The organism is Salipaludibacillus sp. HK11 (assembly GCF_047795645.1).
Taxonomy (GTDB): Bacteria; Bacillota; Bacilli; order Bacillales; family Salisediminibacteriaceae; genus Salipaludibacillus.
The window spans coordinates 2,249,189-2,306,859 of record NZ_CP181045.1 but is presented as its reverse complement, the minus strand read 5'-3'; the positions used below and the strand labels follow the sequence as shown (position 1 = coordinate 2,306,859).

Below are 57,671 nucleotides of genomic sequence, written 5' to 3'. Positions count from 1 at the left end.
TATAAGATAAACTAAGGCTTTCGCCATGAAGGACTTTGCGACAAGCCAAGTTTTTCTAATGAAAAAAATGGAGTGTGACATGCATGCGTTTAAGGAATAAACCTTGGGCTATGGAGCTCATTGAAAGTCATCCGGAAATATTTGAGAGATTCCCTTCGGATTGGCAAGGAAGATGGCAGGAAAAGTTTGATAATAAGAATCCGCTTTATGTGGAAGTAGGAACAGGAAAAGGGCAGTTTGTGACACGAATGGCAGAAGCTCATTCTGAAGTGAATTTTATTGGAATAGAAAAATATGAAAGTGTTCTTGTGACAGGTGTTCAACGTTCCGTTGACTGTCGACAAACGAATCTTCGCTTTTTACAAGAAGATGTAATGAATATTACTGATTTTTTTCAAAAAGATGAAGTGGATCGAATTTACATAAATTTCACCGATCCTTGGCCGAAAAATAAACATGCTAAACGACGACTAACTCATGAGTTTTTTCTAGAAAAGTACGAGAGTATTCTGAAAAAATCTGGTGAAATTCATTTTAAAACAGATAATCAAGCTTTGTTTGAATATTCGATTGAAAGCTTGACTCAATACGGTTTTCGATTAAAAAATGTAAGTTTAGATCTCCACAATAGTGCCATGACGGGTAACATTATGACGGAGTATGAGCAGAAATTTGCTAATAAAGGGATGAGAATCTATCGATTAGAAGCTTATTTGCGATCATAACTTGAAATGAGGGGATCTTTGATGGGAATGGAACAATGGCAACTAGCGGAAGATGTAACACTCACTTGGTTAAATGGCGGAGTGACTCATATGGATGGAGGAGCTATGTTTGGTGTAGTCCCAAAACCCCTTTGGTCAAAGAAGTATCCTTCCAATGATCAAAATCAAATCGAGCTAAGAACAGATCCAATTCTTATTCAAGTCGAAGGACGCAATATATTAGTTGATGGAGGAATTGGTAACGGGAAATTTTCCGATAAAGCGAAAAGAAATTTCGGGATAACGGAAGAATCAAAGGTTGATCAAAGTTTAGATCAGCTAGGTTTGTCTCGAGAAGATATTGATACGATCCTGATGACTCATCTGCACTTTGATCACGCAAGCGGGTTAACGATGTGGGAAGAGGATGATCTTAGACCTACCTTTCCAAATGCGATAATATGGGTCCAGGAAATCGAATGGAATGATATTCGCAAACCAAATATCCGTTCAAAGAATACGTATTTTAAAGATAATTGGCAAGCGATTAAAGATCAGGTTAGGACTTTCAATAACGAGGTTGAAGTAGTACGAGGGTTAAAGTTAATCCATACAGGTGGTCACAGTGCAGGCCATTGTATTCTTCATCTTCAAAGAGGAGGTCAGGAAGTGTGGCATATGGCCGACATCATGCCAACCCACGCTCATCAAAATGTTTTATGGGTTCTTGCCTATGATGACTATCCGATGGATTCTATTGCTAAAAAACAAGAATTCATAATACCTGCTATGACAAAAGAAGTCTGGTTTTCGTTTTATCATGATTATAATTATCGAATGATTAAGTGGGATGCTTCAGGAAATGAAGTTCTTGATTATGTTGAGCGGGACTCGTCAAATGAATATTGACAGGACATTTGTTGATAATAGCTGTTCGACGGATTTAGGTCCGGTGAATAGTTATTTTTAAAATAAATAATAAAAAACTTACGGAAAAATCCGTAAGTTAAAGTTAATACTTATAAGAATGTTTAATTTCGCTAAAGGATTAAAGTAGGCTTTCGCCATGAAGGACTTGGCGACAAGCCAAGTTTTTTTAATGATCTTGTTTATTTAAAGCTAGGACTGTTCCTGTGGACGAATCGACAAAAAATTCGTACGCTTCTATTTTTCCTGATTCGTCGGAACAGGTAATTCCACCGCGATATACTTGGTATAAAAGTTGGTCTTGTTCAAAGTCTTCCGTGACCATATGGACCCAAGATCCTTCAATTGTGCCAAGATGGGTAGTTTTACGCTTTACTAATTTCAAAGCCTTTTCAGGTGCTAATTTACCATCGGTCTTATCCAATTGGTTTTTTGCTAGAATAGTGACTGCTACCCCAGCTCCCATGCCTACTGCGAACCTTTTCCAACCCATATCATACGCCTTCTTTCTCGTTAAAATTAATTCGTAGAAATGTTTCCACACTCAGTATATCGAAACAAAACAGAAAAGCCAATATTGAAAGGCATTTTAAACAAAGATAAAATAATTTGATTTATAAAATTGTTTCGGTTTGCGAAAAAAAGTGGATTCCACTTAAACAATTCGTTAAAATAGGAATTAAGCTAAAGAAAAGTGTAAGGGAATATAATAGTTTAAATTAAGATTTACATACTATTTTTAATGAAGGAAGGGAGACCGAATATGAAACAAGAGACGTACGATATGTTTGAGACGTTAACACAATTACCTGGAGCTCCTGGGTTTGAACATGAAGTGAGATCCTATGTGAAAAGGGAATTGGAAAAATACAGTGAAGAAGTGATTCAAGATCGTTTAGGTGGTGTTTTTGGCATAAAACGAGGCGACTCACAGGGGCCTAAAGTGATGGTTGCTGGACACATGGATGAAGTTGGATTTATGGTCACTTCCATAGATGAAAAAGGTTTGATTCGTTTTCAGACTTTGGGTGGATGGTGGAGTCAAGTGTTGTTGGCGCAGCGTCTAAAGATCATGACCGATCGTGGTCCGGTGACAGGTGTCATAGGATCTATTCCACCACATTTATTGGATGAGGCGAAACGAAGCAAGCCGATGGAAATAAAAAATATGTATATTGATATAGGTGCAGATGATCGTGAAGATGCTATAAAAATTGGTATTAAACCAGGCCAGCAAATTGTTCCAATTTGCCCAATGGAGAAATTAGCAAATCAGAAAAAGATCCTTTCAAAAGCTTGGGATAATCGCTATGGTGTTGGATTATCGATTGAGTTATTAAAAGAGTTACATGGAGAAAAAACGCCAAACATTTTATATTCAGGTGCAACAGTTCAGGAAGAGGTAGGACTTAGAGGTGCTCAGGCTGCGGCCAATATGATTCAACCAGATATATTTTATGCGCTTGATGCGAGTCCTGCCAACGATGCTTCTGGAGAGAAAGATGCGTTCGGTCATCTTGGAAAAGGGGCGTTGTTAAGAATCTTTGATCGTACGATGATTACTCATCGAGGAATGCGTGAGTTTATTCTCGATACAGCTGAGACAAATAATATTCCATATCAATTTTTTGTTTCACAAGGAGGAACAGACGCGGGGAGAGTCCATATATCTAATAGTGGTGTTCCGTCAGCAGTTATCGGTATTTGTTCTAGGTATATTCATACAGCTGCATCAATGATTCACGTCGATGATTATGCGGCAGCAAAAGAATTAATAACAACTCTCGTTCGTCACACCGACAAGACGACGTTAAAAACGATACGGGATAATGTTTAATTATAAAAAGAAGCCTCGTTATCGTGAACTGTAACCCGAATAATGGACACTAAAAAAAAGTGCCTCATTATTCGGGTGTTTATGTTTTTATAAGATAAACCCGTTTATAATAAAATAAATCATTAGAACGGAGAATTGTCATGAGTAAAAACATTTATTCAGAGTTTCAAATGAAAGAACTAGAGAAGAATCCGAATGTTGTACGTGCGTCGGACCGCTCGATCTCTTACCAACCATATTTTAAAGTAAAGGCTGTTCAAGAATATAAAACAGGAAAAGGACCGTCTCAGATCTTTCTAGAGCATGGATTTAACCTTGAGGTTATAGGTAAAGACCAACCAAAGCGTTGTTTAAGGCGTTGGCGCGATACGTTTGAGCAGTTTGGTGAAGTTGGATTCGAATCGGAGCGAAGAGGAAAAGGAAGTGCGGGACGCCCCTCATCCAAAACGTTATCTGCCGAAGAAAAACTTAAAAAAGCAGAAACAAGAATCAAGTATTTAGAAGCTGAGAATGACTTCTTAAAAAAGCTAGAAGAACGAGAGAGGCAGGCGTTGAAAAAGAAATATTAACCCCTTCAGAGAAATTTGAACTTATTGAAAAAATCATCAGAAAGCACCAATTGAAGGGAGAAGTAACCCAGTTGTGTCAGATAGCTGAAGTAAGTAGAAGTGGTTATTACGCCTGGTTAAGCGCAGAGGGCGTCCGTCAAGTCCGAGAAGCAAGGGATACACAAGAAGTTAAACTTATTAAAAATATTTTCTTCGTAAAGAATCAAAAAGTAGGGGCACTTCAAATCAAAATGATATTAGAGAATGATCACAGTGTCGTGATGAATCATAAAAAAATCAGACGCTTAATGAAAAAATTCAGCCTAGAAACGAAAATTAGGCGGGCGAAGCCTTATAGAAAAATGCTTAAGGCGACACAAGAACACCGTACATGTCCGAACTTACTTCAACGTCAGTTTGATCAAAAAGAATTTGGTAAAGTGTTATTAACTGACATTACTTATCTTTACTATAGTTCAGGTCAAAAAGCCTATTTATCCTGTGTGAAAGATGGAGCTACAAAAGAGATTTTAGCTTATAAATTGTCAAGGTCATTAGAAATGGATATTGTTTATCAAACATTAGACAACCTCAAGGAAGGGATGGGTATCTTTCACCCTGAGGCTATCCTTCACTCTGATCAAGGGGTTCACTATACTCATCCAGAGTTCCAGGACAAGGTGAAAAAATTAGGGGTACGTCAATCTATGTCAAGAAAGGGAAATTGTTGGGATAACGCACCAATGGAATCATTCTTTGGACATTTCAAAGATATGGTCGACCACAAAGCGTGCGAGAACTTTATACAATTAAGACAAGAAGTAGATGACTACATGGAAGAATATAATGGTCATCGTTACCAGTGGGGATTAAAGAAAATGACCCCGGCTCAATACCAAAGTCATTTACTAGCTGCATAGGTCCCTTTTATAAACTGTCCATTTTATAGGTTACAGTTCATCGATAGAGGCTTCTTTTTATAATACTGCTATTCTAAAGCAAACGAATTCGCGCTGGACCACTTCTTACCCACCACTTAACATTGCCTATTAAATTTGAATGGAGTGAAGTTATATGAAAAAGTTGTATATTGCTTCGAAGAATCCGACTAAAATTAAATCTGTAGAGTTAGTATTTGGTAATACATATGATGTGATTGGATATCTTGCTCCTTCTGGTGTTTCTGATCAGCCGATGTCAGATCTGGAAACAAAACAAGGTGCAATTAATCGTGCAAAGTATCTAGTGAAAGAGACATCTGCTGACGTTACGATTGGCCTTGAAGGTGGGGTAATGACACTCGATGACCAGTTGTTTTTATGTAATTGGGGGGCACTTGCAACGAAACAAGGTCATTTGCTAATGGCTTCAGGAGCTCGAATCCCTCTTCCAAACTCTGTGAGGGAAATGATAAATGAGGGCAAGGAATTAGGGGATGTTATGGATTTGTGGACAGAAAAGAATAATGTTCGAAGTAAAGAAGGAGCAATTGGCATTTTTACAGCCGGTCAGGTGGATCGAACGACAATGTTTAGTCAAATAAACATCTTGTTACTAGGTCAATTCAATCGTGTAGAGTGACCAGAATCGGAGAGGTGCGACGCTTGAGAGGAAAAAACGTGTTGAGTGTCCAGAATCGAAGAGATGCTGGACACTGGAGAAGAGAAAAGGTGTAGAGTGACCAGAATCAATCACTCATATGGGACACTAAAAAAGAGCAATCCGTCAAAATAATTCTCATTAATTTTTTAGGCTGCCTTCATTTGCTTAGCTCTCAAATATATAAGAGAGAGATTGAATAGCTTGATCAACATTTTCTACTGTCACTTGTGCTTTTTCAGAAAGTTCTTTAAGCGGATGATGAAGCTCTTTCGAACGAATTAAAATGAGTGGTTTATTTAGTGCGATTGCTGAAGCAGCATCTGCTGCGCTATTCCACTGCTTATACTTCTCACCAAATAAGGCAATGACAACATCCGACTTTTCAAGTAAGATTCTCGTACGTAAGTTATTAAACTTAGAAGCGGCTTCATCTTTGTATATTGGTGTAGGCTGTTCTCCTAAGATTTCTTCGCCAATGTTGTCTGAACGATCATGATCCTCCATAGGTCCAACAAAATCAAGCGGTAAATCTTTGGATTTATTTTTTATTTCTTGTCGCCAATTATCATGAATTTGTCCTGCAAGATACACGGTTAATCGCATGAGTAATTCCCTCCTTATTTTATGATTCTATTTTAGCAGATTTATTCCTTAATAGCAGTTATCCCTTTGTCAATATGTTATTATTACCAATATAGTTTTAATAAAAATCCTATTCAGTCTAGCAGATGCGATGATGTAAATTAGCTAAGGAGAAGTAGATAATGAGAGATTTTTTTAGGCGTAAAGGAATTGAACCAACTGTTCAAAACTACTTAATCAATACATTGAGCTACATGGCTTTAGGTTTGTTTTCTTCCTTAATTATAGGACTTATTATGGAAACAATTGGGTCGCAACTTCAAGGGATAGGGGTTCCGGGAGCGGCAGTTTTAATCCAAATGGGTGAGATGGCTATGAGCCTTTCGGGGCCTGCGATTGGTGTTGCAGTCGCTTATGGACTTGGTGCGCCAAGGCTCGTTTTGTTCGCGGCTGTAATAAGCGGTGCGTCGGGTGGAGAATTGGCAGGACCAGTTGGTAGTTTTTTAGCAGCATTGATATCTACAGAGGTTGGTAAAATGGTGTCTAAAGAAACGAAGCTAGACATTATTGTCACACCTCTTGTAACGATTATTGCTGGTGTTGGTAGTGCGATGCTTATTGGTCCACCTATCGCTAGCGTAGTGACACAATTTGGCGTCTTCATTATGTGGGCGACAGAACAACAACCATTTCTGATGGGAATCCTAGTTGCTGTCTTTATGGGGTTAGCATTGACGGCACCTATTTCAAGTGCAGCTATAGCTTTTATGCTAGGCTTAGAAGGGCTTGCTGCCGGGGCTGCTACGGTAGGCTGTGCATCTCAAATGATTGGCTTTGGGATTAGTAGTTTTCGTGAAAATGGCTGGTCTGGTTTTGTTGCGTTAGGTATTGGCACATCGATGTTGCAAATAGCGAATGTCGTTAAAAATCCGTATATTTTGATTCCGCCAACAGTAACTGCTGCGATTCTTGGCCCGTTTTCGACGATGGTATTTTTTATGGAAAACAATGAAGCAGGAGCTGGAATGGGGACAAGTGGTTTCGTTGGTCAGATTATGACAATACGTACGATGGGCGCTGATTTTTCAGTGTTCATGAGTATTCTTCTGTTACATTTCTTGTTACCTGCTATCCTTAGTGTTATTCTTTCAGAATGGTTAAGAAAAAAAGATCTAATCAAATATGGAGATATGACAATTGATAAATCTTAGTATGAGAGGGTGGCACGAATGAATAATATAACATCACTTGAACAGTATAAGCAGGTCATTGAGGGAGAGGGAGCGGTACTTATGTTCAGTGCAGGTTGGTGTCCAGACTGTACTGTGATTGACCCGTTACTTCCAGCATTAGAAGAAACTCATAATGATTTAGACTTTTACAAAGTCAATCGTGATGATTTTATCGAGTTATGTCAGGAATTAAATATTTTTGGGATTCCGAGTTTTCTTGTTTTCAAAAAAGGAAAAGAAGTTCATCGTTTTGTGAGTAAAAACCGTAAAACAGTTGAAGAAATTGATGCATTTTTAACGGAAGCGAAACATAGGTAATTAATTTTTAGAGGACTCTCTTTGGAAGTCCTCTTTTTGGTGCTTGATTTTAGAGGCGATTTGCTTTAGGGATAATTTTATAAGCAAGGTAATTGGTGATTACTTGACATCATGTTAGAATTGCAATGAACTGGAGGGATAAATATGAAACCAATCCAACTGAAAAGAGAAATTGAAAGTCAACTGACGAACGAGAATTGGGTGACGTCCTTTGATAGAGAGCAGGGAACTCTGCGAATTATAGATAAGCGAGTGGATAAAGGAGTAACGATTGATTTAGCTAAATTAGGTCCGAAATTCGAAGCTGATAAAGGTGAGGCTTTGAAAGAAACAGTAGCTATGATTACTGAAGGTTTAAGGTTACTGACTTCTGAAGTTTCACTCATCGATAAGGAAAAGAGTATATTTCCTGTAATTCGAACAGCTTCTTTTGAAAGAGAAACGAACGATGGACGAAAATTACTTCATTCCGACCATACTGCAGAGACAAAAATATTTTATGCAGTTGATGAAGGGACGTCTTATTCTCTCATTGATGAAGGGATGCTTGAGAAGGCCGGAAAAAGTTTTAGAGAAATACAAGAAGCAAGTCAATTTAATTTGCGTTCATTAGATCATCCGATGAAAGAGGATAGAGTTGCTGGGAATACATTCTATTTTTTGAGTACGAATGATGGATATGATGCAAGTAGAATTCTTGATGATTCGTTTCTTAAAAAAATGGAAGAAAAAGCGTTAGGTCAATTAACTGTTGCTATTCCGCATCATGATGTGCTTATATTCGGTGATATACAAAATGAAACAGGGTACGATGTGTTAGCACAAATGGTATTCCAGTTTTTCTCACAAGGTCGAATCCCGCTAACTGCATTACCATTTATGTATGAAAACGGAGAATTAGAACCAGTCTTCATATTAGCGAAGAAAAAACCAAAAGAAGCAAAAAAAGATTAATCCGTAGTGAGGTAGGGTTGACGTTTATTACAAGCAACAATTTTAAAAAAGAATTACCATCTTGGTGATTCTTTTTTCTTTATAAACAGACAATGTTTTAGGGGGCGCAATGTGGACGAGAAGTATATTGACAAAACCTAGTTATTAAGATCAAAATAGATATAAGGAGAATTTAGACTACACATCTCTCCTTTTTTTTTATACAATGTTAATGGTATACATTTTTACGATTGTTTGCCCATTCAAAATTTCATAGGGATCCGCGAATGCTTTTCGGGTGATGAAGAGAAAAACGAAGGAATCACGTAGCTTTCAATGAAATACATCGATTTCGTTTGCTTCACGCTTCATATGCGAGGTCGAACTAAACCTGGGGAGGGATGTTCTTATGCAACAGGTATCTTTGGGAAATTTGGTTCAACACGTATCGCCGCAGTGGATTCACCTATTGAGAATTAACGAACAATCCCAGTATGTTGTGTTAAGGAATGGAATACAAAAAGTTAATCAAAATGATCTAACAGAGATAATGGAAGCCGTTATTCAAGAGCATGCTAAAGAAACCCTCTATCATTAAGTTGACGCAGGGAAGTCCAAGGAGATAAAGATATGAAGGAAATTAGCTTAAAGCTACAAGGGAAAATAAAACGACTAACGAATACAACTTTTAAATTTGATGAAAGAGTTGGGGATGGTTGGTTTTCGGCAGTTTATTTTCTGAAAACGAGAGAACTTGCAGAGAAATATAAACCAAATAATATTGTGACCATGCAATTTTTTCAGAAAAAACGAGCGGTGCTTTGTGGTACGGATGAAGTTATCGCTTTATTAGAAACGTTTGCAGCAAACCCAGGGGAGCTTGAAGTTCACTCTTTGGAAGATGGACATAAAATTGAACCTTTTGAAACGGTGATGACGATTAAGGGGCCTTATCAACATTTTGGTTATTTAGAAGGTGTTATTGACGGGATCTTTGCGAGAAGAACGTCGGTAGCTACGAATGTTTATGAAGTCGTAAAGGCAGCGAAGTCATCTGGAACAGAGAAACCAGTTATTTTCATGGGCGATAGAGATGATCACTTCATGATGCAATCTGGTGATGGTTATGCGGCGTATATTGGTGGTTCTAAAGCTCAGGCGACACATGCGATGAATGAATGGTGGGGGAAACGCGGGATGGGAACGATGCCTCACGCACTAATTCAATTATTTGAAGGTGATGTTGTTGAAGCGACAAGAGCTTATAAAGAGACTTATCCTAATGATGACTTACTATCTTTAGTAGATTATAATAACGATGTTATTACAGATTCATTGAAAGTAGCGCGAGAATTTGGGGAAGATTTAGTGGGAGTCCGTGTCGATACATCTAAGCATTTAATTGATAAATATTTCAATCGACATCCGGAAGTTCTTGGGACGTTTGACCCTCGCGGAGTCAATCCGAAACTTTTATTCGCTTTGAGAGAGGCGTTAGATCAGGAAGGTTTTCAACATGTAAAGATCGTCGCATCAGGTGGATTTGATGCGAAACGAATCCAACGTTATGAGCGAATTGGCGCTCCTGTTGACATGTATGGAGTCGGTGGTAGTTTGCTAAACATTCACATTGGCTTCACTGGCGACAATGTTATCTTAAATGGTAAGGAACAAGCCAAAACTGGGAGAAAGCTTCGAGAAAATCCTAGATTGGAAAAAATTGTTTTCGGATTTTAGAACATTAGACAAAAGCTGTTCAAATGTAAATGTTTGAACAGCTTTTGTCTGTAATAGGTGAAGCTTCACAGTAGCAATATTCGTTAAAGGAGTAGGTCGTAATGGAAAGAAGGAAAACAGAGTTTTTAGTCAATCTGGAGAAGGTAAAAAAGAATAAACAAAAAGTGATGTATGAAACATTCTCAGATTTATACGATTGGATGTTTACGTATGTTCAATCTGAAGCAAATCTTCGTGAGAAAGTTCGAGCGAAGCATTTATTTTGTCATAAATTAGGTTTGGATAATAAAAAGGAATTACCTCCTTCTTTGCAACTGCACTTTGAGCATTGGTTACTATTTGATTATGTTACAGTAGTTGGGTCACGCTTGTTTGATTTATTTGTCCGCGCTAAAAAAGATGAAATGTCAAAGCGTATGCTGGAATTATCGGGAATTCTAATGCTAATGCATTTAGAGCCATTCCGTATAAGAAAAGTTGAGGGTCAAGAAATTAGCTGCACTCCTTTATTCAAACCTGAAGGAAAAAGAATCGAAGCGAGACCGTTTTTATTTAAAACAGAATTTGAAGAAGGAAAGATTGTTTTTGCCAGAATCTCAACGATTGGTTTTGAGAAACGAATTATCGGACCATCAGCGCTAATTTTGCCCATGTATGAGGAGCAGATTATTGATAAATTAAACGGAATTTATAATCAAGGGCATCAAGAATTCAGGCGATATTTAAAAGAGTATGGGGTTGACATGCTTAAATATGGTAATATTTACGATGGAAGCTAACCTTATTATTAATAATATGTCGATGGTTCTTGCTTTTCTTTTTTGCTATAATAGGAAATGTTGTATCGTAACTATTTGAAAAGTTGAATTAATGCAATACAAGTGGTCATATGGCTACTTAGTTAGGACGGTGAAATAATTCTATTTCTTTATAACCATTAGAATACTTGTGTAGGATCAATTAACCGTCGCGAAAATCTAAATATTTCTTATACTATCTACGAATAAAACGATACCAACTGATAGTATAAATAAAAATCGACGCAAATATAAGTAAGTCTTAATTAGGAACGTGGAGGTTCAAACATGACACTATACCATTTCATTGGAATCAAAGGCTCTGGAATGAGTGCTTTAGCACAGATCTTAAATGACATGAAATATGACGTACAAGGTTCTGACGTGGATAAAGTATTCTTTACGCAAAAACCATTAGAAAAAATGGGCATTCCGATATTTTCATTTGAAAAAGAAAATATTCATCAAGGACAAACGTTGATTGCATCACCGGCATATAACGAAAAAAACAAAGAAATTCAAGCTGCTGAAGAATTGAAAATGACTGTACATTCTTATCCTCACTTTTTAGGTGAATTTATTCAAAACTTTACGAGCATTGCAGTGACAGGATCACATGGAAAAACTTCTACAACTGGTTTGCTTGCACATGTTATGGGGGAAGCTCGTCCAACATCTTATTTAATTGGTGATGGAACAGGTAAAGGGAGAGAAAACAGTGAGTATTTTGTTTTTGAAGCGTGTGAGTATCGACGACATTTCTTAAATTATCATCCCGATTATGCGATTATGACAAACATTGATTTTGATCATCCTGACTATTTCAAAGGGGTGAACGATGTTTTCGACGCTTTCCAAGAAATGGCTATGCAAGTTAAGAAAGCTATTATTGCTTGTGGTGACGATAATTACTTACAAGAACTGAAAGCACAAGTACCCGTGATATATTATGGGTTAAACGAAGAAAATGATTTCTATGCAAAAAATATTGAATCAAATGAATATGGGACGCACTTTGATGTCTATGTTCGTTCTTCTTTTCACGGTTCGTTTACAATTCCAGGTTACGGTTCACATCACGTATTAAATGCATTATCAGTCATTACTTTGTGTCATTATGAAAAAATTGAAATGGAAAAAGTTCAAGCTCAATTAAAATCTTTTCAAGGCGTTAAACGGAGATTCACTGAAAAAAAGAAAGGTACTCAAACGTTGATAGATGATTATGCTCACCACCCGACAGAAATTTCTGCAACGATTGAATCTGCTCGGAAAAAATATCATGATAAAGAAGTTATTGCGATATTTCAGCCACATACTTTTTCACGTACGGAAACATTCTTAGATGAGTTTGCATCAAGTCTTGCAGCAGCTGACTATGTCTATTTGTGTGATATATTTTCATCCGCTCGGGAAAGAAATGGTGAACTAACCATCGAAGACTTGCAAAATAAAATTCCAGGCGCAAAACTTATACAAGAAGAAGCGATGGAAGTCTTGAAAAGCCATGAAAATGGTGTGCTCATTTTCATGGGGGCTGGCGACGTTCAGAAGTTTCAAAATGCTTATGAACTGATGTTGTAAATAGTCTATGGAACACATTAAGTTTTTGACGCAGACGTTAAAATTTTCAACAACTAGCTGTTTTAATTTGAAAAAATGTACTTGAATTTGCTATTTAGAAGGTTTTACACAAGGCTATTAAAAAGCCAATTCCAAATAAAGGAATTGGCTTTCAATGCTTTACTTCAAGTTATCAGGGTTTAATCCTATTAAATCTTTACTAACGAATCGGCCGTCTTCACGAATTAATTTACCGTCGAAATAAATGTTTCCACCGCCGTATTCTCGTCGTTGGATCTGAACGAGATCCCAATGAATTGCGGAATCGTTTCCGTTGTATGCATTGTTATAAGCTTGACCTGGTGTGAAGTGGAAGCTTCCATCAATTTTTTCATCAAATAAAGTGTCTTGCATCGGATGAAGGATAAAAGGGTTCACACCGATGGCAAATTCACCAATATATCTAGCGCCTTCGTCTGTATTTAATATATGGTTAATTTTTTCTGTGTCGTTAGAAGAAGCTTCAATGATTTTCCCGTTTTTGAATGTGAATGTCACATTATCGAAAGTTGTGCCTTGGTATGGAGACGCAGTATTATATGTGATTGTACCGTTAACGGAATTTTTAACTGGTGCTGTGTATACTTCACCGTCAGGAATATTCAAACGACCTGCACATTTAATTGATGGAATGTCTTTGATAGAAAAGGTAATGTCCGTTCCTTTTCCGGTAATCCGTACTTCGTCGGTGCTGTTCATTATTTTCACAAGGGGCTCCATTGCTTGCTCCATTTTTGCATAGTCTAGATTGCATACATTAAAGTAGAACTCTTCAAATCCTTCTGTACTCATTTTTGCTAATTGTGCCATAGAGTGACTAGGGTATCGAAGAACGACCCATTTTGTATGAGGTACACGAATCTGTCTGTGTACTTGAGTGCCAACTGTCTGCTGATGTAGAGTCATTTTATCTGAAGGGACATCAGACAGTTCATTAATGTTATCGCCTGCTCTCAGCCCAATATAAGCATCCATCTGCTTCATTACGTTCGATTCAAAATCAGCTGTCAGTTCTTGTTGCTCTTTCGTAGCTTCTTTCAGTAAACTTCGGTTTATTTCATGCTCTTTTAGGGAAACAAAAGGAATAGCATCTGCTTTGTATGTTTCTTCAATCAAAGCTTTTACAAGTTCTTTTTGTACGCCAAAGTTTTCGATGAGAATTTTTTCGCCTTTATTTAGATCGACTGAATAATGAATTAAATTTTGTGCTAGTTTTTTTATGCGAGGATCTCTCATTTATCTTTCTCCTTTTAATAATAGGGTAACTTCTCTTATTTTACACACTTTTTAATAGATTGCCACATAATAATTGGAGGATAACTAAAATATCGTAGCAGGTATTTTGCAAAAGATGTAGAATCTTGTTATAAGTAGACTAAAAAGAAAAATTAGGAATAATCGGGAGGTATCAATCATGGAATGGTTAATGTACGTTAGTATTGCAATTATCGCAATTGCTGTTGCAGTTCTTGTTTTTTTCATTATTCAAACTTTACTGTCATTGAAAAAAACGATGGAAAATGTATCGAGTACAGTGGAAGATTTGCAAACCCAAGTAGATGGAATTACAAAGGAATCTACACAATTATTACATAAGACAAATCAATTAGCTGATGATCTTCAACATAAATCAAATTCATTAAACTCAGTATTTGATGCGGCAAAAGATTTAGGGGAATCATTTCAAAGTATGAATCGCTCAGTAAAAAAAGTTTCAAATGCTGTATCAAGTAAAGCAGATGAGCAATCAGAGCAAGTTGCTCAAGCTGTTAAATGGGGAAATGTTATACTGGAGTTTTGGACGAAGTATAAAGCTAAAAAATCTACAGAATCTAAAAACACAGAAGTATAATTCAGGAAAGAAATTTAAAAAGGAGGAATGAGCATGAGCGAGCAAAATATGAACCCAAAAGATTTCTTAATCGGGGGACTTATTGGAGGTGTCATAGGTGCTTCAGTAGCGTTTCTGCTAACACCCAAATCTGGTAGAGAAATCCGCCAAGATATTAATCAACAAGCAAAGGTAGCTAAAAATAAAACGTCTGATTGGACGAATCAAGCGGTTGAAAGAGGAAGTTATTTTGCAACTTCTGCAGCAAGAAGTGTTTCTGATCAATCTACGCAGCTAATTGATAAAATTAAAACCTTGTCTTTATCTTTAAAAAAAGATATGGATCAACTTACGGAATCTGCTGATTATTTGATGGACGACTTAGATGGAATTAGTGAAGATATTGCAGCTTCCGTTCGACAAGAAGTAGAGGACTTGCAACGTTCTGTAGAGCAGCTTGTCAAAGAAGTGGAAGAAAAAGAACGATTAAAAAATGAAAACCGAGGAACGGATTCTTAGGAGGAATAGATTTGAGTATCAAAAAGATTGAAAGCAAAGAAGATTGGAATAAACTAATTACTGAAGAAGAGACTTTTTTTATCATGAAAAATAGCGTTACTTGTCCAGTAAGTAGCGAAGCCTTTACTGAAATGGAAAGCTATGCAAAATCGGAGCCTCCTTTTCCAATATTTTATTTAAATGTACAAGACCTGAAAGAATTATCGAACCAAATTTCTGAAGAATGTAACATAAAGCATGAATCCCCACAGGTGTTACTTTTTCATAAAAATGATGTTGTTTGGAATGCTTCTCATTGGAAAGTAACTAAGAAAAATGCTGAAAAAGCTTCGAACGAAATAGCTTAAACAAAAGAATATTTTAACAAAAAAACCGCCTCTAGGTCCTAGAGGCGGTTTTAAAGGTTTTAAAATGAGTGAAGAGATACACTTTTGTTCTACAAGGAGCTCAAATAGCCCTAAGAGAGATCAAGACAGGTCTTGGTCACACCAGTCTATTTCGGATGACGAAAGAATTAAATTGTCCTGAGAGGAGGCTGAGTCACGTCAGTAGCTAAGTAAATTTGTTATTCTTTTAATCAACCCACTTTAATTCAAGGACATCACCATGGTGAATTTCTGCAGAAAATGACGTTTCTTCTTCATTTTGTAAAATGACGGGTCGTTTATGTTGATCATCTGGTCGTTGAATTGTAACTTTTGAAAATACGTCTTGGAATATAAAAGAGATGTTTTCTTTTTTATTAGCTTGAATGCGATCGCCGTTCTTTAAAAGTGAATGCAGTGAAATGAGTCTTTTATCTTGGCGGCATTCAAACATTTCTTTTTCTAAATGAACCGGATCGTCATTGAAAGAAACAACAATCTCCCGATGAGATACGTTATAGTATTTTTCTAGAGCTGATTTTAATGTTGGTTCTTCATGCTCTTCCTGATGAATAATTAACTTGTCCTCATTCTTTATAGGTGTAGAGAAGGTAGCTGGTTTGTCATTTAAGTAAATTGATGTTTTCTTCTGATAAAGAGAGATAGTCTTATCGTTCAAGATAACTTGAACAGGTTCAGATGTGCCTAGATATTTTTCGGTTAAGTCTAGTTTAAATAGCAACTCTTCAATGTTTCTCGGAGAGTAACATTCAACTAAATCGCGATCGGATAATGACGCGTCTAATGTCACATGTTTCCCATTAAGTAAAATCATCGGTCCAACCTCTATTTTTTCTCCGTTGTAAGATAAATTTATTACCGGTTGTTCGTCCAAAACATCTTTCATTTTTGCGATAGCATCTTGGCCATTTTTCCCTTTCGCTATTTCAATGATGTCACCGTGAATTAACGGGGAATCAAGTTCTATATCTTCACCATTCTTTTTTAAAGTAGGTGGGGTGCCATGTTCACCAGGAATAGAAACAACTCTTCCGTTCACTTTAAGCATCATTGCCATTCCAGGCTTGCCGTATAACTTCGATAGCTCTAGACCACTTGATAACAATCCGTCACCAACAGTAAGTTTTTTGATGTCGAAAAGACGAATAGTCTCATCGTTTACTTGAATACTAATATATTGAACGGGACTTTCTTTTGCTGCAATAGCTATTCCTATTGGAGTGACTAATTCAGGAGTCGCATCATACTCCTGTTCAAAGGTCAATCCTTTAATAGCGTCAATCCCTCTGATGGCAACTCTGTTTTTTGGCAGCTCTAATCTTTCTGCCACTTTTTCTGGAAGGTTCGGAGTCATGCTTCCTCCTCCAACGAGCATGACAGCCTTAGGGGGACGCCCGTTAAGTTTTAATATTTCAAGACTAATTTGATCAGATAAATGATTAATTGCTTCTTCGAGTGGTGCAACAACTTGGTTCTTCGCATAAGTAGTTTCCATACCGAGAATATCATTTATGATGACTTCATCTGATGAGTTAAGCTCTTTTTTAATTCTTTCCGCATCAGGAAAATCGAGTAAAAAGTGATCACTCAATGCCTCAGTAATTTCATCTCCTGCGTTAGGAACCATGCCATACGCAGTAACTGTACCTAAATCAGTAATAGCAATATCAGATGTCCCAGCACCAATATCAACGAGAGCGACATTCAATCTTCTCATCGACTGAGGAATCAAGACATTAATTGCTGCGATAGGTTCGAGTGTCAGGGCTTCTAATTCTAAACCAGAACGGTGTAAAGCTGAAATAAGCGATTCAACGACAACCTTAGGTAAAAACGTCGCAATAACTTCTACAGAAGCGGTTTCCCCACGTTGGTCAATCAGACTGCCAATCGGTTCACCATCAAGGCGATAATCGATAATAGAGTAGCCTACACAATAATCGTTTACTTTTTGGTGCGGAGCACTATCTTCATGAACCAAGTCAAATTGAGCTTTTTGTACTGCTCCAAGTTCAAGGTGTAACAAAGCTTGTCTATCAAAAATAGGTTTACCTAAAATATTTAAATCAATTTTTGCACGTTTCGTTTTCAATGAACGACCTGCCGCAGCTACACAAACTTTTTTTAGTTGTCCGTGTTTTTTTTCTAAATAATCTTTTACGTATGTTATCGTATGAGATACAGCTAAAACGTTGTGGATTTGTCCATCTAACATCGAACGTTCTTTGTGTTCTAAACTATATACGTCTAAAACGTGATAACCATGTTGTTTTTTTTCTAATATGAGACCAACAACGGATCTCGTTCCAATATCGAGAGCAAATATAAGTTCAGACGAAGTAACGGGCATTCAGAATCACCTCTTAAAATAGTATGGAAATATTGTATGTTTCATTGCACAGTAAAAAAGGATAGAATTCTCGTAGAAATGAGTTACACGTTTCATTTGTAAGCAGAGCACTTTCCTTTTCGTGTATATCTATTTTTATTATACATGAGGAAGCCAGATTATGCTTATGACAAAGCATGTGAATGAAAGGAAAACGCTTTAGTGCTTAAAAGCGTTTAAGAATTAAAGGAAAAGTGATGACATTTAATCATGTATCGTTTATAATAGTGTCTATATCAAAAAAGTCATTGAAGGCTTTGCTGCAAAAGAGAGGAGTTTTTCTGATGGGAAATGAACAATTAGAAGAGTTGAGAGGCCAGTTAGATACATTAAATGAACAACTGGTGGAGTTGATTAATGAGCGTGCAAAAATTGCTAAAGAAATCGGAAGAGTGAAAAGTGCGCAGGGTCTTAATCGATTTGATCCAGTTCGTGAAAGAAAGATGCTGAACTTAATTGAAAGCAAAAATGATGGGCCGTTTGAAACGTCAACCCTCCAGCATATCTTCAAGGAAATATTTAAAGCAAGTTTAGAACTTCAAGAAGATGACCATTCAAAAGCGCTTCTTGTGTCTCGAAAAAAACATCCGGAAGATACGATTGTCACACTTCGAGGTGAGAAAATAGGAGATGGAGAACAATGTCTTATTGCTGGACCTTGTTCTGTAGAAAGTTTTGAACAAGTTGATGAAGTTGCAAAAGCATTGAAAAAAGAAGGATTAAAGTTTATGCGCGGTGGTGCATTCAAACCAAGAACTTCTCCTTACGACTTCCAGGGACTTGGAGTTGAAGGTTTAAAAATTCTTAAGCAGGTTGCAGATAAACATGACCTTGCTGTTATCAGTGAAATTGTTACGCCACATGATATTGAAATGGCAGTTGATTACCTTGATGTGATTCAAATTGGTGCCAGGAATATGCAGAACTTTGAATTACTAAAAGCAGCTGGTAGTGTGGATAAACCAATCTTGTTAAAGCGTGGACTTTCAGCTACTATTGCAGAGTTCATAAACGCTGCCGAATACATTCTATCTAAAGGAAATAGCAATGTTATGTTGTGTGAAAGAGGCATAAGAACTTATGAGACAGCTACTAGAAATACGTTAGATATTTCTGCTGTTCCAATTTTAAAACAAGAAACTCACCTTCCAGTTTTCGTTGATGTAACTCACTCAACTGGTCGACGTGATTTGTTACTTCCTACAGCAAAAGCAGCACTAGCTGTAGGTGCTGATGGCGTGATGACAGAGGTTCACCCAGATCCAGCAGTAGCACTATCGGATTCTGCTCAACAAATGGATATTCCTCAATTCCACGAATTTATGGCTAATTTAGAAAAATCAGGTCTTTATAAAAAGAAATCTTTGAAGTAAAAGACTTTTTAAAAAAGTGATTGTGATGAAAAGTCCCTGTAACTTAGGGGCTTTTTTTAGTGGTAAGGTGTTAAAGTGACTCCCCTAAAAGCATATTAGTAAATTTTTCAAGATTAAATGATAACTTTACTAAAGGATTAAAGTTATAATGTAAAAGAGGTAAGGCTATTTTGTTTGGAATAGTTTTCTCTGACATGTGACACTATATGGATAAGAGAGTGATTTGTAAGAAATTGTTAAGAGGACCTATTCCTATCTGATTAAGATATCGTTTAAGTGAGGAATTAGTCTGGTGATTATCTGTTCTTAAAAAAGCAGGAATTGTGCTGCGTCACTAAGTTTAAACATTCACATAGAATGGGAAATCATTCAAGTAGATTTTTCTTATGAACTTAAGCATATCAGTGATCAGATTACTTAAAATTTAAGGAAAATGAAAAGGGAGGAATTCGCCGATTATTTCTGATACTAGAAGAATAATTTAATGATAAAACACAGTACTTTTAGTCTATTGTAGTGATGAATAGGTAGAAAAATAACGTTTAATGGAAAAAACATAGTTCATTATTTTTGAAAAAGGATATTCAGTGTAAGGCGCTTAACATTTTAGGGGGATTTGTCGATATATATAAAGAATTTGCACGCCTCCGAAAAGTGTCGTATCATAGCATTACATTATGAAAGTATGAAAACCAATATATGTAATATAAGGAGGAAGCAATAAATGAATATAACCATTTATGATGTAGCAAGAGAAGCAAGCGTTTCGATGGCAACCGTATCACGTGTTGTTAATGGTAACCCGAATGTTAAACCAACGACAAGAAAACGGGTGTTGGAAGCAATTGATCAATTAGGTTATCGTCCAAATGCCGTAGCGAGAGGGTTGGCAAGCAAGAAAACGACATCTGTTGGAGTAATAATTCCTGATATTTCAAGCATTTTCTTTTCGGAACTTGCACGCGGAATTGAAGATATTGCAACAATGTATAAATATAACATTATTTTATGTAATTCAGATCAAAATAAAGACAAAGAAATTCATCTAATAAATACGTTGTTGGAAAAACAAGTCGATGGAATTGTCTTTATGGGTGGAGAAATAACAAAAGAACACGAAGAAACTTTTAAAAAATCACCTGCACCAATCGTTTTGTCTGCTACAGTTGATGATAAGAAGGAATTTCCTTCGGTCAATATAGATTATAAACAAGCAGCATATGATGCTGTGAAATCATTGATCGATCAAGGCCACAAAAAAATAGCAATGTTGTCTGGAACTTTAGAAGATCCTATTAATGGTTTTCTAAAATACTCTGGATACAAAGATGCATTATTAGATTCTGGTTTGGATATAGATGACACTTTAGTAGTTATTGGTGATTATACGTACGATTCCGGATTAGAAGCGATGGAGTCGTTATTGAAATTAACTGATCGTCCAACAGCTATATTTGCTTCAACAGATGAAATGGCTCTTGGCGTTATTCACGGAGCACAAGATGCAGGTTTTGAAGTGCCAAAAGACTTTGAAGTGATGGGTTTTGATAATACGCGACTTGCATCTATGGTTCGTCCAACATTATCCACCGTAGTACAACCAATGTATGATATTGGCGCTGTGTCAATGAGATTGTTAACAAAGTACATGAACAAAGAAGAAGTAACGGAAAATGTTGTCGTTCTTCCTCATCGTTTAGAACTTCGTCAATCAACTTCTAATGCGGCGGAAGTAAAACAATAAATAATAATTTCTTCTATTAGTTTTAATACAAAATGACTTTAATGTTTCATCAAACGAAATCTGTTTGTTGAATATTAAAGTCTCTGTTTCAACATTTAGTTCTCTAAAAAGAATTGAAAAAGACAAAGAGCATGTGCAGGGTTAGGGAGAGGGTTATGAAAAAAATAGACATATTGACTCCAGTGGGGATTTTTATCGGATTAACGGCTGTTTTTACAGCTATTTACTCTAATGCAGCAGGCGCAGGTCAAATGGGGGACTTTATTCAAATTGCTTCTATTTTGATTGTATTAGGTGGACTATCTTCAGCTATCTTAATTAATTTTTCATTGGCAGATTTAAAGACGTTGCCTAAAGTACTAAAAGAAACATTCCAAACGAGAGAAAATAATTTACAAGAATTAATCGATACATTTGTAGATCTTTCTGCTAGAGCAAGAAGAGAAGGTCTCCTCGCTTTGGAAGCGGGTTTAGAAGATGTTGATGATCCTTTCATTGAGAAGGGAGTCCTTCTCGCTGTTGATGGAATTGAGCCGGATATCATTAAAGATATTATGATGGCTGAAGTTGTAGCAATGGAGGAACGTCACCGAAAAGGTCGAGTTATTTTGGAGAAAGCTGGTGAATACGCTCCAGCTTGGGGGATGATCGGAACTTTAGTTGGACTTGTTCTTATGCTTCAGAATTTAAATGATCCTTCAACACTCGGTCCAAATATGGCAGTTGCCCTATTAACAACCCTTTATGGTACGTTACTAGCTAATCTTGTCTTTGTACCAATGGCTAGTAAACTTGCTCTAAGTACAGAAGAAGAAGTATTTGTAAAGCAAATTGTAGTAGAGGGTGTCATTGGTGTTCAATCAGGTCAAAATCCAAAAATTCTTCAAGAAAAGTTAAGTGCCTTCCTACCAAATCATTTGAAAGGGGAAGAAGAGCTAACAGAGGAGAAGGATAAGGATGAATAGACGACGACAATCTCGCGAAGAAAAAGGGGCACCAAAGTGGATGGTCACTTTTTCGGATATGATGACGTTAATTCTAGTTTTTTTCATTCTGCTATTTTCCATGTCAGTAGTGGATGCACAAAAATTTCAGGCGATTGCCGATTCTTTTCAAGATAGAGCTGTATTTGATTTTTATCCATCTATTATTCCTTTTGATAATCCAGCAGAAGATAGAGAAATTAAAGAGGATCCATTTGAGCAAGAAGCAGATCCTTTTGAATCTTTTATTGAGATGGATGAAGACGAAATAAGTGAACAACTGGATGAATTGTTAGAAGAGGTCACCGAATATCTAGAGACAAATGATCTAACGGAACAAATATCAGCGTCGAGGGATGATCGTGGTGTTGTCTTAGTTCTCCAAGAGCAAGCATTATTTGAGTCTGCGAGAGCAGAAATAATTGATGAAGCAGAACCATTTCTTGGTAAAGTTGGTGAACTTTTATCGACGATTCCAAACATGGTGAAAGTCGAGGGACATACGGATAGTCGTCCGATTAGTACACGACAATTTCCTTCGAACTGGGAACTTTCAGGTGCAAGAGCAAGTAGTGTGATTCGGTTTTTGATTGATGATAAAGATTTAGAGGCCGGTAGGTTCCTTGCAGTCGGTTATGGAGATACTAGGCCTGTTGCTCCTAATACTTCTGCTGATAATTTGCAACAAAATCGGAGAGTTGTTCTTGTAATTTCAGATCCGTCCTATAGTGAAAATGATGTTTATTAAAGTAGAAGGTTGTAAATCCGGGGATTGATTATCTCCGGATTTTTTAGTGTAATATAGGCTGATTTCAAAAAGATTGTCGTTTTTAAAATAGTGGGATACAACTTGTGCTACAATTAGCGACAGACTATGCTAGAGTTATCGTCTTTTGCATTTTCAAGCTTCTCAATAAAAACAAAAAATTTTTGGGAATTGGCTATATGAAAGGGGGGGGACAGAAAATGCTTGGAATTATTGGCGCAATGGAAGAAGAAATATCATATTTTAAGCTTGCGATGACTGATTTCATAGAAGAAAAAAAGGGGTATCATATATTTTACATTGGAACTTGGCATAATCAGAAGGTTGTTATGGTGAAAAGTGGAATAGGGAAAGTAAATGCAGCGATGACGACACAAAAACTAATTGATTACTATCATATAACTAAAATCATATTTACCGGCGTTGCTGGTGCAACCAATCCACTATTGGACATCGGGGATGTAGTTATTTCTACTTCTTGCCAACAGCATGATTTAGATGCATCAGCACTAGGATTTGAAAAAGGCACAATTCCAATGTATGAGGGAACTTCTGATTTTCCAGCTGATAGTAAACTGATTGAAAAGGCAAAGAAATCGGCGAGAAGTATTGTTTCCCAGAGTGGGAAGGTTTTTGAAGGCAAAGTTGTAAGTGGAGATCAGTTTATTGCAGATCGGGAGCAAGTTAAATTGTTACACGAAACATTTGATGCTGACTGTGTTGAAATGGAAGGGGCTGCAGTAGCTCAGGTTGCTCATTTCAACGAAATCCCTTATGTTGTTATTCGTTCAATTTCAGATAAAGCGGACGGAAAGGCATCGCAAAGCTTTAACCTTACGATGGATGAAGTTGCAAAAAAATCATCAAGGATTGTTGAGAACATGATAACAGTTTCAAAAAACGAGGGATAATTCTCCCCTCGTTTTATCCATTCATGGAATTGGTTCGTCACTATTGAAATCTGAATTTATTCAAAGATGGATTAACTTCTGAATAGCAACTATAATTTCACATGATCTTGTTGATCATATACTGGCCTTAATGCTTTTAATAGTGTGCGTTCGTTCTTCTTTTCAATTTCTTTTTTCCGCGGAATATCAGGATAGAGCCCTGGTGGATCAAACCATTGAGTAGGGAGTTGAACTGGAGATTCATTTTTCCAACGTTCTATCCATGATGTTGGCAATTGGTTTTTAACCAGCCCTTTTTGATCAGACATTTCTAGCCAAAGCAAAGACCATGCCCTCGGAACTACCCGCCAGATATCATAGCCGCCTCCACCAACAGCAATCCATTTTCCATCACAATATTCATGGGCTAGTTCATGTGCTAATTTAGGTATCTCTTGATAAATTTTCATCGTTCCACAAAGGTGTGTGAGCGGATCAAAGTAATGAGAGTCAACACCATTTTGTGTCAAAATAACATCTGGTTTGAAGTATTCTACAACCTCGCGCATTGCTGCTTTGTAACTAAGAAGCCAAGAATCATCTTCGGTAAAAGCTTCAAAAGGAATATTAAATGAAAAACCGTGGCCATCTCCATGTCCTCTTTCATTTACATGACCTGTTCCAGGGAACAAAAACCGCCCACTTTCATGGAACGATAGTGTACAGACATTCGGATCATTATAGAAAGCCCATTGTACTCCATCTCCGTGATGAGCATCTGTGTCGACATATAATACTCTTGCATCATATTTCTTTCTGATATACTCAACGGCGATTGAACTGTCATTGTAAATACAAAAACCAGACGCTTTTCCTCTAAATCCGTGATGAAGGCCTCCACCTAAATTAAGCGCATGATTGTAACCGTTCTCAAATACTTGGTCTACTGCAGTCAATGTTCCACCTACTAGCCATGCTGCTGCATCGTGCATGAAAGGGAAAACAGGCGTGTCCTCTGTACCTATTCCGTATGTTGACCTGTATGACGATTTTGATTGACCGTCTGTAGCTCCCATGACAGCCTGAACATAATCTTCATCATGGACCAACAATAATTCATCTACACTTGCCATTCTTGCCGGAACAATTGCTTCTGGAGAGAGTGCATGTAGTTTTGTTAACAGATCATTGGTAATCGATAAGCGATGTTGGTTAAACGGATGGTCATTATTAAACTTATATTGAAGTTGCTCTGGTGAAAAAATAAATGCTGCTTCTTGTTTCATGCTTTCATCTCCAACTCTGTTGGCCAAATAATTTTATAGTTCTCATGTTTCAAAGACGCAAGTAGTGGCCTTAAGTTAATCGATTGAATTCTAAAAACAAGGATGTTTTTGTTTTTGTCATAAAAGGACGGGTATGCTAGTACACTTTGAATATTAACCTTTTGATCTTTAATAATGTTAGAAACCTTGGAGAGTTGACCACTTTCATTTTCAACTTCAATCTCCAATCGTGAAGTAGGCAGGTCAGCTCCAGTAAGTCGAACTAATGTGTTAAGTAAATCGGTTTCAGTAATAATTCCAACTAATATCCCATCTTCTTCGACAGGTAAGCAACTAATTTGGTGTTCGACCATTGTATGAGCAGCTTCTTCGACAAAATCCATAGGCATGGCAGTGATGACATCTTCAATCATGACATTGGCGATGGGGAGGTTACCATACTCTTTATGTTGTTCGTCAAAAATAGATGGTAGTGCATCTCTCAAGTCTCGATCAGAGACAATGCCTTGGATTTCGTTATTTGAATTAACAATTGGCAAATGCCTTATTCGTTTTTCTTTCATTAAATCTAACGCCTCATAAATAGTCATTTGCTTGTTTGTAATAATTAAATTGTCCTTCATAATATCACGTACATTCATCAATGATCACCTTCCTTCCTTAAAACATATATTTATGTTTGAAGCGAATCCGGTTAAATTCAAGGACTGCATCTGGACCTACTCGCTTACCAATTCGAGCCATTAAACAATTGGCTGGATGGGAACATATTTCAGGGTCGTCTGTAGCGTACCATTCTAGACCACCAGTTTTCATGACTTTTTCCATAATATCACGATATTCCCAGATTGATAATCCTGTTCCTCTCAAGTCCCAATGCCAATAGTATTCTGTTGTAATAATAATGTAATCTTCCATTGCATCATCCATCATCGATGCTTTCAATAATGTTTTAGCTAATCGATAGCCTCGGTAGTTCCCTGATACTTCAATTGCCCCAAGTTCTAATAAATTTTCTAATTTAACCTCAGACCATCTTTCTAATGGATCAGGGTACAGGTAAATGGCGTAACCGACTATCTTATCTGCTTCTCTTGCAATCATAATTCTACTCTCAGCTAAATCGGCGACTTGTAACAACGCTTTTCTTTGTTGCTTAGGTGGTCTAAAAGCGACAAGTCCTTCATCAAATTCGCACTCCTCGATCACGTTCTTGGCTACGGGTCCTTCAATAAGAAAAGTTCTTCCATCTTTTGCTTTTGTTTCTAAATAATGATAATTTTTTTGATGTTTCACAGACACCCCACCTTCAACCATTTGGCAAAAAAATGTTGTCTTAATAGTCAGAAAAAGACCTTTAGTTTACTATATCATATTCAAATCAAAGAAGAGAGAAAAACGTTTATTGAATAACACTAGCCAAACAAAAGACGAAGCTTTTGTTTGGCTAGCTGGTAGAGTTTTGATTGTATTAATTACTGTTTTGTCGGTTATTATTATTATTATTGTTGTTGTTGTTATTATTTTCATTTTCGGTATTATTGTCGTTATCTTCATTGTTGTTGGAATTATTAGTTTCGTTATTATTATTATTATTATTGGTGTTATCGGTATTTTCTTCGTCATCCTCATCGTCACGAGTAGCGTTATTATTATTCCCGTTATTAGAGTTGTTGTTATTAGATCCATTATCAGAGCCGTTCTCGGAGTTGTTATTGTCAGAGGGCTCGTCCTCAGAAGGAGGATCTTCTTCTTCCTCCTCTTCTTCTGGTTCAGGGGTAGCCAAGCTACCTAGAATGACTTCATCACTAGCTGATGACTCTCGACCAGCTACATCAACGGCAGTAACGTAATATGCTCCATCTCTACCTGAGTAGCTGAAATCTTCGTCCCACCGGACACTATCCACTTCTCTGAAACTTTCGCCTTCAATTGATGAATAGTAAACTCTGTATCCAACCACATCACCTGCAGGATGCTCACTCCAAGAAATTCTACTACCTGACGCAGATACTGAGCTTAAAGATCCTGGTGTGTTCCCATTGTCTGGAGCATCTATATCTGGCACGAGATCATCCCAATCATCAGGGATATACTGCGAAATATCACCATCGGCGAAATCAAAGTATTCTTCCTTAACAGAGACACCCGCTTTCGTGAACTCGCTAGGAGTAGAGGCGAGAGCTTTATACATGCTATCATTCACACGAACGTATTGCACTCTTGATAAGCTATCATCCTGTTCTGTAGGAACGAAGTTAACATTAAATAAATCTGTCGTTAAAAGGCCTGCTTCACGGCATAAGTCGGAAGGTAATTTTCCAGAGATTCCGCAGATCGTTTCTCTGACAATTCCGCCTGGAGATTCAAAGTTCTCAGAAGGTGCCATAAGATCAGGATCAAATTCATGAGCTGCGTTAGCCAAACTTGCCCAAAGCATTTGCGTGCGTTGACCGTAGCTATAACCACCAACGTCACCGATCTTGATATTATCTTGCCCTTCAATGCCTTTATATCCGATCCACGTACTTAGCGTGACATTAGGGTTAAAACCGACAAACCAATAATCCTCAGGTCCTCCAGTTGTACCAGTTTTCCCAGCCCAATCAGCTGAGAAATTTAGTTGACTAGGTATTCCGGAAGCCGTACCAGGAGATCTTAGTACATCTCGCATCATATCAATCATCAAGTAATTAGTTTGAGGTGAGAACACTTCCGTTTCTACTGTTTCTTGTTCAAAAATGACATTACCGTCGGAGTCCTCAATCCGATCAATCATATAACTATCTGAGCGTTTCCCTTCGTTACCAAATAAAGAGAAGGCATTTGTATTACGCTCATTAGTCATAAATATTGTTCCTAATGGAGACCCAGGGAAGGGTTCGTTTCCAACGAAATAAGGTTGAAAGCCCATGTTAATCAACGCATCTTGTGCAATTTGATGATCAACTTTTCGGAACTCTCGGACAGCTGGAGTATTTCTCGATCGTTGAAGTGCTTCCCTAGCTGTCATCAAACCTAAATGACGATTATCGAAATTTGTAAACTCTTTACCGTCACCATCAATATTAAAAGTCGGAACATCAGGTGTGATAAATCCTGGTTGAATTACCCCGGTTTCAAAGCCAACGCCATATGTGAGTAAAGGTTTCATAGTAGAGCCAGTAGCTCGCTTTTCAAAAGTGGCATAGTTTACTTGTGATTCCTCAAAGTCTCTACCACCAACAAAGCTAATAATTCTACCAGTTTTGTTATCTTGTAATATAGAAGAAGTTTGCTCCATATATTTTGAGGTGATTTCTTCCCCTTCATCATTAGCGAAAGTGACATCTCTATCCGGACCGAAGTAATCAAAGTTTTCAACAATATCAGCGTGTGCGTCGTATATGTCTTTATCTATCGTTAAATGAACTTTGTACCCATTTCGTTGTAAAGAGCGTTGAGCCTCTTCCTTATAACGATTCTCGGTTAACGTTCTTTGACTCTCATCTTCAATATCTTCTAATATAATACCATCCTGTTCCATTAAAGCTTGTGCCAGTTTTTCAGGTGTTCGTGCGTTTACTTCTTGAATAACTTCCGGGTATTCATCGTAACTACTTGGTTTCCGTTCGGCTAAATTATCTTTTATATCATAATTATTTGCTTCTTCTAGTTCAGAATCAGAAATATAGCCATGGACATGCATCCTATTTAATACTGTTTGCATTCGATTTAAGCCGGCATCAAAATTTTCTTTCACTTCTGCTTGGGCAGTGAAGGGTGTATAAGCAAACGGACTTTGTGGTAGACCTGCAATAAAGGCAGCCTGAGCAATATTTAACTCATTTGCATTAACATCAAAAATACCTTGTGCTGCAGCTTCAGCACCAGCGATTTGTCTTCCATTTGCATTTCGTCCAAATGGGACAACATTTAAATATGCTTCTAATATTTGGTCTTTTTCAAAGAAGTTTTCCACTCTCATAGCAAGTAGAATTTCAACTGCTTTCCTGTCATGAGTAACTTCACTCGTTAGCATCTGATTTTTAATTAGCTGCTGCGTTAACGTACTTCCACCTGTTTGGGTGCTTGCATTTGAAAAATCTTGATATAAAGCACGAAATAATGCTTTAGGAACAACACCTTCGTGCTCAAAGAAATATTCATCCTCAGTAGCGATGACAGCATTAATTAAGTGATCAGAAATGTCTTCCAACGATACTTCTCTTCGTTCGAGTGGGGTTGGTAAATCTCCCAAATAGATGTCGTCTGCGAAATAAATCTCGGTGGCTTCTTCATAGTCATAAATATCTCTTTCCATCTCTTCGTAGTCATGAATTGGTTCATCATGAACTAATGAGGCAAAGTATCCTGCAGCTGCTCCACCAACAAAAAACATCGAAATAAGGGCAATTGTAGAAAAAATTAAAAATAAGTTCCAAAATACTTGAGAAGTTACACGAACCCCTTTTATTACATATTTAGGCTCTTTTCTATTAAATATTTGTTTTAGTGAAAATTTAGAGTCATTCATTTAATTACCTCCTAAAAGTCAAACATATTATAGCATATTCAAGTACCTTGAATATAGCCTAGAATGAATATTCATTCTAATATTGACAAAGAATCTGAGAGTATGATAAAAATAAACAACATACAGGAAAATAATTTGAACAATGAAAAGGATTTAGTAATTTTCGTCTCCCTGTCTCAGAGAACCGATGTGTGCTGTGAATCGGTACAAAGATGCAAAATGAATTACCACCTTGGAGTTTGTTCGTAGAAACACGAACCGTAGTTGAGGCGATAACTCATTTTTTGAGCTGGGGAAGTCTATATATTTCTCAATCAGGGTGGTACCGCGATCTAATCGTCCCTTATTTTATAAGGGGCGTTTTTTTGTATCTTATAGATGTCCCCCTTCGAAGTAGATGGAACCTATTTTTTAGCTAAAATAAGAAACACGAGTTATTAGTAGGGAAATTGTTAAAATGATAATAAGAGGTGGAGCAGAATGACATTATTAGATGATTTAAAGTTTCGAGGATTAGTGAATCAAGTAACGGATGAAGAAGGGTTGCAAGACTTATTAGATAAAGAGTCCGTCAAGCTATATTGTGGATTTGACCCAACAGGAGACAGTCTTCATATTGGGCATTTACTGACAATATTAACGCTTCGTCGTTTTCAACTGGAGGGTCATAAACCATATCCACTTGTGGGAGGCGCAACTGGTCTGATTGGTGACCCGAGTGGTAAAAAAGCAGAACGAACATTGAATGAACAAGATGTTGTTGAAGGCTTCAGTGTTAAAATAAAAGATCAACTGATGAGATTTCTTGACTTTGAAGGAGAAAATGGTTCAACTCTTGTTAATAATTATGACTGGATCGGTTCGATGACTTTAATTGATTTTTTGCGAGATGTCGGTAAATATTTCGGTTTGAACTACATGTTAGCGAAAGATTCAGTGGAATCACGAATTTCTACAGGAATTTCATTTACGGAGTTTACTTACCAAATTCTTCAGTCTTATGATTTCTATAGACTCAACAAAGAAGAAGGTGTCAAACTGCAAATTGGTGGAAGTGATCAATGGGGAAATATTACAGCTGGACTAGAGCTTATCCGTCGTATGTCTGGTGCTGAAGAAACAGATCGACCTAAAGCATTTGGCTTTACTATCCCATTAGTGACGAAAGCAGATGGTTCAAAGTTTGGGAAAACAGAAGGTGGCGCAATCTGGCTTGATCCCGAAAAAACATCACCATACGAATTTTATCAGTTTTTATTAAATACTGACGATCATGATGTAATTAAATTTCTGAAGTTTTTTACGTTTCTCTCTAAAGAAGAAATTGATCAGCTTGAGGAGGAACTTAAGGAACGAGCGCATGAAAGAAAGCCTCATAAGAAACTAGCCGAAGAGTTAACTCGTTTTGTTCACGACGAGCAAGCTCTAGTACAGGCTAAAAGGATCAGTGCTGCTTTATTTGGCGGAGGGGACTTAAAGACACTAACTGGGGATGAAGTTCTGCAAGGTTTCAAGGATGTTCCGTCTTATCAGGTGGCAGAGGGAGAGAAGGGACTCGTTGACCTTCTAATCGAGTCTGGCATCTCATCATCAAAGCGGCAAGCTAGAGAAGATATCAATAACGGAGCGATTTATATTAATGGTGACCGGTGCCAAGATGTAGATAAAGTGATGGGTGAGGCAAATAAGATCGATGGCCAATTTACGATCATTCGTCGAGGGAAAAAGAAATTCTTTTTAATAAAGTATTAAAGAAAAACTCGTGTGCTTTCATAATAGCACACGAGTTTTTTCGAATTATTCAAAGCGTCATTCGGCGAATCAACTTGTACCCTAGTGGCGAGTCAATTGGGGAAAGTTTAATGTTATTAAGTCGCTAGGTATCACGTCCCCTTAATATAATCTGCATTGAAAAATGATCCTCTAATAGCTAATAAAACCAATGCAATGCTCCAAGAACAAGAAGGACAGAGCCGTAGTAAAACGCTGTTGAAGGAAAGAAACCAATCAGACCGATCATAAAAAAATTAAAAAACATTGGTTACTTCCCAAACAGGAGATAGATAACGATCAATGACTTGTCGAATACTATTTTTTTTTAATAGTTAATTTTGAATAGAAGGAGTAGAAGCCAGTGCCAATGCCTGATTTGGTGGCAAAAAGTGTGACAACAAAAAAAGCACAGCCTTTATTAGGCTGTGCTTTCCAATCATATATATTAACGAGAGTACCACTCAACAATTAATTGTTCGTTGATTTCTGCAGGTAACTCAGAGCGTTCAGGTAAACGAGTGAACGTTCCTTCTAATTTATCTGCATCGAATTCAACATAACTTGGTGTGAAGTCATTAACTTCTAAAGCTGCTTTAACAATATCAAGGTTACGTGATTTTTCACGAAGTCCAAGAGTTTGTCCAGGGCGCACACGGTATGATGGAATGTCAACTCGCTTTCCATCAACAGTAACGTGACCATGGTTTACTAATTGACGTGCTTGAGCACGTGTACGAGTAAGTCCTAAACGATAAACAATGTTGTCCAAACGTGATTCAAGAAGAATCATGAAGTTTTCACCGTGAATACCAGGTTGTTTACCAGCTTGTTCGAAGAGTTTACTGAATTGACGTTCAGTCATGCCGTACATATGGCGGAGCTTCTGCTTTTCTTGAAGCTGAATTCCATATTCAGTTAATTTTCTTCTTGAATTCGGTCCATGTTGCCCAGGTCCGTAGGGGCGTTTTTGAAGCTCTTTTCCAGTTCCGCTTAAAGAAATTCCAAGACGGCGGGAAAGTTTCCAAGTTGGTCCAGTATATCGAGACATATATGTCTCCTCCTTTAAAATGATAAGATTTCGTGAAATAATTAACAGTTGTAATCCCGTACACACAGACATTTCATTTTAGGCATCTTCGCTTCGACAGCTAAAAGTTACGCAATACCCCTCGCACATTGCGGGAATGAAATGAACTCTATGACGTTCACATTGGCTATCTTATTTGCACAACGTACAGTGTATAATTTTTTATGAACGAAGTCAAGGTAATGTATAGAGGTTTTAATTAACTACTAGAAAAAGGTAAACCATTATCCATAAATTGAGTATCGCTATTGCTTAGAAATAGCCTGTTAAACAGCAAGATTATTTTTTCTCTGAGTAAAGTTCGTGACTCAAAGGTGATGGCAAACAAACGTATGAAATACAAATTTTAATATCAATAGCAACGTCTCAAAGAGCACATACAATAAAGTTGAAAAAATTATTAATTTAATCGTTAAAAAACCTTCATTGGCATGTATAATTAGTACTATGGATTGACTTTTAATATTAAATTATGTAGGTATTTTATTAGAGGGAAGGGGAAAACATGAGTGGAAAACTATTATTAGAACAATTCTCTCGCATTCTTGACACTGTTTTTAGAGAAGGAAATTCAACTTACAAGCAATACAGCCCTTCTATTGTATTTTTCGCTGAAAGAAGTGGAGAAGTTAAAGTAGTTCGTCAGCGAGGAAGTGTTTCTCCCAATATGGTTGACTTTTCTAATGATTTAGTAGGGAAAGTGTTAAATGAAACCAATCCTTTTTATCATGTTTTGACAACGGAAGTCACGGTTGAAGATGATTTATATAAGTGGGAGGGGTTGTTAGGTGTTATCGATGATGATCCCAAACAAGATTCAGTCGTTCTTCAAGCTTATTTAGATGGGTTAAGTCAGGTGGTGAGGTTGGCTTCTCAAAAGCTCCAAACAGATAAAAAACTTAACCAAGCGAAGAAAGATAAAAATATTCACTCAACGATAACGAAAATGTTAAATGAGACAGATTATACAGAGGATGCTGAATTTTTTTCAAGAGCTTTTGTTCGAGTTATCGAAGAATATGTTAATTCCGGTGAAGTAATGGTCTTTTTGAAAGACTCATTAAAATCATCATTTTACTGCAAGGCTTCATCAGATTCGTTAACTTTAAATATTAAAGATTTTTATAAAATAGAAGAAAAAAAAGTAGAAGATATAATAAAAACATACAATTCTACCAACTCGCATTTGATAAAGAAAGAGGATATGGACAAGTCAATATTAGTAGAAAAGTTTTATCTTGATGATTTCTTCATGATTCCTATTTTTAGAGAAGGTGAATGTGTCGGAATCATATTAATACTAGCCACTGATGGTACTTGTGATGTCCAATCTATAGATGAATTAATCTCTTTGACTCTAATTCTTGGACCGTGGATAGGAAGAATAATAAATTATCAGGATATGCAAATTGAAAAAGTCAGAAATAATTTATTGTTAAAAGTAAATCGGAAATTTTATTCGACGATGGACGTAAATAGTATTCTTAAAGAAATCCTTCATGCCTTGCATGAAGCATATCCTACATTTGAAGTTAACTTGATGTTGTCTAGCGATTGGAATGTTGCTGACTATTTGCCAGTTGAACCGCTTGAGATCGCTAATCCAAAAAAAGACCCAGGATCGAAAGCATATCTAACTGGAGAAGTACAGGTGCTCGATAGTATAGTGGGACATAATACGATTCTTTTTGTTCCTCTGAAAGGAAAGCAAGGTGTTTACGGAATCTTTAAAATGATTACAGACAGTTCACAAATTTTCCTTCAGAGCGAGTTAGATTTTATTGAGATATTAGCAAGTACTGGTGGGAATGCTATCGAAAATGCTGAGTTGTATCAGCAATCGCAGCAATATATTCGTGACCTTCAACTAATTAATCAAACATCGCATCAACTAAATGCTAACCTGAAACTTGAAGAAGCGATCGGTTTTATGATTAGTCAAATGAAAGAGGCTTTTTTAACTGATGATGTTGGATTTATTATGCTTGATCACCATTGGTCTAAGAATAAAAATCTTATAAATTGGAGTGAGTCTTCTTTTCATGAAAAGGAGAGGAAACCATTTGTTGATCAGTTATTAAAGCGAATGGAAGAAGAGAAAGAAGAAATTTTTCTTGGGAATTGGTCATTAGAGGGGAGAGAATTCCCTTTTAAATCAGTAATTGGTATTCCGATGGTTCATAATGAGAAGGTTATAGGAGCGGTTCTTGTTTTGGGTAGGGATTCTTATGCATTCAACTTTGATATGTTTAAACTTTGCCAATCTTTCGTTCACCACTCGTCTTTGGCTATCGTCAATGCTATTTTACATGAAGAGATGAAAGAACTTGTTGTAACAGATTATTTAACAAAGTTATTTACTAGAGAATATATGGATGAGAAAGTAGCTGAGTCAATGCGTGATGATGGTTATGGAGCATTTATTCTATTTGACATAGATCACTTCAAAGGGATAAATGATCGATATGGCCATCAAACAGGTGACCATGTTCTAATCCAAGTAGCGAAGGTTATTCTGGAGAACACAAAAAACCATACGGATATCGGTGTTCGTTGGGGAGGAGAAGAGTTAGCTGTTTATCTTCCGAAAACGAAGTGTAAAGAAGCAGTTAAAGTAGCAGAGAGAATTCGAGGAGCTGTTGAGGAGAATACTGATCCGAATGTAACAGTGTCGTGTGGGGTTTCAGAATGGTCTCATGTGAATGGTATCCCTTCACTAACAAAATTATTTTCCGATGCAGACAAAGCGATGTACAAAGCGAAACATTCAGGGCGAAATAATGTGGTTTCTTATGAAGAAGATAGCGTGGATCAACTCAATGGTGCAAAAGACACAAGTGAGAGAGTTTAAGAGTAATGACATCAAGAGCATTCGCTTTACGAGTGCTCTTGATTAGATAACTTGCGGCACTATCAAACAGGCTGGTATAAGGGTTACTTTTCACAGGTGTACAAGCAAAGTTTTAACAAAATGTTCAAGTCCCTCTTGATCTTCTTTGGAGAATCGTGATTTTAATGGACTGTCAATATCAAGCACGCCAATAAAATGACCATCTTTCATTAATGGCACAACAATTTCCGAATTGGTTGCTGCATCACATGCGATATGACCCGAGAAGTCATGTACATTATCGACACGTATCGTCTTTTTTTCTTTTACAGCCGTTCCACAAACACCTTTGCCATAAGGGATATTAACACAAGCTGGTAAGCCTTGAAAGGGTCCAAGAACTAATTCACCATTTTTCCATAAATAGAACCCTACCCAATTTACATCAGTAAGAAATTGATTTAATAGAGCAGAGGCGTTACTTAAGTTTGCAATCTGGTCCTTTTCGCCACTTAATAGCGCATCGAGTTGTTTATGAAGTGATTGGTACTTTTCCTCTAATGATCCGACTATCGTTTTGTGTTCAAACATCTGACTCATCCTTTCAAAATATTAGTGGGATTATACCATATGGAAGACAAATTTGAGAAATATAAAAAATGTCGATAATTAATGGCAGGAAAACCGGTTGTTAATCATGAATTGTTTTAATGCGAGTGTCAATTAGATATGTTTAGTTGAAAATTTGAGGGGGAGACCATGGAGAAAAAAGCATCGAAGGAAAAAGTAATAGATGCAGCAATCGAGTTGTTTAATGTAAAGGGTTTTACTGGCTGTTCTGTAAGAGACATTGCTAACAAAGCTGGAGCAAATGTGGCTTTGATATCCTATTATTTTGGCAGTAAGCAAGGCTTATTAGAGCATTTAATGACAGAATTTTTAGAAGGATACGTGTCTGCTATTGAAACGCAATGGAAAAAAGTAGATGGTAGCGAAGATCTTATATTTGATCGATTATTAAATGCGATTTGGAATGTGATGATTTATCAGCAAAAACATCATGAATTAGCTAGATTTGCCCACAGAGAAATTACGTTGGATACTATTTTAGTTCGTGAATTAATGTCGACATATTTGAGTAAAGAAAAAAACTATTATCACTCGTTACTAGAAGTAGCCTTTGACAGGGGCGAGTTGAATACGAAGCCAAATGAATACTTTGTTCTTCAATTACGTGGCATGCTCACTTTGCCGTTTTTACATCCGCAGTATATTAGAGAAGTCTACCACTTAATGCCGCATGAGAGTGACTTCTTAGATCAGTATTTTTCTGAACTATGCGAATGGGTGGCGACGCATTTTAAAGATTCAGTAACAGCCTCTCCAAATATCGGAGAGGCTGCGGATAATTAGTGTAGAAACTAATAGATTAATTAAATGAAAAATAGGGTATTTAATCTATCATGAGTAAATTTAAAAGAATGTTTGCAAAGTTGAACGCCCTTGTCCCAGTTGTTTTGCTACATGCGCATCTGAACCATAAACCAAGGGTATATTCATATCCTTAGCCCTTTTTACCCACGAGACTGGTGGATAAATTTCTTGACAATGTTCTTTATAAAGTCCGGCAGCGTTTACGTCTAATTTTTTATTCTCACTAACCATAGAGGTTAAAGTCTTTTCTATTAAAACAGAATCATCAAATGTTCGAGGAAAAAGCTTTTGAAATTTTCGAACTAGCGTGATATGACCTATACGATCTGGAGAGAATTTTCCGAACGGATACGTAATCGATTGGCACAAGGTGTCATAATATAATTGATAAACATTTTTTACAGAACCACATTGGTTTACAAGTTCCTTAAAAGAATCTTGACTATAATCTAAACAGATATAAGGCCCTGATTTTGGCTTCAAAAAATGAACAGACAAAATGCTATCATCTAACTCTGGTCCCCACGTATTTAAAAAAGATGTCGTTTCTTTTTCATAGCCTTGAATGTAATCGACTTCTAAGCCTACATTAATTTTAATTTGATCTGAGTAATCTTTCTTAACTTGAAAGCATGCATCAAGATATAAGGCAAGTGAGTCTGCTGTCATTGCACTATCTTTTTCAGGGACGGGGTCAATAAATCTCTTGGGTAATGGAGCGTGTTCAGTGAATGAGATAGAAGCAAGCCCAAGATTAATTGCGTTTTCAACATATTCTGACATTGCGTCAACTGATCCATGAGGGCAATAAGGTGTATGTAAATGTCTATCATGGTCGATCAAATGAAGGACTCCTTTCGTTTTCACCCCAAATCATGAATAAATTAGCCCGAAAATGACATTTTCATGATATGATAGGAGTGGATAATCTTATTCAATTAAATTGCGGAAGTTGTAAAATTACAAATAAGTTTGACGTAAGCAGAAAAACTAGTGTTTCATCCAAAGATCACCATGTTCAGCAGAGCCAAATAATATGTTAAATGAATTTAAATTACATAAACAATCCGATATAGTATAACACAAAATTTGAATAATTTTAGACAGTTAATAATTTAGGTTGAGGAGGCCTCATCATGTCGTTATATATCATCTATGCTTCTATACTTTTGTTCTTATTTTTTATCATTTATGGGGCATGGTCGAGGAAAAAAATATATAAAGAAGTCGATCGCTTAGGAAACAAGAAAGTTCTACTCATGAATAATCGTGTCACCGACGAACTTGCTAGAATAAAGGGACTAAAGATGTTAGGTGAAACAGAGGAACGATTTGAACAATGGCGTCAAGAATGGGATAATATTGTAACAATTCAATTGCCAAATATGGAAGAAAAACTTTTTGACATTGAGGAAATGGCTAATAAATATCGTTTCCAAAAAGCAAAGCAATATATCAAATTTGTCGATGCAGAATTGGATGAAGTTGAGCAGCAGATGAAACAAATGGTTGAAGAAGTGGATCAACTAATACATAGTGAAGAACAAAATCGTCAGGATATCGATAAAGTGAAAAACGATTATGATGAAACAAAGAAAAAACTATGGATGCAAAAAGGGACGTTAGGTCAAGCTGGAATTACACTTGAGCAAAGGATGAAAGATGTTCAAAAGAGTTTTGTTTTCTTTGATGAGCAAACGGAAGAAGGCAACTATTTTCAGGCACGCGAGACACTATTAAATGTGAAAAATTTAATTGATGAGTATGATTCACTTATTGATCATGTCCCTCAATACTTGGTTAAAGTTGAGAAAGAGTTGCCGAAACAATTAGATGAATTGGAAAACGGTTTGTCAGAAATGGAGCAAGATGGTTATCCAATCCATCACTTTTCCTATCAGTGGCAAGTGAATGATATGAAACGCCGTGCAGTTGCTTCCCTGCCACTAATTGAGCATTTAAAGTTAGAGGAAGCAAAACAACCAGTAAATAACATTGAGCAAGAAATCAATGACATATACGAAAAACTTGAACATGAAGTTTTGTCTAGGAATTTTGTAGAGAAAGAATTACCAGTTTTAAAAGAAAGATTGAACGAACTTCCTCGCCTTTTTTTAGCATTGAGAGCGGAAACTGAAACGATAAAAATCAATTATCAATTAAATGAAACGCACGATAAACAACAAAATAAAATCGAAAAACAAATTAAAGATTTGTCAAATCAGTATAGTGTGATTGAAGATGCATTAGAGGAGAAAAAACAATCTTTTACAACGTTACGAAAAATGACACAGGATTTTCTAACAGAACTAGGAAATGTTGAAAAGGAAGTTCGTGAGTTGAAAGAAAATCTCAATCACCTTCGCAGTGACGAACGAAAAGCAGAAGAATCCATTCGAGAGTTGAAAATGATTCTTGTTAAAGGACAAAAAAAATTAAGGGAAAATAATATTCCAGGCATTCCAGAAATGTTAATTAATCAATTGGATGAAGCGGAGTCATTACTCCGACAAGCATCCAATTATTTAAATCAAACACCTATCTCTATGCCTGATGTAAATCATAAAGTAGATCATGCGAAACAAGGTATTGATGAATGGCTTAATAATTTAGAGCATACGGTTGAGCAAGCGAGACTAGCTGAGTTGGTTATCCAATTCGGTAACCGATATAGAAGTTATAACGACCAAGTAAATATTAAATTATTGCAGGCGGAAGATCGTTTCCGAAGTTATTTATACGAAGAGGCATTGGAGATGGCAGTAGATGCTGTGGAAACAGTAGATCCGAAAGCTTTAGAGAAAATTAAAGAGCAAGAGAATTTACAAGTATCTTATTCCTAATAAAAAACAGCTCCTGTCTTATTTAAAAGAAGTAAAATGAGGGAGGAAAATTACATGAGACGAGAATGGATTGCAATTACTGGGATAAGTCTTGCTTGTATTGCGGTATGGATGGTTCTCTTTTTCACTTTCTTTACTGGAAATGATGTTGAGAGTGAAATAACAACAGAAAACGATGAAACGATATTTGAGTACTCTGATGATCAATTAGCTGAGGAGCAGGAAGAGAACACTAGTCCTGATTCTTCTGAAATTGAGGTATTGGATAATGAGGGTGTTGAAGCAAAAGAAATCAATTCCGACGATAATACCACCATAGATAAATTGTCCTCTACAGACTTTTTAGTCGATTCCGAGGAACAAGAACTGTTAGAAACGTTAATGGTAGATAACATTAGTGAACGTGGGATTCATCAAGGTGATTTAGATCATTTGATTTCTGATGGTGTGATCTCAATAGATGTTGTCTTAAAAGAGATTTTCGAAGAAGATTTTTAAAGCCTACCATCTTATATTACTTAAGATGTAGGCTTTTGTCTTTGTATGCTAGTTCAACTCACGAAATGTTCCAAGTTATCAGAACGGTAACCTGTAGGATTTGAATGAAGTATGGTAAGATATTTTTTTGAAAAGGTATTTGATAATTAAAGGAGTTCATTATAATGGTCTATTTTGATAATAGTGCAACAACTCGCCCATACTCTGAAGTAGTTGAGGCGTTCTCATCTGTATCTCTTACTTATTTTGCTAATCCGTCTTCCCTCCATTCATTAGGAAAAGAATCTGAACAATTACTCACACATGCTAGGAAAAATATAGCATCATTACTGAATGTAAATTCAAAAGAAGTTTATTTTACATCTGGTGGAACGGAAGGGAATAACTTGGCATTAAAAGGAACTGCCCGACAACTTCAATCTCGTGGCAAACATATTATTACGACCAAAATAGAGCACTCCTCATCATACGAAACATTAACTGAACTAGAAAAAGAAGGATTTTCAGTCACATATTTACCTACGGACAACCACGGGAAAGTAGACGTAGAAGAAATAAAAAATCAATTAAGGGATGATACGATACTTGTATCTATCATCCATGTAAGCAATGAATTAGGAACGATTCAGCCAGTGGAAGATATCGGCAAATTGTTGTTGAAATATCCGAAAGTTGTTTTCCACGTTGATCATGTTCAAGGAGTGACAAAAGTTCCGCTCAACTTTCATGATGCAGGAATTGATTTATGTACACTTTCAGCTCACAAGTTCCATGGATTGAAAGGGACAGGCGTATTATATGTACGCGAAGGAGTAAATGTTTCGGCGCTTTTTTCAGGTGGACAACAAGAAAGAGGTGTCAGGCCAGGTACTGAAAACCTTGCTGGTATTGTTTCGATGACAAAAGCATTAAGGTTAGCACTCATTGAGTCAAGCAAAAAAATTGAACTAATGAGAGAACTCAATAAATCGATTGAAAAGCAATTACTAGAAATTCCTGGTGTAAATGTGAACTCCCCTTCTAATCGTGCACCTCATATTTTAAATGTATCGACTCCATATTTAAAGCCTGAAGTGATTGTCCAAGCCTTAGCAGAGAAAGGGATCTTTGTTTCTACAAAATCAGCTTGCTCATCAAAACAATTTGAACCGAGTAGAATTTTGCAGGCATCAGGATTTAGCGACGAAAATGCTTCTTCTTCCATTCGAATTTCTTTATCTTTTGATAATACTAGTGAAGAAGCAGATTTTTTCGTGAAATCATTTAAAAAAATTGTTTTTAACATGAAAAAGGTTGTGAAAATTAAATGAATTATGAGCACTTATTAGTCCGATATGCAGAATTATCGTTAAAAGGGAAGAAACGGAAATTTTTTGAACAGAAATTAGAATCAAATATTAGGATTGCACTCCAATCCTATCCAGAAGTAAGAACGAGTCGGTCATTTGGTCGCATGTTTATTAAATTAAATGGTGAAGATGAAAATAAGGTAGCTGATGTATTGCAGGATGTTTTCGGGATTTATTCGTTTAGCCCAGCATTAAAAGTACCTTTAGATGAACAGTCAATTTGTGAAGCTGGACTTTGGGCCGTAAAAGATGCTCTGTCTGCAAATGGAGGAACATTCAAAGTGTCGGTACGCAGACCGAATAAAGATTTCCCAATTGGTTCTCAAGAGATGAACAAAGTTGTGGGCGGATACATTTTAAAAAAAATTGATGAATTATCAGTAGATGTTCATGAGCCGGATGTCCACCTTAAAGTAGAAATTAGAGAAGAAGCTGCCTATATTTCCTGCAAAGTGATTAAAGGAGCAGGTGGACTCCCAGTTGGCACGAGTGGCAAAGTAATGTTGATGTTATCTGGAGGAATTGACAGTCCTGTAGCAGGCTATCTTGCCTTGAAAAAAGGTGTCACACTGGAAGTAGTTCATTTTCATAGTCCACCTTTCACAAATGACCGTGCAAGACAAAAAGTAGAGGATCTCGCAAAAGTTCTTACAAAGTATGGTGCTAAAATTAACCTCCATGTGATTCGGTTTACGGACATCCAAACAACGATTCATAAGCAAATACCGGATAATTATGAAATGACTGTAACACGACGGTTTATGTTGCGAATCAGCGAAAAGTTAGCGGAAATAAATGGTGCTAAAGCGATTGTTAATGGTGAAAGTTTAGGACAAGTAGCAAGTCAAACATTGGAAAGTATGTTCACAATTAACGAAGTAACCAATATGCCTATCTTACGACCGCTAATAACAATGGATAAATTAGAAGTAATTGATTACGCGAGAAAAATTGGCACATACGATATTTCAATCTTACCGCATGAAGATTGTTGTACGATATTTCTCCCGTCAGAATCAAAGACGAAACCAAATTATCTAAAAGCGCAAAAATACGAAAGTTATTTAAATATTGATGAGATGGTTGATCAAGCTGTTGATCATGTCGAAACAATGGAAATAACGAAACAGGAAGAAGCGAACTCGTCATTTGATGATTTATTTTAATCCTTTAATTGGATGATACCCCAATCATTCTCTTGCATCTTCATCTCTCTTGCTGCACATTCTATGTGTACAAGGGAGGTGATAGATATGGCGAATAACAATAGTTCAAATCAACTCGTAGTCCCTGGTGTTAACCAAGCGTTAGATCAAATGAAATATGAAATTGCACAAGAATTTGGAGTTCAGCTTGGTCCTGATGCTACTGCTCGCTCTAATGGTTCCGTTGGTGGAGAAATTACAAAGCGATTAGTTCAAATGGCTGAACAGCAAATGAGTGGTAAACAACAATAATCATACAAATAATTGGCTTAAATGGGCACTTTAAATAGGTGTCCATTTTTTTGATTTTATTTCCAATAACCTGTATGATAAACTTGTTAATTATTTTTACTGTGAGGTAGAATTATGTATGTCAAATTGATAAGTAAGTATCCTGAATAGGTATCAATAGTATAGTTTTAGAAGGGTTCGTGATTGAGGAGGAAAATTGAAATGGGAACATTGTGGTACGGAGGTAAAATTCGAACGTTACAAACCGAAAGCGAGTTATTCGATGCTGTATTTGTTGAAAATGGCGAAGTGGTCGAATTGGGGACATATGACTATTTTATTAATAACAAACAGATAGATATTTCCAAGGAAATAAACTTATCGGGTTCAGTGATGTATCCTGGTTTTGTCGATAGTCACTTGCACATGATTGGTCATGGAGAAAAATTATTGAAATTAGATGTCTCAGAAATCACAAGTATAAGGAATTTAAAACAAATTTTATTAGAAGCAACGAAAGATTTAAATGACGGGGAATGGTTGTTGGCCGAAGGGTTCAATGAAAATCTTTATCCTGAAAAAACTGTACCTGATCGAAAAATTTTAGATAGTGTATCAACTAAGCATCCAATAATGATAACTAGAGTGTGTCGTCATGCGTTGACTACCAATACATATGGCCTGAACTTGGCTAAGATTGATGCAAAGGTAACTGATCCACCTGGGGGTATTATTGTACGAGATGAAAAAGGCGATCCAACAGGCTACTTACACGATCAGGCTCAGGAATTATTGAAAAATATTCTTCCAGTTGAAGGGTTTGCCTATATTAAGAGAGCACTTGAAACTTCACTTGAAGACCTCTATAAAAACGGTTATGTAGGGGCACATTCTGAAGATTTAAACTATTATGGGAGTGCGGAAAAAACGTTAGAAACGTTTTATCAGGTCATTGATGGGGAAAGTAGAAAATTCCGAGCAAATCTGTTAGTCCATCATGAAGTGGTAGATGAGGTAATCAAATATCGGGATAAACAGTCTAATCCAGAGACATTTATTGAAATCGGGGCTGTCAAAATTTTTGCAGACGGAGCGCTAGGCGGTCGCACAGCTTTATTAAGCGAGCCATATAGTGACGACCCAGAAACACAAGGGGTAGCGATACATAGCAAAGAAGGATTAGCAGAGGTAGTTAAAAAAGCTAGAGATTTAGCTATGCCTGTCGCAATTCATACAATAGGTGATTTGGCGTTGGATTACGCAATTTCTGCAATTGAAGACTCCCCTGTACCAAGGGGGAAACGTGATCGACTCATTCATTTACAAGTGGCACGACAAGATTTGCTTGACCGTCTAAAAGTTCTACCGGTCGTATTAGATATTCAACCTAGATTTGTTGCTTCTGATTTTCCTTGGGTCGAATCAAGGTTAGGAGCAGCAAGGTTGGTATACTCGTTCGCTTGGAAAACGATGTTAAATAATGAACTCATTTGTGCTTTAGGTTCAGATGCACCGATTGAACCTGTAAATCCATTGTTAGGAATTCACGCTGCTGTCACAAGGAGGAAGCCAGAAGAAAATCATGAAGGTTATAATAAAAAGGAGAAATTATCCTTATATGAAGCACTTCAATTGGTGACAAGGGGAAGTGCTCAAGCAATTTGTAAGGAAGATGATCGAGGGATAATTGCCCCTGGTTACCTAGCAGATTTCACTGTTTTAAGTGAAGATTTATTTGATTTGACACCAGATCAGTGGTTGCAAGTGAAAGTAGACAAGACGATCGTAGATAATACGATTATGTATGACCGTAAAAAAAGCAAAGTCCATTTTTAGGCCTTTGCTTTTCATACTAAAGTACTTCCTATAGAAAACTACGTTTTACTTTATGAACGAATAGGTTATCTTTCATTTTTAAAGTCTTAATTTCTTTTTCAGACACTTTTATTGAAATTTCGTGAGAGTGGCGAATGCTTAACGCTTCATTATCAGCAGCAATAATTGGATGGTCATTTCCATCTTGAATAATCTTTAACACGAGTTCGCGGTCTTTGCTTAACAGTAGTGGCGACCCCAACGTACGGTATTGATTGTTATTTAGGGAAGCGATTTCTGTCAATTGCATCGATTGTAGTTTTGGATCAACAACCGCTCCTTTTAAAGATTTATTGTAAGCTGTGCTTCCGGTTGGAGTAGATACAACGAGCCCATCACCTCGGAACGTTTCGAAATGGTTCCCATCGATGTAAACTTCCAAAGCGAATGTCTTAATTATATTTGAACGAATCGATAATTCATTTAAGCAATGGAAGCTTTTCATCCCATCGACATTCACTTCTATCGTTGGGTACCGAAGAACTTCAATATTTTCTGATTGGAGTCCGCGTTCGATCTTTTCTAGATTTGTTGTGCTAAAATCAGTATAAAAACCAACTCGACCGTCATTTACACCGATGTATAAACAATCATCACGAAAATTTGTTTTTCTAACTGATTGAAGAAATGTTCCATCACCGCCGAAGCTGACAATCATGTTTGCATCTTGAGGGTCGTCAACTAGTGTAAAGCCATATTTACGGCCTAGCGATCGAACAGCCTGGACTTTTTCTTCGATTTCTTCAGTTGGTTTGTAAAATAGATAAGCTTTGTTTCGTTCATTCATAGTAGTGATTCTCCTTTTCTTAATTAAATTGCAATTCAGTTTGTTGAGAAGGACATGGATTAGTTTTGGTATTAGTTTTACCGATTCCTACTTTAATAGTATCAGAAAATCGATTGTCTTTGGATTTATAAAGTGACTTTTTTGTTAAATGAATTATGGAAAGATAATATTGATAAGATTATACATACAATTACAGGAGGTTATAATGAATACAAAAAGATGGTATGCAGTAGTGGCAGTAGGTATCCTTTTTTTACTATCATCAGCAGTTAGTCTGTTTTCGACTGATGTTTCAACAACGTTAGAGAATTTTTTTAGTGGTATTGATGAGGATTTTCATGAAAATGTTATTGAAGAAGGTTCGGAGCAACTTGGTAAAGTAGCCGTTATTCACCTTAATGGTGTAATGACTGACGATGTTGGAGGAGGGTTATTTTCAGGTGGTTATGATCATAGCTTGCTTCTCGATCAACTCGAACATGCAGGGGAAGACCCTGATGTACACGGTGTGATTCTCCGAGTGAACACTCCTGGTGGTGGTGTCGTTGAAAGTGACGAAATCCATGACAAAGTAAAAAAAGTACAAGAGGAGTATGGGAAGAAGGTTTATGTATCAATGGGAAGCATGGCTGCTAGTGGAGGTTATTATGTTGCAGCACCTGCTGAGAAAATTTATGCGAACTCACAGACATTGACTGGATCTTTAGGAGTGATTATGCAGTCAATTAATGTTAGTGAATTAGCTGAAGAGTGGGGTATTTCAACAGAGGTAATAAAAAGTGGAACGTATAAAGATATTATGTCTCAAACAAGAGAGATGACTGATGACGAACGTGAAATCCTCCAAAGTCTTGTGGATGACTCTTATGAACGATTTGTTGATGTCATTGAAGATGGTAGAGATCTGGACCGTAACCGTGTATTAGAATTAGCTGATGGGCGAATTTACACAGGTTCTCAAGCGCTAGATGAAGGTTTAATTGATGGAGTGGGACACTTAGACGATGTAATTGACACAATGAAAGTAGATTTAGGGCGTGGAGATGTTCGTGTTGTTGAGTATGGTACAAATCTTGGTTTTGGATCACTACTTGGAGGAACAGCACAACAACTTGTAGAGAATCAACGATTATCTGAAGTTAAGGGCTGGTTGCAACAAAACCAAGGCCCACAGTTAATGTACCTATATACGGATTGAGGGTGAAGATGATGAGTGAAGAACAAAAATTAAACATGGCATCTGAACAAGAATATATTGAAGTAATAGAAAACTCGCGACAGGGTACTGAAGTCACGATACTATACGCAGGGTTTTGGATGCGTGTGTGGGCTTATCTCGTTGATTTATTTGTTGTATCAAGCTTGAATGGGATTTTGTTAGTTCCACTTTTCCTAGCTATAGATGTGAATTTATCGATAGGAATTTTCACCGTTGGAGGTGTAATTTCAACAATTGTTGCTTTTACCTACTTTACTTTGATGACAAAGTACTTTCGCCAAACATTGGGAAAACAATTACTTGGCATCAAAGTTTATTCATACAAAAATGAAGATTTGACGTGGATGGATGTTGTTTTTCGAGAAATTATAGGTCGTTACCTTCATCAGTCCATCGTGATAACAAATATATTGTATTTATTCGTCGCTTTCTCTCCTGAAAAAAGAGGAATACATGACAGAATTGGCAATACGTTTGTTGGACTCGAACCAAGAAAAGGGCGAATAATTACAGTTGAAGCTTCTGAATAAGTATTTGCTAATCCTAACAGTTAAAGCTGTTAGGATTTTTTTTGTTAAATTGGATAACATAAATAGGTAGAGGAAGATGTTGGATAGTATGGGGTGAATGACGATGAATATTATAATGATTATTAGTATCACCATAATAGTATTATTGTTATCAATCCTTTTTCTTAAATTGAATATTAAGATAGAGGTGAAACAAGCGAATAAAGACTTTGATGCAAAAATCACGATCCAAGTTATTTCTCGTTTTATAAAGTACACGGTTAAAGTGCCTGCTTTTGACTTAGATGAGGAAAGCCCCTCTGTCGTGGTCAAGGAAGAGGGAGAAGGAGTTGGTCCAGAAGAGGAAGAGAAAATAAAGTTTTCTGTAAATGAGTTTATAAGAGATGTTCAACAGCTTCAGGAATTTCTTGAGCGAACAATCGGATTTTATAAAATATTACATTCGTTTCTAGCTAAAGCTGAAATCTCAAAATTTCAATGGAAGACACATTTAGGATTAGAGGAAGCTGATAAAACAGGAACTGGCTGTGGTTTTGTATGGATAGTTAAAGGTACATTTATCGGTTTACTTGCTCATTATATGCGTATGGTTGATGAACCAAAAGTTCAAGTTGTCCCTCATTTTCAAAACTTATTGGTTGCAACCAGTTTTCAATGCATGGTTTCATTTCGAATCGGTTATGCTATACATATGGGTTTAAAGATATTACGGCATAGAGAAAAAAATAAAAGAAAAAAAGCAAAATAACATCAATGATTAACTAAGGGAGGAAGATCAATGTCTGATCATCCAATTCAAGGGCTAATGAAAACAGCAATGGAAAATTTAAAAGAAATGGTGGATGTCAATACAATTGTTGGCGATCCAGTTGAAACACCTGACGGAAGTGTGATTTTACCGATTTCAAAAGTTGGGTTTGGTTTTGCTGCAGGTGGAAGTGAATTTGTTATTGACCATGCAAAAGACGAAAGCGAAGAAAAACATCCTTTTGGTGGTGGTAGCGGTGGCGGAGTTTCAATTACGCCAGTAGCTTTTTTGGTTGTCACTAATTATGGGGTTAAAATGATTCATCTTGATCAGCAAGCTCATTTATATGAAAAATTAATGGAATTCACTCCTCAAGTAGTGGATAAAATTCAACAGATGATGCAATCTACTAGTAGTGATTCAAATCAACAAGCGAATGACCCCACCTCAAATGGTCCAACAGTTTAATGATTGAAACTGTTGGAATGGTGCAAATAGGTTTATAACTATTGGGTATTTGTGGTACTCTTATTAAGATAGTGATTGTATAATTAATAGGAGGAGATCTACAAATGGCTAACGTAACATTCAAAGAAAAACCAGTAACACTGATAGGAAATAGTGTTTCAGTGGGAGATGCAGCACCTGACTTTACCGTTTTGGCAAATGACCTCTCTGAAGTGAAACTATCTGATTCAAAGGGAAAGGTACGACTAATCAGTGTAGTACCATCTATTGATACCGGTGTTTGTGATCAGCAAACGCGCAAATTTAATGAAGAAGCTGCGAAACTTAAGAACGTGGAAGTGCTTACGATAAGTGTCGACCTTCCTTTTGCCCAAAAACGTTGGTGTGCAGCAGCTGGCATTGAAAATGTCCAAACACTTTCTGATCATCGAAATCTTGATTTTGGAAAAAAATTCGGAGTTGCTATTGAAGAACTTAGATTACTTTCACGGTCTATTTTTGTTGTAGACAGTTCTGATACTGTAACTTATGTGGAATATGTTCCAGAAGTAACGAATCATCCAAATTATGAAGCAGCTGTGGAAGCTGCCGAATCAGCCAAATAATTATTTGGGAAAGCGCCTAACAAGGTGCTTTCCTTTTTTAGTGTTTGTTTTTTTTACCTAACAAGTTTTAAATTAATGTGACTAAATAACATTTTACTAATTTTTGATAACTGATAGCTAATCTTATACAATGGGGAAGTATTAGTAAGAAATGTTATTTTGGAAAAGGGACGTGACAAAGGATGCAAGAAAATACAAATACAGAACGGATATACCTCATATTAGATGAGGGAGCGGAGATTATTAAACAGGAATTAGATTTACCATATTTGGATGCTCTTGGAGATATGGGAGAGAATTTGTTTCAGAATCAAGTCCTACAAGAGTTAAAGGAAGACAAAAAAGAAAAGATTTCATTTTTGTTAACGAAAATTTCCAAAGAAGATATTGCACCAGAAGAATATCGTAGAGCAATCCAACTAGCTGTCTTAAAAGGAATGAAAGAAGCTACCCAACCTCATCATGCGATGACTCCAGATGCTGTCAGTCTATTTATAGGCTATATTGTGAACAAGCTGTTAGGTTATACTCCTTCTGATAAACCGGTTCTCCTTGACCCAGCTGTTGGTTCTGGTAATTTAATGACAGCTGTTATGAACCAATTGGAGGTTGAGGGACATTTTGTTGGAGCTGATCCAGATGAAACGTTATTAAAAATTGCGTATACAAATGCAAATTTACAAAAACATTCGGTCGATCTTTTTCATCAAGATAGTGTGAGTACCAGGTTGATTAATAATGCAGATTTGGTGATGTCAGATTTACCTGCAGGTTACTATCCAAACGATGATAAAGTAAAGACTTTCTCTACAAAAGCGGCGGAAGGACACTCTTATGTTCATCATCTTCTTATAGAACAGGCGATTAATCATGTGAAACCAGGTGGTTTTGCGATTTTTTTAGTGCCTAATAATATTTTTCAAACGGAACAGTCAGCAAATCTGCATGCATTTATTAAAAAAGATGCAATGATATATTCCTTAATGCAGCTTCCTTCTTCCATGTTTAAGAATCAACTAGCGGCTAAAAGTATTCTTGTGTTAAGGCGGCGTATTCAGGGTATGATAGAACCTAAACAAGCCCTTTTAGCAGAGCTACCTTCATTTACAAGAGAGGCTGCTTTAGCAGACATGATGCAACGGATATCCACTTGGTTTGATGACCATTTAAACCAAGAGAAATAAATCTTCACAAAAGTTTCATTTTTGCTATATCTGTACTATGTTTTATCTAATTGACAATCTGTTTAGGGACAGTTATATGTTGATGGGCTCTGTATTTACTTTTATTACAGTGTTTTTTGAATTAAATCTGTTATAGTTCTGTTTTGAATAGTTGATGGAACAGAGGTTGCATTCTTTATTCACTCATGTTTTAATTATTTATGTTGATAAAATGAAGTGATACGATAAATAAGAAGAATGATGAAGGAGCGATTAAAAGATATGTCGAAGATTATGGCGATAAATGCTGGAAGCTCATCTTTGAAGTTTCAGCTATTAGAGATGCCTAGTGAAGAAATTGTTACTAAGGGAATAGTTGAGCGAATCGGATTAAATGATGCTATATTTATGATTGAAGTCGATGGAGAAAAGAAAAAGGAAACAAGAGAGATTGCAGATCACGCTAAAGCAGTTGAAATTTTGTTAGAAAAACTTACGAGTTTTGGAATCATTAAATCATTAGATGAGATTCAAGGGATCGGTCACCGTGTAGTTCATGGTGGAGAAAAGTTCAATGACTCTGTTGTGATAAATGATGAAGTTCTTAAAGGAATCGAGGATGTGTCTGAACTTGCGCCACTTCACAATCCAGCAAACTTAGTCGGTATTCGTGCATTTAAAGAAATTTTACCTAATGTTCAAGCCGTGGCAGTATTTGACACAGCTTTTCATCAAACGATGCCAGAGGGATCCTATTTGTATAGTCTTCCTTACGAGTATTATGAGAAATATGGAATTCGTAAATATGGATTCCACGGTACTTCACACAAGTATGTATCAGAAAGAGCAGCTGAAATGCTGGGGCGTCCAGTGGAAAATTTACGATTAATTTCTTGTCATTTAGGTAATGGGGCGAGTATAGCAGCTATTGAAGGTGGAAAATCGATCGATACTTCTATGGGTTTTACACCACTTGCGGGTGTGACGATGGGGACGAGATCGGGAAATATTGACCCTGCCCTAATTCCGTATATTATGGAAAAAGCAGATTTAACTGCTGAGGAAGTCATGAATGTATTGAATAAAAAAAGTGGTATGCTAGCTTTGTCAGGGTTCTCAAGTGATTTAAGAGATATTGAAATCGAAGCAGATTTAGGTAATGATCGTGCTCGTTTAGCTCTTGAAGTGTTTACATCTCGTATTCATAAATACATCGGTTCTTATGCAGCACGTATGCATGGACTTGATGCAGTTATTTTCACAGCTGGGATCGGTGAAAATAGTGAGACGATTCGTGGTCAAGTGTTAAAGGGTATGGAGTTTATGGGAGTTTATTGGGATCCTACACTAAATAAAATACGTGGGAAAGAAGCGTTTTTGAATTATCCACACTCTCCGGTAAAAGTCATGGTCATTCCGACAAATGAGGAAGTTATGATTGCGAGAGATACACTAAAATTAAGTTAATCTTTTAAAAAGCTGTCCATTTTTTGGAGAGCTTTTTGCTTGGGGTTCATTCAATTGTTTCAATTCCAAAAAAGGAAAGAGGTTTTTAGAATCCTCTTTCCTTACATATTATAAACATTCATATCCATTTGTTAAACATGAGTAACTTTAACATCTTCTCCCGTACGGTACCAAATCCATAAGTCATTAATAATGGAAGCGAGCTCAGCGATATCACTATTTATTTGACAGCTGAGTTGAAAGTTACTTTCCTGATAAAGCTGGTCTTGCAAGTAATTGATCGACTCTTCTATATGTTTGATTCGATCAGGGATGTTTCCGCGAAATTTCTCCCATTGAGCTAGCGTTTCACTCTGTGTTTCGATCGGATACTCATCCCAAGCCTTACTTAAATTAGGGAGCTTGATACCAAGACGAGCATCATATTTGAATGTGACAGTCATAATGAATCCTCCAAAAATTAATCTAATTCAGTTCTTACAATTAAGACATCGCATCTCGAATGTCTTGTGATATGTTCAGACACACTTCCTATCAAGAATCGCTCTACTGCATTTAAACCTGTTGCACCCGTGACAATTAAATCGACTTCATATTTTTTCGCTACATCCTTAGCAATTTTTATCTTTGGAGAGCCGTAATCAAGAATTAATGTCACGTCAGTTAGCCCATCAGTAAGAGCTAATTGTTTATATTTTTCGAGCATTTCCCTAGCATACTTTTCCGCTTCAGAAAAGATGGTTCTGTCATAATGTTCAACAGAAGCAAATGTTCTCGTATCAACAATATGAGTGAGCAATAATTTTGATCCGTTATCTTTCGCTAAAATAGCAGCTTTTTTAAATGCACGTTTAGCTTCTTCAGAACCGTCGACAGCAACTAAAATTGTCTTGTATTTGACTGGCATGATACAACCTCCTTTTTAATAGGTGGAAATAATCATTTATATTGTTATTATATCAAATTTAAATAAAAATAACGAAAAATTATAACTATTTATTTTTGAGAGCGGGGAGATCTTTAGTGCCCATTGTGAATATAATAATAAGTATATCTTTTTACAACTACCCATATCCATTAGTATAATAAACTTAGAATAGATGTAAATAATCCATAATAAATAATTGTAAGAAAGATCTATGATTTTAATTTGACAATGTTTTATAAATGATTTCAAAGAAAAGAGGGTAAGTGATGCGTCATGCGATAATCACAGCTGGGTCAAAAGGACTCGGAAGAAAAGTTTCCGAAACACTATTAGATGAAGGCTATTCCTTAACAATTAATTATCGTAGTGAGAAAGTGATCGGACATTTACGCGAAGTTTGGGCTGATAAACTAGAACGAATTCAATTTGTGAAAGGTGACGTGACTATAAAAGGAGATCTAGTCAATCTTGTTGAAAAAGCATATGAGCGTTTTTCAAGAATAGACGTATTGGTATTGAATGCTGGGCCATATATTTTTGAAAGAAAGAAGTTGATGGATTATTCAGATGATCAATGGTTGCAAATGATTGATGGTAATTTATCTTCAGCATTTTACTTATTTAAACAAGTGATTCCAATTATGAGAGAGCAAAAATATGGAAGAATTATTACTTATGGGTTTCAAGAAGCGCAACATGCACCGGGTTGGGTGTATCGTTCAGCATTCGCTGCTGCTAAAGTTGGACTTGTGTCATTAACAAAAACAATTTCGATTGAAGAAGCGGAGTATGGTATTACAGCAAATATGGTTTGTCCTGGGGAAATATTAGGAGAAATGAAAGAAGCAAATATTGAAGATGCAAGAACTGCTTACGACGAAGAAACCTCGATAGGAAGATCTGGAACAGGGGAGGATATTGCTCGCACGATTCTATTTCTTTCTGAACCGAAGGCGGATATGGTTACAGGAGCAGTAGTAGAAGTGACGGGTGGAGTAGATGTACTTCATAAATATCGTTAATTATCCATGAATAAATCGCCAATTTTTTTCACAGAATGATAATGAGGTGAATAAAAATGTTACGTAACGTAATGATCCTTGTTATTGTTTGTATTAGCTTTAATACTGCGACTCCTGTAACTTTAGCAAAATATAACTTTCTTCAAGATTCATCATTAAAGGTTACGATTGAAACCGAAGAGATTATTTACGAATGGGAGTATGAGAATCCTGATCAGTTTGAGTATGAAGAAGGAGATTCTATTTTTCGCGGTGAAAAAGCAAAGGATTCTTTTGAAAAAATGTTGATGATGATTGACTTAACTGAACCGAAGATTTCCGATGAAGTTGCTAATAAAGTTAATAATGAATACAACATGTTGGAAAGAATAACGATTAAAAAAATTGATGCAGATCAATACATGCAAACGTGGGTTTGGAATAGCACAAAGTAGAATGAGCCCTTGTGGAAAAGTAAGTTTTCACAAGGGTTTTTAGTATTTTCTAAACTTATGAATATACTCGATTATTATTTATTTGCTTGGTATCCATATATAATACTCCTCTAGCGAATATTCGTAATACTAATAATTATAATACCATATTTAATTAAAAATCGATGCATAATTAAGCAAAATACAGGGTATATAAAGGAAAAGATCATGTTTTAAAAGGAGAGGATTTACCTATGAAACTGTCTTTTCACGGACATTCAGTTGTTAAAATTGAAACGAATGGCACAAACATTTACATTGATCCATTTATTACAGGTAATGGTATGACTGATTTGACTTCAGATAATACGAAAGCAGATGTGATTCTCCTGACGCATGGACATAATGATCATGTTGGAGATACAGTGGAAATAGCAAAGAAGAATGATGCTTTAGTAGTTGCGCCCTTTGAATTGGCAACATACTTAGGATGGAAAGGGGTAAATACTCATCCGATGCATATTGGGGGGGCTCACGAATTTGCGTTTGGGAAAGTGAAATACACACAAGCATTTCATGGGTCTTCTTATACAGAAGAAGAAAATCAGCGAATTATTTATACAGGTATGCCAGGAGGGATATTATTTTCTAGTGAAGGAAAGACAATTTATCATGCTGGGGATACGGCGCTATTTTCGGATTTAAAATTAATTGGTGAATACAATGACATAGATGTAGCGTTTTTACCAATTGGTGATAATTTTACGATGGGACCTCGCGATGCTTTGATTGCTGCAGAATGGGTTAACGCAAAAAAAGTTGTCCCGATTCACTATAATACATTTCCAGTAATTGAGCAGGATGCTGTAAAATTTGCTAGAGAAGTTAAGTCTGGTAAAGGGATTGCATTACAAGCTGGTGAGCAGATTACTATTTAATTGTTTTGGAATTAAATATTTAAAGTCCTTAAAAAGATGACGTTCTTTGGAACGGCATCTTTTTTTACCTTATCTCATCTTCCATGTAGTCGCTGACTTCATCTTCGTATATCTGTCCTAAATAGACGCCATCTAGACGCTGGTTACCTTGATCTTGATGCTCTTCTAGTAAAAGCGGCATTAATTTTTTCCATATGACTGATCGCTCAGCATGATCACGGTCAAACTCCAACATAAATTCTTCTACTGACAAGTCTAAACCATCGGACATTCCTCTGACAGAGGGAGGGAGGTTATCTTGATATATATTGTAGTTATAACTTGATTGAGATTCAATTTCTTCCTCACTTACGCTAACAGAATACTCTTTCATTGCATAATCTTTCCAAGCTTTTTCGTATTCATATCTTTCTTCGGCAAGATCAAAAAGCTCGTCAATTGTCCAATTTTCATTGTATTCATGCATCTGAATATAGAGTCGAATAAACCATTTCTTTTTGTCATACCGATTAGTGATATACAGAGGAGTTTTAGCCTCATAAAGTATGATTGATTCTTCGGTTAATTCTTTATAATTCTGAGCTGTTAAGCTGTTTTGTTGTTCTTCGAAAACGACTTCAACCGTATCTTCCTCAGTATTGTATTCAGATGACTCTAATGTGCCGTTATTACAAGAAACTAGTAAAAAAAATAATGGAATATAAAACATAAAAATTAAAAGTCGTTCCGACATTATCGTCACTCCTTTGTTTCATAGAAAATACAGATTTTTTTGTGATGATCTTATTTATATACCCGAAAATGTTCTTCATTTATACATCGTTTTAAATAACACACGATTGAACCTTGAAGTAGCAGGTTGATACGGCTATACTTGTAGTAGTACAGATTAAGAAAGGAAACTAAACAGTTTATTAAAAAGGATGTGAACCCGATAATGACAAAGCATGAACAAATACTACAGCATATTCGTTCTTTAGAAGTTGGAAATAAAATTTCCGTACGGCACATTGCAAAAGTATTAAATGTGAGTGAAGGTACCGCATATAGAGCGATTAAAGACGCTGAAAATCAAGGCTTAGTCAGTACAATTGAACGGGTCGGTACGATCCGTATTGAGAAAAAACTAAAAGAAAACATTGAACGACTAACCTATGCCGAAGTGATTAACATTGTTGATGGATCCGTATTAGGTGGACGAGATGGTCTTTATAAAACACTTAATAAATTTGTCATTGGTGCCATGAAAGCAGAAGCCATGCTACGATATGTAGAGGCAGGTAATTTGCTAATTGTCGGTAATCGGGAAGAAGTACATAAATTAGCGCTTCAAGAAGGAGCAGCTGTATTAATTACAGGTGGTTTTGATACGAGTGAAGATGTGAAACAGTTAGCAGATGAATTGAAGTTGCCAATTATTTCGACTAGTTACGATACCTTCACAGTGGCTACGATGATTAACCGAGCGATCTATGATCAATTAATAAAAAAAGAGATTATTTCAGTTGAAGATATCTTGATTTCAATTGAAAATACAAATTATTTAACAACGTCTCATACTGTTGAGAAATGGCATGAATTGAATGGTAAAACAGGACATAGCCGTTATCCGATTGTAGGGGATGAGATGAAACTTCACGGAATTGTTACGGCTAAAGACGTCATGGGTGTGAGCCCTTTTGTGGATATAGAAAAGGTGATGACGAAGCAACCTATAACTGTTAATAGTCAAACATCTGTCGCATCAGCTGCGCACATGATGGTTTGGGAAGGAATCGAGCTCTTACCAGTTATTAATAACGCCAAAAAATTACTTGGTGTCATTTCTAGGCAAGATGTACTTAAAGCGTTGCAGATGGTTCAGCGGCAACCTCAAGTAGGTGATACTATTGAAGATCTGGTGACGCGCCATTTTGAAGATGTATCGACTGCACGTGAATATTGCTTTCAGCTCGAATTAACACCTCAAATGACTAACCACCTTGGGACGATCTCTTATGGAGTGATGACCACCATAGTTACCGAAGCTGGAAGCAGGGTGTTGCGAAAACATAAAAAAGGTGATTTGGTTGTCGAAAATATCACATTATTTTTTATTAAACCAGTCCAGATAGATGCTATGATGCAAGTTCGTCCCAAAATATTAGAAGTTGGTCGGAAATTTGGTAAGGTGGATGTTGAGCTCTATCACCAGGACCAAATTGTAGGCAAGGCCATGCTTATGGCACAATTAATTGATCGTTAATACTTTTAAGACTTAGCTTGTTCTTCTTTAGCGCGAACAGTATACATGCGAAAATGTTTGTATCCAAAAAATACATTAACGGCTCCGAATACAACAAAAATAAGTGTTGTAATAGCCGAAACTGTTGTTTGTAAATTGACATAACTATTAATCCCAAAGGCGATAAAAAATACGCCAATAGCAATACTACCTTTGGAAGAGTACCACCGTTTTTCAATTGGACCAGAAGCTCTAGACTGTTGCACTTTGAAAAATACGAAGGTGACGAGTGAAGCGAAAATAAGAAATATAAAAAACATTTTTTTCTCCTTTACAAAACCGTTTTATAATAAATGAACTTGTCGTAACTATTGTAAAGTAGAAAGCTAGTGTAAGCAACTTGGAGTGTTCTAAACTTATGAGGAGTGAATAAGGTGAAAAAAGAAATTATTGATAAAATAAAAAAATGGGATTCGATTATTATTCATCGCCACGTTCGTCCAGATCCTGA

Annotated in this window: 57 protein-coding genes, 1 pseudogene and 1 other annotated feature (1 of these 59 cut by a window edge); of the genes and pseudogenes, 41 read left to right on the top strand and 17 right to left on the bottom strand. The window is 36.5% G+C overall.

Annotation, left to right across the window (positions count from 1 at the left end; genetic code table 11):
* Window positions 1-83: 83 nt before the first annotated feature.
* On the top strand, window positions 84-725 hold the full coding sequence (trmB, locus tag ACM26V_RS11405; RefSeq protein WP_416151537.1) for a tRNA (guanosine(46)-N7)-methyltransferase TrmB: 642 nt from the start codon (window positions 84-86) through the stop codon (window positions 723-725).
* 27 nt (window positions 726-752) lie between these two features.
* Window positions 753-1,613 carry a YtnP family quorum-quenching lactonase gene (locus tag ACM26V_RS11400; protein WP_416151856.1) on the top strand — a complete coding sequence of 287 codons (861 nt, stop codon included), beginning with the start codon at window positions 753-755 and terminating at the stop codon, window positions 1,611-1,613.
* Window positions 1,614-1,800: 187 nt separating this feature from the next.
* On the opposite strand, the gene ACM26V_RS11395 is transcribed toward ACM26V_RS11400, so the two are convergent.
* Entirely contained in the window at window positions 1,801-2,124 is a 324-nt protein-coding gene (locus ACM26V_RS11395; RefSeq protein ID WP_416151536.1) for a PepSY domain-containing protein, read from the bottom strand.
* A 270-nt stretch (window positions 2,125-2,394) separates the two neighbouring features.
* Between ACM26V_RS11395 and ACM26V_RS11390 the strand changes: the two genes are divergently transcribed.
* The 3 genes from ACM26V_RS11390 to ACM26V_RS11380 all read left to right on the top strand — a co-directional run bounded on the left by ACM26V_RS11390 (window position 2,395) and on the right by ACM26V_RS11380 (window position 5,597).
* Entirely contained in the window at window positions 2,395-3,468 is a 1,074-nt protein-coding gene (locus tag ACM26V_RS11390) for a M42 family metallopeptidase (protein ID WP_416151535.1), read from the top strand.
* 140 nt (window positions 3,469-3,608) lie between these two features.
* Window positions 3,609-4,936 (top strand): IS3 family transposase gene (locus ACM26V_RS11385; RefSeq protein ID WP_416151534.1). Its coding sequence is split into 2 segments (ribosomal slippage): window positions 3,609-3,981 and window positions 3,981-4,936, totalling 1,329 coding nucleotides; the frame shifts between segments, so codons are not numbered across the junction.
* 154 nt (window positions 4,937-5,090) lie between these two features.
* Window positions 5,091-5,597, top strand: a complete 507-nt coding sequence (locus ACM26V_RS11380) for a DUF84 family protein (RefSeq protein ID WP_416151533.1) — start codon at window positions 5,091-5,093, stop codon at window positions 5,595-5,597.
* Window positions 5,598-5,783: 186 nt separating this feature from the next.
* Here the strand turns inward: ACM26V_RS11380 and ACM26V_RS11375 are convergent, their stop codons facing one another.
* Window positions 5,784-6,221 (bottom strand): YtoQ family protein, encoded by a 438-nt coding sequence (locus tag ACM26V_RS11375; protein WP_416151532.1) that lies wholly within the window; start codon window positions 6,219-6,221, stop codon window positions 5,784-5,786.
* Window positions 6,222-6,382: 161 nt separating this feature from the next.
* Between ACM26V_RS11375 and ACM26V_RS11370 the strand changes: the two genes are divergently transcribed.
* The 7 genes from ACM26V_RS11370 (at window position 6,383) to murC (ending at window position 12,801) form a co-directional block, all read left to right on the top strand.
* On the top strand, window positions 6,383-7,411 hold the full coding sequence (locus tag ACM26V_RS11370; RefSeq protein WP_416151531.1) for a PTS transporter subunit IIC: 1,029 nt from the start codon (window positions 6,383-6,385) through the stop codon (window positions 7,409-7,411).
* Between the two features lie 18 nt (window positions 7,412-7,429).
* Window positions 7,430-7,750, top strand: coding sequence for a thioredoxin family protein (locus ACM26V_RS11365; protein ID WP_416151530.1), 321 nt, complete (start codon window positions 7,430-7,432; stop codon window positions 7,748-7,750).
* A 144-nt stretch (window positions 7,751-7,894) separates the two neighbouring features.
* Complete coding sequence (locus tag ACM26V_RS11360) at window positions 7,895-8,704, top strand: DUF1444 family protein (RefSeq protein WP_416151529.1); 810 nt, start codon at window positions 7,895-7,897, stop codon at window positions 8,702-8,704.
* Between the two features lie 388 nt (window positions 8,705-9,092).
* A complete protein-coding gene (locus ACM26V_RS11355) occupies window positions 9,093-9,281 on the top strand; it encodes a hypothetical protein (protein ID WP_416151528.1) in 189 nt (62 codons plus the stop codon).
* Between the two features lie 32 nt (window positions 9,282-9,313).
* A complete protein-coding gene (locus tag ACM26V_RS11350; RefSeq protein WP_416151527.1) occupies window positions 9,314-10,420 on the top strand; it encodes a nicotinate phosphoribosyltransferase in 1,107 nt (368 codons plus the stop codon).
* Window positions 10,421-10,521: 101 nt separating this feature from the next.
* Window positions 10,522-11,199 (top strand): hypothetical protein, encoded by a 678-nt coding sequence (locus ACM26V_RS11345; RefSeq protein WP_416151526.1) that lies wholly within the window; start codon window positions 10,522-10,524, stop codon window positions 11,197-11,199.
* A 306-nt stretch (window positions 11,200-11,505) separates the two neighbouring features.
* Complete coding sequence (gene murC / locus ACM26V_RS11340) at window positions 11,506-12,801, top strand: UDP-N-acetylmuramate--L-alanine ligase (RefSeq protein WP_416151525.1); 1,296 nt, start codon at window positions 11,506-11,508, stop codon at window positions 12,799-12,801.
* A gap of 159 nt (window positions 12,802-12,960) precedes the next feature.
* On the opposite strand, the gene ACM26V_RS11335 is transcribed toward murC, so the two are convergent.
* A complete protein-coding gene (locus tag ACM26V_RS11335; protein ID WP_416151524.1) occupies window positions 12,961-14,076 on the bottom strand; it encodes an aminopeptidase in 1,116 nt (371 codons plus the stop codon).
* A 178-nt stretch (window positions 14,077-14,254) separates the two neighbouring features.
* Between ACM26V_RS11335 and ACM26V_RS11330 the strand changes: the two genes are divergently transcribed.
* From ACM26V_RS11330 to ytxJ, 3 genes are read left to right on the top strand one after another with little or no spacing between them, the layout of a single operon-like run.
* Window positions 14,255-14,692 (top strand): DUF948 domain-containing protein, encoded by a 438-nt coding sequence (locus ACM26V_RS11330; RefSeq protein ID WP_416151523.1) that lies wholly within the window; start codon window positions 14,255-14,257, stop codon window positions 14,690-14,692.
* A 33-nt stretch (window positions 14,693-14,725) separates the two neighbouring features.
* The gene (locus ACM26V_RS11325; RefSeq protein ID WP_416151522.1) at window positions 14,726-15,190 is read left to right on the top strand and encodes a YtxH domain-containing protein; all 465 of its coding nucleotides are present in this window, start codon (window positions 14,726-14,728) and stop codon (window positions 15,188-15,190) included.
* A gap of 11 nt (window positions 15,191-15,201) precedes the next feature.
* Window positions 15,202-15,537, top strand: a complete 336-nt coding sequence (gene ytxJ, locus ACM26V_RS11320; RefSeq protein ID WP_416151521.1) for a bacillithiol system redox-active protein YtxJ — start codon at window positions 15,202-15,204, stop codon at window positions 15,535-15,537.
* 226 nt (window positions 15,538-15,763) lie between these two features.
* Here the strand turns inward: ytxJ and ACM26V_RS11315 are convergent, their stop codons facing one another.
* Entirely contained in the window at window positions 15,764-17,926 is a 2,163-nt protein-coding gene (locus ACM26V_RS11315) for a cell division FtsA domain-containing protein (RefSeq protein ID WP_416151520.1), read from the bottom strand.
* 323 nt (window positions 17,927-18,249) lie between these two features.
* Between ACM26V_RS11315 and ACM26V_RS11310 the strand changes: the two genes are divergently transcribed.
* The 5 genes from ACM26V_RS11310 to ACM26V_RS11290 all read left to right on the top strand — a co-directional run bounded on the left by ACM26V_RS11310 (window position 18,250) and on the right by ACM26V_RS11290 (window position 23,742).
* Window positions 18,250-19,338 (top strand): bifunctional 3-deoxy-7-phosphoheptulonate synthase/chorismate mutase, encoded by a 1,089-nt coding sequence (locus ACM26V_RS11310; RefSeq protein WP_416151519.1) that lies wholly within the window; start codon window positions 18,250-18,252, stop codon window positions 19,336-19,338.
* A 724-nt stretch (window positions 19,339-20,062) separates the two neighbouring features.
* Window positions 20,063-21,082: a catabolite control protein A gene (gene ccpA / locus ACM26V_RS11305; protein ID WP_416151518.1), complete on the top strand. Its 1,020-nt coding sequence runs from the start codon at window positions 20,063-20,065 to the stop codon at window positions 21,080-21,082.
* Between the two features lie 155 nt (window positions 21,083-21,237).
* A complete protein-coding gene (gene motP / locus ACM26V_RS11300) occupies window positions 21,238-22,047 on the top strand; it encodes a flagellar motor protein MotP (protein ID WP_416151517.1) in 810 nt (269 codons plus the stop codon).
* Window positions 22,040-22,813 (top strand): flagellar motor protein MotS, encoded by a 774-nt coding sequence (gene motS, locus ACM26V_RS11295; RefSeq protein WP_416151516.1) that lies wholly within the window; start codon window positions 22,040-22,042, stop codon window positions 22,811-22,813. Before motP ends, motS begins: the two co-directional genes overlap by 8 nt.
* Window positions 22,814-23,031: 218 nt before the next feature.
* On the top strand, window positions 23,032-23,742 hold the full coding sequence (locus ACM26V_RS11290; RefSeq protein WP_416151515.1) for a 5'-methylthioadenosine/adenosylhomocysteine nucleosidase: 711 nt from the start codon (window positions 23,032-23,034) through the stop codon (window positions 23,740-23,742).
* A gap of 89 nt (window positions 23,743-23,831) precedes the next feature.
* On the opposite strand, the gene ACM26V_RS11285 is transcribed toward ACM26V_RS11290, so the two are convergent.
* From ACM26V_RS11285 to ACM26V_RS11270, 4 genes are all read right to left on the bottom strand, one after another.
* The gene (locus ACM26V_RS11285) at window positions 23,832-25,007 is read right to left on the bottom strand and encodes an acetoin utilization protein AcuC (RefSeq protein WP_416151514.1); all 1,176 of its coding nucleotides are present in this window, start codon (window positions 25,005-25,007) and stop codon (window positions 23,832-23,834) included.
* Window positions 25,004-25,648 (bottom strand): CBS and ACT domain-containing protein, encoded by a 645-nt coding sequence (locus ACM26V_RS11280; protein ID WP_416151855.1) that lies wholly within the window; start codon window positions 25,646-25,648, stop codon window positions 25,004-25,006. Before ACM26V_RS11280 ends, ACM26V_RS11285 begins: the two co-directional genes overlap by 4 nt.
* 19 nt (window positions 25,649-25,667) lie before the next feature.
* Window positions 25,668-26,303 carry a GNAT family N-acetyltransferase gene (locus tag ACM26V_RS11275; protein ID WP_416151513.1) on the bottom strand — a complete coding sequence of 212 codons (636 nt, stop codon included), beginning with the start codon at window positions 26,301-26,303 and terminating at the stop codon, window positions 25,668-25,670.
* Window positions 26,304-26,478: 175 nt separating this feature from the next.
* Entirely contained in the window at window positions 26,479-29,523 is a 3,045-nt protein-coding gene (locus tag ACM26V_RS11270; RefSeq protein WP_416151512.1) for a transglycosylase domain-containing protein, read from the bottom strand.
* 133 nt (window positions 29,524-29,656) lie between these two features.
* Window positions 29,657-29,870: a binding site (T-box leader), on the top strand.
* 133 nt (window positions 29,871-30,003) lie between these two features.
* Here ACM26V_RS11270 and tyrS point away from each other — a divergent pair.
* The gene (gene tyrS / locus ACM26V_RS11265; RefSeq protein ID WP_416151511.1) at window positions 30,004-31,275 is read left to right on the top strand and encodes a tyrosine--tRNA ligase; all 1,272 of its coding nucleotides are present in this window, start codon (window positions 30,004-30,006) and stop codon (window positions 31,273-31,275) included.
* 158 nt (window positions 31,276-31,433) lie between these two features.
* On the opposite strand, the pseudogene ACM26V_RS11260 reads toward tyrS, so the two are convergent.
* Both ACM26V_RS11260 and rpsD read right to left on the bottom strand, forming a co-directional pair.
* Window positions 31,434-31,740, bottom strand: a pseudogene (locus ACM26V_RS11260) (cytochrome d ubiquinol oxidase subunit II); the annotation flags it as partial.
* 1 nt (window position 31,741) lies between these two features.
* Window positions 31,742-32,344, bottom strand: a complete 603-nt coding sequence (rpsD, locus tag ACM26V_RS11255) for a 30S ribosomal protein S4 (RefSeq protein WP_416151510.1) — start codon at window positions 32,342-32,344, stop codon at window positions 31,742-31,744.
* A gap of 544 nt (window positions 32,345-32,888) precedes the next feature.
* On the opposite strand from rpsD, the gene ACM26V_RS11250 reads away from it, so the two are divergent.
* Window positions 32,889-35,234: a diguanylate cyclase domain-containing protein gene (locus ACM26V_RS11250; RefSeq protein WP_416151509.1), complete on the top strand. Its 2,346-nt coding sequence runs from the start codon at window positions 32,889-32,891 to the stop codon at window positions 35,232-35,234.
* Window positions 35,235-35,324: 90 nt separating this feature from the next.
* Here ACM26V_RS11250 and ACM26V_RS11245 read toward each other — a convergent pair whose 3' ends face one another.
* Window positions 35,325-35,804: a GAF domain-containing protein gene (locus tag ACM26V_RS11245; protein ID WP_416151508.1), complete on the bottom strand. Its 480-nt coding sequence runs from the start codon at window positions 35,802-35,804 to the stop codon at window positions 35,325-35,327.
* A 168-nt stretch (window positions 35,805-35,972) separates the two neighbouring features.
* Between ACM26V_RS11245 and refZ the strand changes: the two genes are divergently transcribed.
* On the top strand, window positions 35,973-36,626 hold the full coding sequence (refZ, locus tag ACM26V_RS11240; RefSeq protein WP_416151507.1) for a forespore capture DNA-binding protein RefZ: 654 nt from the start codon (window positions 35,973-35,975) through the stop codon (window positions 36,624-36,626).
* Window positions 36,627-36,686: 60 nt separating this feature from the next.
* On the opposite strand, the gene hisJ is transcribed toward refZ, so the two are convergent.
* Window positions 36,687-37,487 (bottom strand): histidinol-phosphatase HisJ, encoded by an 801-nt coding sequence (gene hisJ / locus ACM26V_RS11235; protein ID WP_416151854.1) that lies wholly within the window; start codon window positions 37,485-37,487, stop codon window positions 36,687-36,689.
* A 296-nt stretch (window positions 37,488-37,783) separates the two neighbouring features.
* Here hisJ and ezrA point away from each other — a divergent pair, with 296 nt between their 5' ends.
* The 6 genes from ezrA to ACM26V_RS11205 all read left to right on the top strand — a co-directional run bounded on the left by ezrA (window position 37,784) and on the right by ACM26V_RS11205 (window position 44,609).
* The gene (ezrA, locus tag ACM26V_RS11230; RefSeq protein WP_416151506.1) at window positions 37,784-39,490 is read left to right on the top strand and encodes a septation ring formation regulator EzrA; all 1,707 of its coding nucleotides are present in this window, start codon (window positions 37,784-37,786) and stop codon (window positions 39,488-39,490) included.
* 54 nt (window positions 39,491-39,544) lie between these two features.
* Window positions 39,545-39,988 carry a hypothetical protein gene (locus tag ACM26V_RS11225; RefSeq protein ID WP_416151505.1) on the top strand — a complete coding sequence of 148 codons (444 nt, stop codon included), beginning with the start codon at window positions 39,545-39,547 and terminating at the stop codon, window positions 39,986-39,988.
* A gap of 164 nt (window positions 39,989-40,152) precedes the next feature.
* Window positions 40,153-41,298: a cysteine desulfurase family protein gene (locus ACM26V_RS11220; protein ID WP_416151504.1), complete on the top strand. Its 1,146-nt coding sequence runs from the start codon at window positions 40,153-40,155 to the stop codon at window positions 41,296-41,298.
* Window positions 41,295-42,503 (top strand): tRNA uracil 4-sulfurtransferase ThiI, encoded by a 1,209-nt coding sequence (thiI, locus tag ACM26V_RS11215; protein WP_416151503.1) that lies wholly within the window; start codon window positions 41,295-41,297, stop codon window positions 42,501-42,503. Before ACM26V_RS11220 ends, thiI begins: the two co-directional genes overlap by 4 nt.
* A gap of 87 nt (window positions 42,504-42,590) precedes the next feature.
* On the top strand, window positions 42,591-42,794 hold the full coding sequence (locus tag ACM26V_RS11210; RefSeq protein WP_416151502.1) for a small, acid-soluble spore protein, alpha/beta type: 204 nt from the start codon (window positions 42,591-42,593) through the stop codon (window positions 42,792-42,794).
* Between the two features lie 201 nt (window positions 42,795-42,995).
* Window positions 42,996-44,609, top strand: coding sequence for an amidohydrolase (locus ACM26V_RS11205; protein WP_416151501.1), 1,614 nt, complete (start codon window positions 42,996-42,998; stop codon window positions 44,607-44,609).
* 28 nt (window positions 44,610-44,637) lie between these two features.
* Here the strand turns inward: ACM26V_RS11205 and ACM26V_RS11200 are convergent, their stop codons facing one another.
* Entirely contained in the window at window positions 44,638-45,444 is an 807-nt protein-coding gene (locus ACM26V_RS11200; RefSeq protein ID WP_416151853.1) for an NAD kinase, read from the bottom strand.
* Window positions 45,445-45,640: 196 nt separating this feature from the next.
* On the opposite strand from ACM26V_RS11200, the gene sppA reads away from it, so the two are divergent.
* From sppA to ACM26V_RS11165, 7 genes are all read left to right on the top strand, one after another.
* Complete coding sequence (gene sppA, locus ACM26V_RS11195) at window positions 45,641-46,633, top strand: signal peptide peptidase SppA (protein ID WP_416151500.1); 993 nt, start codon at window positions 45,641-45,643, stop codon at window positions 46,631-46,633.
* A gap of 8 nt (window positions 46,634-46,641) precedes the next feature.
* Entirely contained in the window at window positions 46,642-47,184 is a 543-nt protein-coding gene (locus tag ACM26V_RS11190) for an RDD family protein (protein WP_416151499.1), read from the top strand.
* Window positions 47,185-47,287: 103 nt separating this feature from the next.
* The gene (locus ACM26V_RS11185) at window positions 47,288-47,932 is read left to right on the top strand and encodes a DUF2953 domain-containing protein (RefSeq protein WP_416151498.1); all 645 of its coding nucleotides are present in this window, start codon (window positions 47,288-47,290) and stop codon (window positions 47,930-47,932) included.
* A 30-nt stretch (window positions 47,933-47,962) separates the two neighbouring features.
* Window positions 47,963-48,400, top strand: a complete 438-nt coding sequence (ytfJ, locus tag ACM26V_RS11180) for a GerW family sporulation protein (protein ID WP_416151497.1) — start codon at window positions 47,963-47,965, stop codon at window positions 48,398-48,400.
* A 104-nt stretch (window positions 48,401-48,504) separates the two neighbouring features.
* Window positions 48,505-49,005 carry a thiol peroxidase gene (gene tpx / locus ACM26V_RS11175; protein ID WP_416151496.1) on the top strand — a complete coding sequence of 167 codons (501 nt, stop codon included), beginning with the start codon at window positions 48,505-48,507 and terminating at the stop codon, window positions 49,003-49,005.
* Between the two features lie 182 nt (window positions 49,006-49,187).
* On the top strand, window positions 49,188-50,189 hold the full coding sequence (locus ACM26V_RS11170; protein ID WP_416151495.1) for a class I SAM-dependent methyltransferase: 1,002 nt from the start codon (window positions 49,188-49,190) through the stop codon (window positions 50,187-50,189).
* Window positions 50,190-50,450: 261 nt separating this feature from the next.
* A complete protein-coding gene (locus tag ACM26V_RS11165) occupies window positions 50,451-51,635 on the top strand; it encodes an acetate kinase (RefSeq protein WP_416151852.1) in 1,185 nt (394 codons plus the stop codon).
* A gap of 131 nt (window positions 51,636-51,766) precedes the next feature.
* On the opposite strand, the gene ACM26V_RS11160 is transcribed toward ACM26V_RS11165, so the two are convergent.
* Together ACM26V_RS11160 and ACM26V_RS11155 are read right to left on the bottom strand one after the other, a co-directional pair.
* Window positions 51,767-52,078, bottom strand: a complete 312-nt coding sequence (locus ACM26V_RS11160; RefSeq protein WP_416151494.1) for a hypothetical protein — start codon at window positions 52,076-52,078, stop codon at window positions 51,767-51,769.
* Between the two features lie 17 nt (window positions 52,079-52,095).
* On the bottom strand, window positions 52,096-52,542 hold the full coding sequence (locus ACM26V_RS11155; protein ID WP_416151493.1) for a universal stress protein: 447 nt from the start codon (window positions 52,540-52,542) through the stop codon (window positions 52,096-52,098).
* A 287-nt stretch (window positions 52,543-52,829) separates the two neighbouring features.
* Between ACM26V_RS11155 and ACM26V_RS11150 the strand changes: the two genes are divergently transcribed.
* From ACM26V_RS11150 to ACM26V_RS11140, 3 genes are all read left to right on the top strand, one after another.
* Window positions 52,830-53,585 (top strand): SDR family oxidoreductase, encoded by a 756-nt coding sequence (locus tag ACM26V_RS11150; protein ID WP_416151492.1) that lies wholly within the window; start codon window positions 52,830-52,832, stop codon window positions 53,583-53,585.
* Between the two features lie 56 nt (window positions 53,586-53,641).
* Window positions 53,642-54,019, top strand: a complete 378-nt coding sequence (locus tag ACM26V_RS11145; protein ID WP_416151491.1) for a hypothetical protein — start codon at window positions 53,642-53,644, stop codon at window positions 54,017-54,019.
* 233 nt (window positions 54,020-54,252) lie between these two features.
* Entirely contained in the window at window positions 54,253-54,936 is a 684-nt protein-coding gene (locus ACM26V_RS11140; RefSeq protein ID WP_416151490.1) for a metal-dependent hydrolase, read from the top strand.
* Between the two features lie 64 nt (window positions 54,937-55,000).
* Here ACM26V_RS11140 and ACM26V_RS11135 read toward each other — a convergent pair whose 3' ends face one another.
* Window positions 55,001-55,669 carry a hypothetical protein gene (locus ACM26V_RS11135; RefSeq protein ID WP_416151489.1) on the bottom strand — a complete coding sequence of 223 codons (669 nt, stop codon included), beginning with the start codon at window positions 55,667-55,669 and terminating at the stop codon, window positions 55,001-55,003.
* A 201-nt stretch (window positions 55,670-55,870) separates the two neighbouring features.
* On the opposite strand from ACM26V_RS11135, the gene ACM26V_RS11130 reads away from it, so the two are divergent.
* Window positions 55,871-57,181 (top strand): DRTGG domain-containing protein, encoded by a 1,311-nt coding sequence (locus tag ACM26V_RS11130; RefSeq protein ID WP_416151851.1) that lies wholly within the window; start codon window positions 55,871-55,873, stop codon window positions 57,179-57,181.
* Between the two features lie 5 nt (window positions 57,182-57,186).
* Here ACM26V_RS11130 and ACM26V_RS11125 read toward each other — a convergent pair whose 3' ends face one another.
* Window positions 57,187-57,480: a YtpI family protein gene (locus ACM26V_RS11125; RefSeq protein WP_416151488.1), complete on the bottom strand. Its 294-nt coding sequence runs from the start codon at window positions 57,478-57,480 to the stop codon at window positions 57,187-57,189.
* A 114-nt stretch (window positions 57,481-57,594) separates the two neighbouring features.
* Between ACM26V_RS11125 and ACM26V_RS11120 the strand changes: the two genes are divergently transcribed.
* Window positions 57,595-57,671, top strand: partial view of a DHH family phosphoesterase gene (locus ACM26V_RS11120; protein ID WP_416151487.1) — the start only. Its footprint extends 856 nt past the window's final position; 77 of the gene's 933 nt are visible here — the first part of the coding sequence; its start codon is at window positions 57,595-57,597; the stop codon falls past the right edge of the window.

What these genes read in the sequence shown, in the direction of transcription:
- ACM26V_RS11400 (WP_416151856.1), top strand. Translation starts at nt 753, where the DNA reads ATGGAACAATGGCAACTAGCGGAAGATGTAACACTCACTTGGTTAAAT.
- ACM26V_RS11330 (WP_416151523.1), top strand. Translation starts at nt 14,255, where the DNA reads ATGGAATGGTTAATGTACGTTAGTATTGCAATTATCGCAATTGCTGTT.
- trmB (WP_416151537.1), top strand. Translation starts at nt 84, where the DNA reads ATGCGTTTAAGGAATAAACCTTGGGCTATGGAGCTCATTGAAAGTCAT.
- ACM26V_RS11170 (WP_416151495.1), top strand. Translation starts at nt 49,188, where the DNA reads ATGCAAGAAAATACAAATACAGAACGGATATACCTCATATTAGATGAG.
- ACM26V_RS11380 (WP_416151533.1), top strand. Translation starts at nt 5,091, where the DNA reads ATGAAAAAGTTGTATATTGCTTCGAAGAATCCGACTAAAATTAAATCT.
- ACM26V_RS11335 (WP_416151524.1), bottom strand. Translation starts at nt 14,076, where the DNA reads ATGAGAGATCCTCGCATAAAAAAACTAGCACAAAATTTAATTCATTAT.
- ACM26V_RS11365 (WP_416151530.1), top strand. Translation starts at nt 7,430, where the DNA reads ATGAATAATATAACATCACTTGAACAGTATAAGCAGGTCATTGAGGGA.
- ACM26V_RS11375 (WP_416151532.1), bottom strand. Translation starts at nt 6,221, where the DNA reads ATGCGATTAACCGTGTATCTTGCAGGACAAATTCATGATAATTGGCGA.
- ACM26V_RS11355 (WP_416151528.1), top strand. Translation starts at nt 9,093, where the DNA reads ATGCAACAGGTATCTTTGGGAAATTTGGTTCAACACGTATCGCCGCAG.
- ACM26V_RS11245 (WP_416151508.1), bottom strand. Translation starts at nt 35,804, where the DNA reads ATGTTTGAACACAAAACGATAGTCGGATCATTAGAGGAAAAGTACCAA.
- ACM26V_RS11345 (WP_416151526.1), top strand. Translation starts at nt 10,522, where the DNA reads ATGGAAAGAAGGAAAACAGAGTTTTTAGTCAATCTGGAGAAGGTAAAA.
- ACM26V_RS11270 (WP_416151512.1), bottom strand. Translation starts at nt 29,523, where the DNA reads ATGAATGACTCTAAATTTTCACTAAAACAAATATTTAATAGAAAAGAG.
- ezrA (WP_416151506.1), top strand. Translation starts at nt 37,784, where the DNA reads ATGTCGTTATATATCATCTATGCTTCTATACTTTTGTTCTTATTTTTT.
- ACM26V_RS11125 (WP_416151488.1), bottom strand. Translation starts at nt 57,480, where the DNA reads ATGTTTTTTATATTTCTTATTTTCGCTTCACTCGTCACCTTCGTATTT.
- ACM26V_RS11315 (WP_416151520.1), bottom strand. Translation starts at nt 17,926, where the DNA reads ATGCCCGTTACTTCGTCTGAACTTATATTTGCTCTCGATATTGGAACG.
- motP (WP_416151517.1), top strand. Translation starts at nt 21,238, where the DNA reads ATGAAAAAAATAGACATATTGACTCCAGTGGGGATTTTTATCGGATTA.
- refZ (WP_416151507.1), top strand. Translation starts at nt 35,973, where the DNA reads ATGGAGAAAAAAGCATCGAAGGAAAAAGTAATAGATGCAGCAATCGAG.
- ACM26V_RS11185 (WP_416151498.1), top strand. Translation starts at nt 47,288, where the DNA reads ATGAATATTATAATGATTATTAGTATCACCATAATAGTATTATTGTTA.
- ACM26V_RS11310 (WP_416151519.1), top strand. Translation starts at nt 18,250, where the DNA reads ATGGGAAATGAACAATTAGAAGAGTTGAGAGGCCAGTTAGATACATTA.
- ACM26V_RS11220 (WP_416151504.1), top strand. Translation starts at nt 40,153, where the DNA reads ATGGTCTATTTTGATAATAGTGCAACAACTCGCCCATACTCTGAAGTA.
- ACM26V_RS11250 (WP_416151509.1), top strand. Translation starts at nt 32,889, where the DNA reads ATGAGTGGAAAACTATTATTAGAACAATTCTCTCGCATTCTTGACACT.
- ACM26V_RS11360 (WP_416151529.1), top strand. Translation starts at nt 7,895, where the DNA reads ATGAAACCAATCCAACTGAAAAGAGAAATTGAAAGTCAACTGACGAAC.
- rpsD (WP_416151510.1), bottom strand. Translation starts at nt 32,344, where the DNA reads ATGTCTCGATATACTGGACCAACTTGGAAACTTTCCCGCCGTCTTGGA.
- ACM26V_RS11290 (WP_416151515.1), top strand. Translation starts at nt 23,032, where the DNA reads ATGCTTGGAATTATTGGCGCAATGGAAGAAGAAATATCATATTTTAAG.
- ACM26V_RS11325 (WP_416151522.1), top strand. Translation starts at nt 14,726, where the DNA reads ATGAGCGAGCAAAATATGAACCCAAAAGATTTCTTAATCGGGGGACTT.
- ACM26V_RS11160 (WP_416151494.1), bottom strand. Translation starts at nt 52,078, where the DNA reads ATGACTGTCACATTCAAATATGATGCTCGTCTTGGTATCAAGCTCCCT.
- ACM26V_RS11165 (WP_416151852.1), top strand. Translation starts at nt 50,451, where the DNA reads ATGTCGAAGATTATGGCGATAAATGCTGGAAGCTCATCTTTGAAGTTT.
- ytfJ (WP_416151497.1), top strand. Translation starts at nt 47,963, where the DNA reads ATGTCTGATCATCCAATTCAAGGGCTAATGAAAACAGCAATGGAAAAT.
- ccpA (WP_416151518.1), top strand. Translation starts at nt 20,063, where the DNA reads ATGAATATAACCATTTATGATGTAGCAAGAGAAGCAAGCGTTTCGATG.
- ACM26V_RS11395 (WP_416151536.1), bottom strand. Translation starts at nt 2,124, where the DNA reads ATGGGTTGGAAAAGGTTCGCAGTAGGCATGGGAGCTGGGGTAGCAGTC.
- ACM26V_RS11205 (WP_416151501.1), top strand. Translation starts at nt 42,996, where the DNA reads ATGGGAACATTGTGGTACGGAGGTAAAATTCGAACGTTACAAACCGAA.
- ACM26V_RS11370 (WP_416151531.1), top strand. Translation starts at nt 6,383, where the DNA reads ATGAGAGATTTTTTTAGGCGTAAAGGAATTGAACCAACTGTTCAAAAC.
- ACM26V_RS11210 (WP_416151502.1), top strand. Translation starts at nt 42,591, where the DNA reads ATGGCGAATAACAATAGTTCAAATCAACTCGTAGTCCCTGGTGTTAAC.
- ACM26V_RS11390 (WP_416151535.1), top strand. Translation starts at nt 2,395, where the DNA reads ATGAAACAAGAGACGTACGATATGTTTGAGACGTTAACACAATTACCT.
- tyrS (WP_416151511.1), top strand. Translation starts at nt 30,004, where the DNA reads ATGACATTATTAGATGATTTAAAGTTTCGAGGATTAGTGAATCAAGTA.
- sppA (WP_416151500.1), top strand. Translation starts at nt 45,641, where the DNA reads ATGAATACAAAAAGATGGTATGCAGTAGTGGCAGTAGGTATCCTTTTT.
- ACM26V_RS11280 (WP_416151855.1), bottom strand. Translation starts at nt 25,648, where the DNA reads ATGAATGTACGTGATATTATGAAGGACAATTTAATTATTACAAACAAG.
- ACM26V_RS11350 (WP_416151527.1), top strand. Translation starts at nt 9,314, where the DNA reads ATGAAGGAAATTAGCTTAAAGCTACAAGGGAAAATAAAACGACTAACG.
- ACM26V_RS11190 (WP_416151499.1), top strand. Translation starts at nt 46,642, where the DNA reads ATGATGAGTGAAGAACAAAAATTAAACATGGCATCTGAACAAGAATAT.
- motS (WP_416151516.1), top strand. Translation starts at nt 22,040, where the DNA reads ATGAATAGACGACGACAATCTCGCGAAGAAAAAGGGGCACCAAAGTGG.
- ACM26V_RS11285 (WP_416151514.1), bottom strand. Translation starts at nt 25,007, where the DNA reads ATGAAACAAGAAGCAGCATTTATTTTTTCACCAGAGCAACTTCAATAT.
- tpx (WP_416151496.1), top strand. Translation starts at nt 48,505, where the DNA reads ATGGCTAACGTAACATTCAAAGAAAAACCAGTAACACTGATAGGAAAT.
- thiI (WP_416151503.1), top strand. Translation starts at nt 41,295, where the DNA reads ATGAATTATGAGCACTTATTAGTCCGATATGCAGAATTATCGTTAAAA.
- ACM26V_RS11145 (WP_416151491.1), top strand. Translation starts at nt 53,642, where the DNA reads ATGTTACGTAACGTAATGATCCTTGTTATTGTTTGTATTAGCTTTAAT.
- ACM26V_RS11150 (WP_416151492.1), top strand. Translation starts at nt 52,830, where the DNA reads ATGCGTCATGCGATAATCACAGCTGGGTCAAAAGGACTCGGAAGAAAA.
- murC (WP_416151525.1), top strand. Translation starts at nt 11,506, where the DNA reads ATGACACTATACCATTTCATTGGAATCAAAGGCTCTGGAATGAGTGCT.
- ACM26V_RS11155 (WP_416151493.1), bottom strand. Translation starts at nt 52,542, where the DNA reads ATGCCAGTCAAATACAAGACAATTTTAGTTGCTGTCGACGGTTCTGAA.
- ACM26V_RS11225 (WP_416151505.1), top strand. Translation starts at nt 39,545, where the DNA reads ATGAGACGAGAATGGATTGCAATTACTGGGATAAGTCTTGCTTGTATT.
- ACM26V_RS11135 (WP_416151489.1), bottom strand. Translation starts at nt 55,669, where the DNA reads ATGTCGGAACGACTTTTAATTTTTATGTTTTATATTCCATTATTTTTT.
- ACM26V_RS11140 (WP_416151490.1), top strand. Translation starts at nt 54,253, where the DNA reads ATGAAACTGTCTTTTCACGGACATTCAGTTGTTAAAATTGAAACGAAT.